Below are 56,768 nucleotides of genomic sequence, written 5' to 3'. Positions count from 1 at the left end.
CGTGCGGGTCCGCGCCGGCGAGGACGCGATCCGGATCGGTGTACAAGAGCAGCTGATGCCGATCGAATATCCAGCGCCAGGGTTGAGTGTTGTGGACCGAGGGTGCTCGCTGCGCCAGCTCGACCACTGCCGCGACCGTCCGGTCGTCGGGCGCGTCGACGATTGTCGAATGCTTTGCCGTGGTCATGGTGTCCAGTCTCACAACCCCGAGGCGATCCGAATACGGGCATTGATCCCGCCCGGTGGGGCCGATGGTCACCGGCGGTCAGGGCTACTCCGCGGCGCTACGCGAATGCAGTTTGGTGGCGTAGACGGCCGCCTGGGTGCGCCGCTGCATACCGAGTTTGGCCAGCAGCCGCGACACGTAGTTCTTGACGGTCTTCTCGGCGAGGAACATGCGGTCGGCGATCTCGCGGTTGGTGAGGCCCTCGCCGAGCAGATCGAGCAGTTTGCGTTCCTGCTCGGTCAGCGTCGCCAGTGGGCCGTCGGGCTCGGTGCCGTGGCGCAGCTGCTCCATCAGTGCGGCGGCGGCGCGGTTGTCCAGCAGCGATTTCCCGGCGCCGACGTCCTTGACGGCGCGGGCCAGCTCCATCCCTTTGATGTCCTTGACCACATAACCGCTGGCACCGGCCAGAATGGCGTCGAGCATCGCGTGCTCGTCGGTGAAGGAGGTGAGGATCAGGCAGCGCAGGCCGTCGACCTTCGACAGCAGCTCCCGGCACAGCTCGATGCCGTTCCCGTCGGGCAGGCGGACATCGAGCACCGCGACATCGGGCCGCAAGGCGGGGATGCGAGCGAGGGCCTGCGACACCGATCCCGCCTCACCGATGACCGACAACTCCGGGTCGCCGTCGAGCAGGTCGCTCAGCCCGCGGCGGACGATTTCGTGGTCGTCGACCAGGAACACCTTGATCATGGCGAGTGCGTCCAATCGGAGAAGCGGTGAATGTACCCACCATAATCGCCCGATCAGCGACTCATCATGGACGAAAGTCCTTTTCCTGGTTGCCGGCGCCTACGCGTCGCCGGGAACCGTCGCGGCCGTCCCGTTGAGTTCGCTGCCGAGCAGCACCGCGCGCAGGGGCTCGGGAACCACCGCGAGAACGTGGTCGAGATGTCCGGGGGAGAACACATCGGACAGTGCGATCGTCACGGCGCCGATCAACGCCACCGCCTCGTCGGCGGATACACCCGCCTCACGGGCGAACGCGTCGACGAAAGAGGCGACATCGTGGTGCACGGGAACATGGGCGGGCACCCAGCCCTCGTAGAAGATGCCGCGCAGCAATTCGGGCAATTGGGCGCTGAAATGCGCGGCCACGGGGACTTCGAGGCGGTCGCGCACGGTATGCAGCCAGGCGCGCAGCGCGCGCAGGGCGAAGGTCCGGTCCTCGGTGGCCAGCCGGTCGGCGACGGTTCGCAACCAGGTGTGGGCGGTGTTCAGGGCCGGAGCGAACGGATCATCGTGGTAGGTCATTCTTTTCGACTTTCGGCGAGGGGGCCGGCGGTCCGGGTGGCTCCGGTGCGCCGACCAGACGGATACCGGTCACGATGGTGGGTTCGATTTCGACGACCGTATCCATGGCCGCCGCTGTCCACGGTCGCAGCAGTCGCTCGTATCGCGCGACCCGGCGCGGATCGGCGACCGGCCGCGCCAGACCGGTCACCACGACCGACCAGCCGGTGTGGGTGCCGGGGTCGATGTCATCGGCCTCGTAGGCGACGACCACTCCGGAATCGGCTCGAATCGCCGAGGTCAGCCGGGACGTGAGCCGGGTGCGCACCACGACGCGTCCGTCGGCTTCGACGACATGGTTGACCGGCCGAATGGCAGGTAGTGCGTCGCGGGTGAAAACCACTCGGCCGTAAGCGATTCCGGCCAGCAGCCGCATCGCCTCCGCCCGGCCGAGGGCGACCGTGGAGTTGGGTGCGCCGTCGTCGGTGCGGTCGGGCGGTATCACGATGCGGTACCTCTCGGGAGCTGAGCATCCGGTCTGTCCATGCCACCACCGTGCGGGCGGTGCCGCTAGGGGCGAAGGTCCACCGCTGCGAGGCCTTCGCCGGATTCATCGTCGTGAGGTGATGAATCCGTAGTGACCGTCGTAGCGGTGATAAAACACGCAGCCGCGATCGAGTTCGCTATCGCGGTAGAAGAGGAACGGTGAACCGCTCAATTGGAGCCGGGTCAGGGCGTCCGTGCGGTCGAGAACCGGGGCCGGGGCCTCGGCGACGGTGAGCGGCAGATTCGCCGCATCGGCGGTCGTGGCGCGTTCGTCGAGCCGAGTCAATCGGTAGTGACCGCCCGTGGTGCGCGCGAGCACGCTTTCGGTATCGGCGCCGGACTCTGTGAACAACCAGAAGTCGTAGTCCATCAGCGCCATATCGGCCGCGGCCTCCGCGGCGGTGCGGTCGAGTAGATGAAAACACTTGGTGCGCACGACTTTCCGCTGTGTGACCGGAAGCAGATAGAGCAGTGTGGCGGCCGGCGGATCACACCGCTGCTGCTGCGCCGCCCCACCGCCGATCGGCATGCGCAGCCGAGCGCGTGTCCGTGTCTGCAGCAGGTCCACGCCTCGCGTGCCGTTGCTCCCGTCACCTGCACCCGCAACGGCCGCGCGGCGACGATATCGGCCTGTGCCACGAACGGATTCGCGAGCGCCGACTCGCGATGGTCGGCCAGGCGGACCCGGATCGACGCCACCGGCGACGGTGCGCAGCGCGCTGCGTCGCCGATGCGTCGCCGCGCGTACTCGCCGAACATGCTGGGGACTCGATCACCGAGCCGGATGTCGACGGTGGGCAGGTCGTACTCAGGGCCCTGATCGTCGGATTCGGCGCGGCGTGCGGTGCCGTGCCGAGCGCCCGGCGCGGTGCTCGCGAAGTTCATGGTCACGCTCCTTCGCGTCGATACCACCGCATCGGCGGCGCTCGGGCCAGGGCCGAAGGTCACCGGACCGCCTCGTGTTCGTCGCGCTCTCAGGTGCCGGCGGCGGGTTCGGTGGTGTCCGCCGGCCCGGAGTACGGACTCTGCACAGCCGCGAACTCCGGCGTGGTGGCGAGGGTGACCACTGCTTCGAACAGCTGCTTTCCCTGCCGCGGATCGGGAATCTTCGTCAACACGGGTCCGGAGAGTCCGCGGCCGTCGATGACGGCGATCGGGCTTCCGCTGGGTTGCCCGAGGGCCTGCTGGGCGGCCCGATGCGTCTCGGCGACGAACTCGTCCAGCCCAGCGTCGTCGGCGGCCGCGGCGAGCGCCGGATCCAGATCCAGGCGAGTGAGTACGGCCGCTATCGTCTCGTCGGTGATCGGTTCCTTGCGGGTATGCGCCACGGTTCCGAACTCCTGATACAGCCGGTCGAACCCGTCGTCTCCGTATCGGCGGGTAACGGCGGCGAAGACCCGCCCGAGGCGCCGCGATCGTTCGATCATCGCCCGATGGTCGTCGTCGATGTCCTGTCCTTCGTTGAGTACGGCCAGGCTCATCTGCCGCAGCGTGACGTGAGCGTCGGCACTGGTCTGCAGCCAGCGCGCGGTGACCCAGCTGAACGGGCAGACCGGGTCCACATACAGCGCGATATCCGTCATGTCGTCTCCTTTCGTCTTCATGGCCGGTGTACCCGGCTGTGGCCGAGCGCACCTTTGCGACCGGAATACCCCCTGGGGTATGTTGGCCGCTAGACGAAATATACCCCCTGGGGTATCGAAAGGAGGCGTGATGACCGAAACGCGGGTCGTGTCACCGCCGGCGGCCACCATGCGCGGCCCCGGCGGAATGCTGAGCAGAGTGGGGGCCGCCATGGCGGGCCACGTCCGGATCGTGTTCGGGGTCTGGCTGCTGGTGCTGGTGGCGCTCGGAGCCGCGGCGCCGAGTGTGTTCAATTCCCTCGCGGGCGCCGGCTGGCAGGCGAACGGGTCGGATTCGGTGCGCGTGCGCGAGCTGGCCCAGCAGCACTTCGGCGGCAATTCGTCGGCCGCGGTGCAGGTCGTGGTGCATTCCGACAGCCGGACCGTCGACAGTCCGGAGGTGCACTCGGTGCTCGGCCGGATGACCGCGATCTTCGCCGGTGATCCGCGATTCGGCGAGGTGGTGGCGCCCCAGCCGGGGATGTCGATCAGCCCCGACGGGCACACCGGAATCCTCATCGCCGGCGCCGCGGCTTCGACCGACGACATGGTGAAGGCGGTCGATGCCCACAAGGATGCGCTGACGGCGTTGTCGGGCAACGGAATCGAGGTCTATCCGACCAGCGCGTCGGCGTTGTGGAGCGACTTCAACAAGGCCAACCACGACGCGATGCTGAAGGCCGAGATGTTTTCCTGGCCGGTGACCCTCGCGATCATGGTGGTCGCGTTCGGATCGCTGGTGGCGGCCGGGCTGCCACTGCTGCTCACCCTGGCCGGCTTGATCGCCTCGGCCGGCGGGCTGGTGCTGCTCAACCACGTGACGCCGATTTCGGTGTGGGCCATGAACTTCGCGATGATGTTCGCCCTGGCGCTGGGAATCGACTACGCCCTGTTCATCGTCGCCCGCTTCCGCGGCGCGCTCGCGGCGAGTTCCGATCCACGCGCGGCGGTGGCCGAGACCATGAGCACGGCGGGTAAGGCCGTGGTGCTGTCCGGGCTGACGGTGCTGGTGAGCCTGTCGGCGGTGCTGATCGTGCCGGCTCCGGCGGTGCGGACGATGGCCGTCGGGATCATGTTCGCGGTGGCGTTCGTGCTGCTGGCGACGCTGACCTTGTTGCCGGCCGCGCTGGGCGCGCTGGGTGGCCGGATCAATGCCGGGTCGCTGCCTCGCATCGGCCGCCGGCAGCACCGCTCACCACGGTTCGCGGCCTGGGGCCGGATCCTGCACGACCGGCCGTGGCCGTTCGCGATCGCCGCCCTGCTCGTCCTGGTCGCACTCGCGATTCCGGTGACCGGATTGAAGGTCGCGATGCCGTCGATCCAGGTCGTGCCCTCGGACGCGCCGGTTCGTCAGGGGTACGAACTGGTGCAGGCGCAGATGGGCGAAGGTGCTCCCGGAATGTTGCAGATCATCGCGCCCGCAACGGAATCCGGCGCGGTGGCGAACGCGGCATCGGCGGTCGACGGCATCGCGATGGTCACCCCGCCGCAACTGGCCCGCGACGGAAGCGGACTGGCGATGATGCAGGCGCTGCCGGACGTCGATCCCTCCGACGCGCGGATGACCACGATTCTGGATCACCTGCGAGACCGGCTGCCCGCCGGAGCGCTGGTCGGCGGTGCGCCCGCGGAGAATCTGGATCTGCAACACGCGCTGAATCACTACTTCCCGATCATCGTGGGAATCATCCTGGTGCTCGGCTTCGCCCTGCTGCTGGTGGCGTTGCAGGCTCCGCTGATCGCGGCGCTGGGCACGGTGGTGAGTCTGCTGTCGACGGCGGCGGCGTTCGGCGTGGCGAAACTGATCTTCCAGGACGGGCACGGCGCGGGGCTGCTCGGTTTCCGCCCGCAGGGATTCCTCGACGGCTGGGGTCCGGTGTTCTTCTTCGCGATGATCTTCGCCATCGCGATGGACTACACGGTATTCCTGCTGGCGACGGCGAAGGAGCACTACGAGCGGTCCGGAGACCCGAGCAGCGCCCTGGTGGACGGATTGGCCCATTCGGGCCGGGTGATCTTCGCCGCCGCGGCGGTCATGGTGGCGGTGTTCTTCACCTTCGCACTCGCCGATCCGCTGCCGCCGAAGGAGATGGGCATCATTCTCGGTGTGGCCGTGCTGCTGGACGCCGCCGCGGTGCGGCTGGTGCTGCTGCCGGTGCTGTTGCGCCTGACCGGTCACCGGGCCTGGGCGTCACCGCGGTGGTTGCGCCGGATCCTGCCGTCGATCAGCTTCGCGCATGACTGACGCCACAACCCCTCCGGCATACCCCCAGGGGTATGCTGGAGAGGTAGGCGACGAGAGGACGGACAGCCATGGTCGGCAACGAGGAAACGATCGCACAGGTACTCAATCGGTTGCGCCGCGCACAGGGGCAGCTGGGTGGTGTGATCGCCATGATCGAGCAGGGACGCGACTGCAAGGACGTCGTCACCCAGCTCGCGGCGGTGTCGCGGGCCCTGGACCGGGCCGGATTCAAGATCGTCGCGACCGGCCTGCGCGAATGCCTCACCGGCGAGAGTGCCGACGGCGCCGAACCGATGAGCGAAGCCGAACTCGAGAAACTGTTTCTCGCCCTTGCCTGAAACGCGAAGGCGCCCAACCAATTTCCGGAAGTGAACGCATGCCGAACCTACCTCGCCACCAGGGCTGGTCCATCGCCCGCGTCGTACCGCTGCTGGCCGGCACCCTCGTGCTGATCAGTGTGGTCGCGGCGGCGGCATGGTCGGGCTGGTGGCTCGTTCTCACCGGGTTCGTAGGCGCGAATCTGCTGCTCTACGGCGTTGCGGGCTGGTGCCCGGCGACCCTGCTGCTCCGGCGGCTGGGCCTGCCGGCCACCGTCGGCTGCGCCGTGTCACGAACCTGACCCCACCATCGACAGAAAGCGGGCGACCATGAATCTGGCGATTTCCACCACGCTGCACACCGACCGGTTCGACGATGCCGTCGAGCGGACGCGGGCCGCACTCGCCGAGCAGGGTTTCGGAGTGCTGACCGAGATCGATATGGCCGCGACCCTGAAGGCCAAACTCGGCGAGGACATGGAGGACTACCTCATCCTCGGCGCGTGCAACCCGCCCCTGGCGCATCGCGCGGTCGGCGTCGACCGCCGCATCGGATTGCTGTTGCCCTGCAACGTGATCGTGCGCCGCGACCCGGCCGATGCGGGATCCGTCATCGTCGAAGCGATGGATCCCGAAGTCATGGTGCAGGTCACCGGTGATCCCGGACTGCAACCGATCGCGACGGAGGCCGCCGCGAAACTCCGCGACGCCATCGATGCGCTGACCGAGGCCTGACGGCGTCGCGCGCGGCCGGCAGGCGTGCGCGCGTGAACTCCGTTATCTTCGAGCTCATGGATTCCGAGGCAACGGCCGGCCTGCGTCGCCGCCTCGGTCTCGGCGACGCGGTGGTGATCGGACTCGGTTCGATGATCGGCGCGGGGATCTTCGCCGCGCTCGGCCCGGCGGCTGCCGCGGCGGGATCCGGTTTACTGATCGGGCTGGCGATCGCGGCCCTCGTCGCCTACTGCAATGCCACCTCCTCGGCCCGGCTGGCCGCCCGTTATCCCGCCTCCGGCGGTACCTACGTCTACGGCCGGGAACGCCTGGGGGAGTTCTGGGGGTATCTGGCCGGCTGGGGCTTCGTCGTCGGTAAGACGGCCTCGTGTGCGGCGATGGCACTCACCGTCGGTGCCTATGCCTGGCCCGGCCACGCGCATGCGGTGGCGGTCGCGGCGGTGGTCGCGCTCACCGCGGTGAACTATCGCGGCGTGCAGAAATCGGCGCTGCTGACCCGGATCGTCGTCGCCCTGGTGCTGGCCGTGCTGGCCGCGGTCGTCGTCGCGGCGTTCGCCGGCTCCGCCGACGTGGACCGGTTGGCGATCGGAGCCGACACATCGGTCCGGGGCATTCTGCAGGCCGCCGGACTGTTGTTCTTCGCGTTCGCCGGCTACGCCCGCATCGCCACCCTCGGTGCGGAGGTCCGCGAACCCGCCCGCAACATTCCGCGGGCGATCCCGCCGGCCCTCGGCATCACTCTGGTCGTGTACGCGGTGGTCGCCGTCGCGGCGCTGACGGTGCTCGGTCCGCACGAACTGGCCTCGGCCGCAGCGCCGCTCGCCGAGACGGTGCGCGCGGCGGGGCGACCCGAGCTCGTGCCCGTGGTGCGTGCCGGGGCGGCCGTCGCCGCGCTCGGATCCCTGCTGGCATTGATCCTCGGGGTCTCGCGCACCACCTTCGCCATGGCCCGGGATGGGCATCTGCCGCATCGGCTGGCCGCGGTGCATCCGCGTTTCGCCGTCCCGCATCGAGCCGAACTGGTGGTCGGCGCGGTCGTGGCGGTCATCGCCGCGACCGCCGATCTCCGTGGTGCGATCGGATTCTCGTCCTTCGCGGTGCTCGGCTACTACGCCATCGCGAACGCCTCCGCGTGGACGCTGACCTCGGAGGAAGGCAGACCGCCGCGCGTGGTTCCGGTGGTCGGCGCCGTGGGCTGCGTGGTGCTGGCCTGCACCCTCCCACTCACGTCCGTGGTGTCGGGTGCGGTCGTGCTGGCGATCGGTGCGGCGATCTACCTCGCGCGCCGGTCTCTCGCACGGTAGCGCCGTGCCCACAGGTCGCGGCAGTTCCCGCGGGCAGCGCTGTGACGAACAGTACGGTGACACCGGGCGCGGTGCTGACGGCAAGCGATCCGCCGGCCCGATCGGTTAGCCGGCTTCGTCGGTGACGCGCAGGATCTCGTGCACCGGCAGCCGCGGCGTCGGGTCCGGGCGCGGTTGATTCTCCGGCGCCCGCCCGACGCGAATCAGTACCTGCGGGAAGGCATTGCGGCCGAGCAACCGCGTGACCACGCTGCGACTGCGCGGGACCTCCGTGAGATGGGTCAGCGGGCAGGTCGCATATCCGGCGAGCGTGCACTCCAGCAGGACGGTGGACAGCACCCGTCCGCAGGCCAGCCATTCGGCGGGGCTGTCGCCGTAGGTCGACAGCACAAGGATCTTCGACCGGTCGGTGCGCACCTCGGTGCGACGTGGTTCGCCGGTGACCGTCGGCAACCTCCGCCCGACGTCGACGCGTCCGCGTTCCTCCTCGCTCACCAGCGCTTCCCGGGGAATGCCGGTCTGGGCCACCACATGTCCTGTCCACCAATGCAATTCGGCGTGATAATCGGCATCGTAGCGGCGCACCGACGCGGTGAGCTCCGAGGCCCGGGCCAGTTCCGCGCGGCTGTCGTCCGGCAGGACGTCGACGATGGTGTCGTCGGGGTCGAACACCGTGCGCACAACGGTCTCGAACGGCTCCCAGCCCTCCGGTTCGTCGAACGGAAGCCGGTCGGTATACCGGCGCGCCATGGCGTCGACGCGTTCGCGGTCACCGTCGGTGATGTACGGCGAAGGCTCGAACCGGACATCGGCCAGGTGGGTGCGGTCGTTGGGGTTCGGGAAGGTCGCCACGATCGTGCGCCACCCGTGGGCGGCCATCGCCGCGCGCAGGTGATCGAGCACAATGCCGCAGCTGATCACGAGTTGTCGCCCGGTGTTGTCGGTGGTCGGCAACATGCGTTCGTGCACGCTGAACAGCCGCAGCCGCGTACCGTCGAACGTCCACCGCCACGGCTGGCTGTTGTGCAGCGACGGCGCACGGCCGGCCATCCGGACCGCTGTCTCGACGACGTCGCGTGAGGGCACTGTGTTCATATGTCGACGGTAGGTTCACGCCGTGCGCCGCGGAGGGGCCGTTGGTCCCGAGGTGCCGCGACCATGGTCCGCGACACCGGCATCACGGCGATCGCCGCTCGTCGGCGTGCAGGCACCGCTCGAGCAGTAACCGGCGCTCGGCGGCGGCCACCGTGCGGCGGGTGTTGCGCACCGCGTCCGGGGTGACCGAAATCGAGGTGATGCCCGCCGCGACGAGATGTTCGGCGAATTCGGGCCGGGTGGACGGGGCCTGCCCGCACAGCGACGAGGTGATGCCCAGTTCGCGTGCGGAGGTGACGATGCGCCGGATGGCGTGCAGGACGGCCGGATCCGATTCGTCGAACAGTTCGGCGCACTCCTCGGAATCGCGGTCCACACCGAGGATCAGCTGAGTGAGATCGTTACTCCCGATCGACACCCCGTCGATCCCGAGCCGCACGTACTCGGGCAGCCAATGCACGACCGACGGCACCTCCGCCATGATCCACCGGTGCATGCCCCGGTCGTGACCCAGCGGCGAGGCATCCACCAATTCCAGGCACGCGGCCAGTTCCCAGCGGGTACGCACGAACGGGATCATCAGATGCAGATTCGGGGTGTATTCGCGTACGCGGGCCAGCGCCGCCAGTTCGAGCCGGAACACATCCGGTTCGTGGACGTAGCGGTAACAGCCGCGATACCCGATCATCGGGTTGCGTTCGTTCGGCTCGAAGCCCTCGCCGCCGGTGAGCGTGCGAAATTCGTTGCTGCGCAGATCCGTTGCGCGGTAGACGACCGGGCGCGGGGCGAAGGCCACGGCGATACGGCGCAGGGATTCGGCCAGCGTGCCGACGAATTCGTTCTCCTCGCCCGCGGCGATCACCGCGCGGGGATGGCGGCCGCCCAAAGCGCGCGTCAAGAGGGTTTCGGCGCGCAGCAGTCCGACGCCGTCGACGTCGGAATCGGCGACGCGCTCGGCGATTTCGGGCAGGGCGAGGTTGACATAGATTTTCGTTCCCGTGGTCTCGGTGACCGGCGCCGCCGGCATGGTGGTGGTCGCGGCAGGCGCGGAGACGGTTGCCGCCTCGGCAGCCCGCTCTTCCGGGCTGTCCTCACGAATCCGGCCGGCCTTCGCGTCCACGACGATGCGCTGGCCGTCGTGCAGGGATGTGGTGGCGGTCCGCGCGCCGACGATGCAGGGAATACCCAGTTCGCGGGCCACGATCGCGGCGTGACAGGTCATGCCGCCGCTGTCTGTGACCAGCGCCGCTGCCCGCGAAATCGTCGGCAGCCAGTCCGGATTGGTCATCGGCGCGACAAGGATTTCACCGTCGCGCAGCGCCGATCCCTCGGCGGGTGAACGCAGGATGCGCACGACGCCGCGGGCTCGTCCGGGCGCGGCCGGCAGACCCTGCAGCAATACGGCGGCGGGCGTCTCTTCCGGTGCCGCCGAGGCGGTTTCGTCGGGCAGTGTCGTGATCGGCCGCGCCTGCACCAGCCACAGCCGCTGGTCGTCGAACGCCCACTCGACGTCCTGGGGGCGGCCGTAGTGCTGCTGGACCTCGAGCGCGAGGCGCGCGACCGCGGTGGCCTCGTCGGTGGTCAGCACCGGCCGATGCGATTCGTCGTCCGGGAGGTCGACGCGGCGGTCACCGTCCTCGCCGGCGAAGATCGCGAAACTCTGTGCACCCCTGCGGGATTCGGTCAGCGTCGGGCCGTCCGCGGCGAAGACGTAGGTGTCGGGCTCGACCGCGCCGGATACCACCACTTCACCCTGTCCGCGTGCGGCGTCGATGACGACCCGGTCCCGCCGGCCGGTGGTCGGGTCGGCGGTGAACGCCACGCCCGCGCACCGGACCGTGACCATCTGCTGCACGACCACCGCCATCTCCGGTCGCCGGTCCATGCCGCGGCGGGCGCGGTAGGTGAGAACGCGCGGGGTGAACAGGGACGCCCAGCATTGCCGGACCGCGTCGAGAAGCTCGGCGTCACCGCGAATATTGGTGCGCGACAAGTTCATTCCGGCGAAGGAGGAATCGGCGCTGTCCTCGCCGACCGCCGAGGACCGGACTGCGACGCGCACCCGGTCGCCGAGCCGGTGGTACCCGTTGACGATCGCCTCCTCGATCGCCCCGTCGAGCCGGGTCTCGTGCACCAGGGCGCGCATGCGCGAACACAGTCGGTCGAGCTCGCCGCGGCCCGCGTCGTCGGTGGCGACGGCGCTGCGCAGTGCTTCGGCATGCAGCGAGTCGAGCTCGGACCCGTGCGGCCCGTCGGCGACGGCGGTCTCGTAGGTCGATCGCAGGATCACGAATCCCGGCGGCACCGGGAGTTTCGCGGCGACCATCTCACCGAGATTGGCCCCCTTGCCGCCCACCTGGCCGTCATCGCTGAGCCGAATATCGTTCAGACTTGCCACATAGTCGCCCATCACGGCTCCGATCTGCTGAAAGTGTCTCGATGCCCAGACTCGCGCGTCGCACCCGCCGCGACCATGGCCGAAGGTCCTCGATCCGGTGAGCGGAACGCCCACCTCCGCCATCAGAGACCCACGGGGTAGTGATCGGTCGGCTGCCGCGCCTGACGCGGGACAGGGGCTGCTGCCGTCATGGCTGTGTTCTTCGGTGGGCAGGGATCGGCCATTGCGTGTCCGCAGCGGTGCCCTGATGGGCGGGGCGCCCGACTGGCAGGCCGAGAGCCGAGCGATCGCAGGCGGTGACCAGATCGGTGGCGGTGATCATGCCGGTGAGCCGACCCGACGGGTCGACCACCGCGACCGCATCGAGTTTGGGCCGCAGGACGACTCGGGTGGCGACGTCGGCGAGCGGATCGTCGCGCCCGACGATCGCGGCCGCGCGCAAGGGCCGGGCGACCGAACGCAGCAGGGTCGTCTCGCGCGCCGGGACGGCGGTCGCGGTGAGATCCGCCCACGCGACCACGCCGACCGGGTGGCCGAGGGCGTCGACGACGGGGAACACACGATGGCCGGTCTGCGGTGCGCTCGAGTTCAGCAACTGGGTGATCGTCCACTCGGCCGGCAGCGCCATCGGATTCGCGGTCATGATGTCGCGAACCCTGGTGTCTCCCAGGCGATGTCGAAGGCCCGCTGCCGCGAGTTCGCTGTTGGCGGCGGTCTGCAGGAACCACCCCAGCAGCATCAGCCACAGCCCGCCGAACTGCCGGAACACGACGATGTCGACGGCGCCGACTACGACGAGCGCGGTGCCGAGCAACCGGCCGCCGCGCGCGGCGACAGTGGTAGCGCGCAGCCTGTCGCCGGTCCGCCACCAGACGATGGCCCGCACCACCCGGCCGCCGTCGAGCGGCGCGCCGGGCAGCAGATTGAACAATCCCAGAACGATATTCGTGGCCGCCAGCCAGCCGAGCGCCGCGGTGACGGCGCTGTCGGGTCGTCCGCTGTCCACGGCCACCGCGACGGCGGCGAACAGTCCGCCCAGCACCAGACTCGTGGCCGGACCGACGATCGCGATCCGGAAATCGCTGCGCGCGTCCGGCGGTTCGTCGCCGAGTTCGGACGCCCCGCCCAGCAGCCACAGCACGATGCGCTCGACCCGCACCCCGTGGCGCCGGGCGACGATCGAATGGGCCAGTTCGTGCGCGGTCAGGGAGGCGAACAGGGTCACCGCGGCGAGCGCCGCAACCGTCCAGGTGAAGGCCGGGCTGCCGCTGTCGCGCAGCTGCACGCCGAGCAGCCAGACGAACAGCGCCACGGTGACCAGCACCGACCAGTGCGCGCCGATGCGGATACCCGCCGCCCGGCCCAAAGGGATTGTCTCGTGCAACATCCGGCCACCTCGCTCCCGGTGTCATCACACCGGCTCACGCAACATTTCGGTCGTCGCGCACCCACCCGGGCCACACGCCGAGGCGCGTCGATGCGTCGAACCGGCGATCGGCGCGCTTACCGCCAGTCTGTGCCGGTGCCGGGCCCTGGGGGGAGGGGCGAGATTCCCGGCCTCCCGGGACCAATGTCCCTCGAGAACGCCGAGCGCATCCGGGCCGGCGCCGAAGGTCCGGCGTGGGGACCGACGGCCGGTCGGTGAGGTCTTTCGCCCCTGCCACCGGCCGCTCGCGTCGATCAGGCTGGATCGGGGACGCGGACGTGGACCCGTGCCCTGAGGAGATGATCGAGATGGATATGCAATCGCCGATGATGCCAGCGATGCACGCCGTGATGATGTGGCTGGCCCAGATGGGGATCTGCCCGATGCCGATGCCGATGTGATCCCGGTCGGGGCCGAGACGTACGCAGATCCGTCGATGGAGTGAGGAATTACGGCGATGATGATGTGGTATGGCACCGGCTTGGGCGGTTGGGGTTACGGGTTGATGTTCGCGGGCATGGTGATCTTCTGGGTGCTGGTGGTCGTGGCGATCGTGGCCCTGCTCCGCTACGCCGGCCGGCCCGATACCGCCGCCCTCGACCGGGACGGACGGGGTCCGTCCCCGCAACAGATCCTCGCCGAGCGCTTCGCCCGTGGTGAGATAGACGACGAGGAATACACCCGTCGAATGCGGACGCTCGGTCCCTAGCCGGCCCCCGGCGCCGGACGGCGACCCGGCTGCCGTGGATTGCAGGAGGCCGCCGTGGCGCGCGAATTACCGTTCGGATCGCTGTACCGGCACGGGTTCGTGCGCGTCGGCGTCGCCGTGCCGGCGTTACGGGTGGCCGATCCCGAGTACAACGCCGAGCAGACACTGCTGCTCGCACGGCGGGCCGCCGAAGATTCCGTGGTGCTCACGCTGTTTCCGGAACTCGGTCTCTCCGGCTACTCCGCCGAGGACCTGTTCCACCAGGAGGCGCTCGACGACGCGGTGCGGGGGGCCGTGGACCGCGTGGTCGCCGAGAGCGTGGATATCGACAGCGTGCTGATCGTCGGGGCTCCGCTGCGGGTGCGGGAGCGACTGTTCAACTGCGCGTTGATCATCGACCGCGGCCGCGTCCTGGGGGTCGTGCCGAAGAGTTACCTGCCGAATTTCCAGGAGTTCTACGAGAAACGCCAGTTCGCCGCCGCTCGTGACGCCGTCGACGACCACATCACCGTTGCCGGGCAGCGGGTGCCCTTCGGCGCCGACCTGCTGTTCGAGGCCGTGAATCTGCCCGGGTTGGTGGTGGCGGTGGAGATCTGCCAGGACGCGTGGGTTCCGTTGCCGCCCAATGTCTTCGCCGCACTGGCGGGCGCCACCGTGCTGACGAATCTCTCGGCGAGCAATATCGTCGTCGGCAAGGCGGATTACCGCAGGCAACTGTGCGTGTCGACCTCGGCGCGCAATATCGCGGCCTATCTGTACACCGCGGCCGGGCAGGGCGAGTCCACCACGGATATGGCGTGGGACGGGCAGGCCCTGATCTGCGAGAACGGCAACCTGCTGGCCGAAAGCGAGCGCTTCGCCGCCGAACCGCAACTGGTCACCGCCGATATCGATCTGCAACGGCTGGCCGCGGATCGGCTGCGGCTCAACAGTTTCACCGACAACGCCCACGACTACCACGAGCGGGTCACCCGATTCCGGCGGCTCGAATTCGAGGCGCCGATCCCGGCCGGCGCACCACCACTGCGGCGCGAGGTTCCGCGCTTTCCCTACGTCCCGGCCGACCCCGGCAGCCGCAACCTGCGCTGTGCCGAGGTCCATCACATCCAGGTCGCCGGGCTCGCCACGCGACTGGCCGCGACCGGATCCCAGCACCTCGTGATCGGCGTGTCCGGCGGTCTCGATTCCACTCTCGCGCTCATCGTCGCGGCGCAGACCATGGATCGGCTGGGTCTGCCGCGGTCGCAGGTGCTCGCCTACACCATGCCCGGCTTCGCCACGAGCACGCGGACGGTGGAGAACGCGCGCCGGCTGATGCGCGCCGTCGGAGCAACCACCGGTGAGATCGACATCCGGCCGTCGGCGACGCAGATGCTGCGCGATCTGGGACATCCGGCGGCCGACGGGGCGCCCGTCTACGACATCACCTACGAGAACGTGCAGGCCGGGGAGCGCACCTCGCATCTGTTCCGCCTCGCGAACATGCATCACGGCATGGTCGTCGGTACGGGGGACCTGAGCGAATTGGCGCTGGGCTGGTGCACTTTCGGAGTCGGCGACCATATGGCGCACTACAGCGTGAACGCCTCGGTGCCCAAGACCCTGATCAAATATCTGATCGCCTGGACCGCCGACCGTGGTGAGCTCGGCCCGGAGGCGAGCGCTGTGCTGCACTCGGTGCTCGAGACCGAGATCTCCCCGGAACTGGTTCCCGGCGCGGCGTTGCAGAGTTCCGAGGCCACCGTGGGCCCGTACGAGTTGCAGGACTTCCACCTCTACCATCTGCTGCGGTTCGGATTCCGGCCCAGCCGCATCGCCTACCTCGCCGAACACGCCTGGAGTGACCGCACCCGCGGGGGCTGGCCCGACCTGATCCCCGAGGACCAGCGCCACGAATACGACCTCGCCACGATCAAGCACTGGCTGGCCGAATTCCTGCGTCGCTTCGTGCAGACCAGCCAGTTCAAACGATCGACCCTGCCGAACGCGCCCAAGGTCGGGTCCGGCGGATCGCTGTCGCCGCGCGGGGACTGGCGGGCGCCGAGCGACGCTCCCGCCGCGGCGTGGCTGGACGAACTCGCGCGCAACGTTCCCGGCTGAGCGCCCGACGCCCCAGTGGCGGCGCCGAGACGGATACACGGGCATCCCGGACACGGGTGAGCCCGATTTCGTCGTACACGATCCGGCGTCGCAGCCGGCGTCCACCGGACAGTGCCGAAGGTCCCGGGCTCGTAGGGACTTTCGTCGTCGAGCGCCGAGGCCGTCCCGGGCCCGAGGGCCCGCCGCGCGATTCGATTCGGCCTTTCCGCCGATGGCCTCCGATACTGCTCCGGTTATGGGAGGCGCGCCACAATGGAACTGTCGACAGAGCCGGCGACGAAGAGGCCGCCGCATCGACAGGAGTCGACCACAACGGCGTGGCGTGATTCGTCGGGGACGATCGGGTCGGGGATTGTGGACATATCGAACGACCCGTTTCGCGGCGCCCGCTGAGGCGCCCGCGAAACAGGTCGGGCGCCCGGTCATGGTCGTCCATCCGCAACCGCGCCACGCCAGGGCAGCACTGCCCGCCGGGTGCCGCCTTTCGTCACTCGCGGTGGCTACCTTCGCATCTGCCGGTGACGCGGCGGAGCGCGCGAGACTGAACCCACCAGCTCGGCAGATCGCCGGCATGTTTCGGAACGGGCCACCACCATGAGCGAATTCGGACCGCTGGACACGGGCTTCATGGAGTTGGAAGACAGCGACCGCCACGTCAACATCGCCATCGCCGCGATCGCGATCGTCGCCGGGCCGGTGCGCAGCCGCGAGCGGTTCGACGAGACCGTCACCCGGGCGCTGGGCCGCAACGCCCGCCTGCGCCGGCGGATGCGGCGCGCACCGCTGGACATCACGGCGCCGAGCTGGGAGGACGACCCGGACTTCCGGCTGTCGCGCCACGTCCGGTGGGCGGCGCTGCCCGGCCCCCGTGACGAGGAGGCCCTGCGCGAGCTGGTAGGGGAGGAGCTCGCCCGCCGACTCGATCGCGAACATCCGCTCTGGCAGGTCGTCGTGGTCGACAATCTCTCCGGGGACCGGTGGGCGGTGATCGTCAAGGCGCACCACAGCATGGTCGACGGGATCGCCGGCATCACGGTGTTCGAAGGTCTCTGCGACGAGGAGCCGGAGTCGCCGCCGCAGCTGCCGGTGCGGCCGCCGGACTTGGCTCCGAGCCTGCGGGCCACGGCGGGGACCGTGGTCCGATTGCCTTACACCGCTTCTCGTTTCGCTGTCCGCACGGTACGCACGCTGGTGCCGGTGCTGCGCGATACCGTGGTCCCCACATCGACGTCCTCCCTCAACGGCCCGCTGGGCCGCCGGCGCCGGTATGCGGTGGCACGGACATCGCTGGCGCAGCTGCACGAGGTCGGCGCGGCGTTCGACGCGACCGTCAACGACGTCGCGGTCGCCGCCCTCGCCGGGGCGTATCGACGCTTGCTGTGCGCGCGCGGCGAAGAACCGCAGGCGGATTCGGTGCGGATCGTGATACCGGTGTCGATGCGCTCGGCCGAGGCGAAATACGCGATGGACAACCGGGTTTCGGTCGTCATCGCCGCCCTGCCGGTCGACATCGCCGATCCGGTGCACCGCCTGCAGACGGTGCACGAGCGCATCGCCCGCCACCGCGCCCGGGGTGAGGCGGAGGCGGAAGCGTCGCTGCTGACGTTGGCCGGCCGGCTTCCCGCGGGTGTGGCGGCGTGGGCTTTCCGGCTGGCCACCCGGTTCCCGCAACGCGGAATCAGCGCGCTCGCGACCAACGTCCCGGGCCCCCGCCATCGGCTGAGCATCGCCGGCGGCGAGGTCGAGCAGGTCTGGCCCGGCATTCCGGTGGCCATGCGGCTACGCACCACGGTCGCGATGCTGAGCTACGCCGGTCAATTCACCTTCGGAATCACCGGCGACTACGACACCACGCCCGATATCGAGCTGATCCCGGCGGCGGTCACCGACGAGATCGAGACGCTGCTGGCCCGCGCTCGCGCCAACTCCTGAACCAGTGCCACACCACGCCTACGGCTTGTCGAGTCGCAGGACGACGTGGACGACGTCGTCGTCGCGATGGGCCGACATCGGCAGGTCGATGTCCATCAGCAACTGCATCATCTTCGAGTTCGTGGCCATGATGTCGCCCGCGAGCCGGCCGATGCCATGCCGCCGTGCGTCCTCGGCCAACCGCGTGAGCAGCGCGGTGCCGACCCCGGACTGCTGATCCTCGTGGGCCACGACCATCGCAACCTCGGCGCAGTCGGTGTCGGGCAGCACGACATAGTTCGCCACACCGATCAGCCGGTCCTCGATGAACGCGCCGAAAGCGCAGTGCTTCGGGTCGTTCATCGAGACGGCGGCGGCCAGATCTCCGAGATGTTTCGGCCGCGCGCCGAAGAAGCGGTAGTAACCGTCGCGTCGGCTCAGCGTCGCGTGCAGGTCCCGGACCGCATCGCAATCGCCGGGAGTGAGGCGGCGGTAGGTGACATCGGTGAGGTCGATGGTCGGCTCCACTGTCATGAAGGCACCCGTCCGCTCGTGCGCCGATAGCCGCGCAGCGCGGCCTCGATAGTCTCGTCCACCGGTGTGGTGGTGTCCAGTACCACCGCACCGGGCCACGGGTCGCGATCCGCGGCCATCGCCGCCGCGACGGTAGGGGTGGCGTCGGATTCGGATCCGGTGCGCGCCGCGATCCGCGCGGCGGCCACGGATGCCGGTGCGCTACAACAGAGTTCGACAAGGTCGGCGCGGGTGTCGGTCGCGAGCCGCGACGCGCGGCGTCGTTGCGCATCATCGATCCAGCTGGCGTCCAGAACGACCGAGCGGCCGGCGGCGAGCAGGGTCTGCGCCTCGGCGCACATGACCGCGTAGACGTGATCGCGGGCCGCGGGAGTGTAGGCGCCGTGGTCGTATTCGCCGGTCGGGCCGTCCAGCACGCCTTCGGCGCGCGCCACGACGCGAATGTGGTCGCTGGACAACAGGATCGCGCCGGTAGCGGCGGCCAGGCGACGGGCGATCGTCGACTTGCCGGTGCCCGGCAGGCCACCGACCAGCACGAGGCGCACCGCGCCGGCGGCGAGGTGTCGCAGGGCGACCTCGACGTGCCGCACCGCACCGGCCGCCGCTCGCCGTTCCCCCTGCCCGTACCGCACGCAGTCGACCTTCGCGCGCACCGCCGCCCGATAGGCGATGTAGTGGTGGTACAGCGAGTCCGGCGCCGGGTCGCCGGTCGCTTCGAGATACTCCTCGACGACCGTCCGGCCGAGGTCCGGGTACCCGAGGCGTTCGAGATCCATGGCCAGAAAGCAGATGTCGTCGAGCCGATCGACGTGGCGGAGTTCGTCGTCGAAGTCGAGGCAGTCGATGACCCGCACGCCGTCGTCGGTGACGAAGATGTCGTCGGCACGCAGATCGCCGTGGCCGTCGACGATGCGCCCGGTGGCGATGCGCTTGTCGAACAGCGCCTTGCGTCCGTCGAGGTAGCGCATCGCCCGTTCGGTCAGCTCCCGCACCGCAGCCGGTTCGATCGGGGGATGGGTCATCCCGGCCAGCAACGACTTCCAGCGCTCCCGAACGGCCGCGACCGTCGCCGCGCGGTCGATCGCCACGCCGGTCGGCGCCCGGTCGTGCCAGGCGGCCACATCGCGAACCAGTACCGACAGGATGTCGCGGGCGACGGCCGGATCGTCGAGGCGGCGCGACAACCGGGCGGCATCGGGGAGCCGGCGCATCAGCAGCACGGGTTCGTCCGCATCCCGCGTCGGATCGGACAGGTACCCGATGCCGATGTACACATCGGGAGCGAACCGCCGATTGAGCTCGAGTTCGCGCCGGCACGCGGCTTCGCGCGCGGTCCGCGTGGAGAAGTCGAGAAAGTCGGTCCGCACCGGCTTCTTGATCTTGTAGGCCCGGTCGCCGAACAGCACCACCACCGCCGAATGCGTTTCGGCGAGCGCAGCGAAGGGTTCGTTGGTCTCCATCGGTACCAGCGTCGCCGATGACCGGAGAATTCGTGATGGACCAAAGTCACCGGAGTGTGGACCGTGCGGCCCGTGGTGTGCCGATGTGTTCGAGGCCGGTGGACGGGCGGGGACGGGCGGTACGGGAAACGTCCGGTCATGGTCGTGTGCGGGCGGCCGGCGACCCGCGGAAGTGGGTGCGGAACCAGTCGCGGGCCAGTTCGGCCACGGCTTCCAGCGCGCCTGGCTCGGCGAACAGGTGGGTGGCGCCGGGCACGATCTCGACGCGTGTCTCGCACGCCATCGCTCGCTGGGCGAACCGGTTCAGTTCGATCACCGCCGGGTCGTTTCCGCCCACGATCAACAGGGTCGGCGCTCGCACGGCGGTCAGAAAGAGGTCGGCGAGGTCGGGCCGGCCGCCGCGGGAGACGACGGCGGCGATCTTCAGTTCCGGATCGGCGGCCGCCCGCAGCGCGGCAGCGGCCCCGGTGCTGGCGCCGAAGTACCCGATCGGGAGGTCGTCGGCGTAGTGCATCCCGGCGAGCCACCGCGTGACACCCGCCAGCCGATTCGCCAGCAGACCGATAGCGAAGACATTGGCGCGCTCGAGCTCTTCGGCGGGGGTGAGCAGGTCGAACAGCAGCGTTCCGAGTCCGGCCCGCCGCAGCGAGGTGGCGACGAATCGGTTGCGCGGACTGTGCCTGCTGCTGCCGCTGCCGTGGGCGAAGACGACCATGCCCGTCGCCGCTTCCGGAACCGTCAGATGGCCGCTCAGTTCGGCCTCTCCGACGGTGATGGTGACCTCGTCGTCGACCAGCGGCGAAGCGCCGGACGCGGCGACTCGGGGGCGTTCGCGGGCGGCGAGAGCTGCCCGGTCGAGCAGATCGACGACTTCGTCGTCGCTCGTCTGTCCGAAGTGCCGGTACCACTGGCCGACCGCGTCGAAGAGCAGTGGCGTTTTCAGGCAGACGATGTCGTCGGCTTCCGGCCGCAGCGACGCCAGCGCCTCGCGTGCGGCGACGGGAGTGGCCAGGACGATACGGGCGGCGCCGCGCGCACGGGCCACGCGGCAGGCGGCGCGGGCGGTGGCCCCCGTCGCGATGCCGTCGTCGACCAGCACCACGGTCCGCCCCCGCAACGACGGTCCGGCGCGCCCCCGCCGGTACCTGGCCACCCGACGCGACAGCTCCGCACGTTCGTGCCGCTGCACGGCATCGATGTCGTCGTCGGACAGCCCGGTGCGGCGCACGACCAGGGTGTTGAGTACGCGCGTGTCGTCCTCACCGACGGCGCCGAAGGCGAGTTCGGGCTGATAGGGAACGCCCAGCTTGCGGATCACCAGGACATCCAGCGGTGCGCGCAATGCGCGTGACACTTCGAAGGCGACCGGAACTCCGCCGCGCGGCAGGCCCAGTACGACGACGTCGGTGTCACGCAGCTCGATCAGACGCGTCGCGAGCCGGCTGCCCGCGTCGACGCGATCACGAAACACCATCCACTGCCTCCTGCCTGGCCCCTGCGACCCCCGCGGGCAGCCCGCGTGCGGCTCGGCGCGGCCCGCGCCTAGCGCTGGGGCGACCACCGGACCTCGGCGCGGAGTCCGAGCGGGGGCCTGCCGATCTCACCGACCGGGGCGCCGGTGTGTTCATCGGTTCTCATACGGCCACTATCCGCGTTCTCCGGCCACGCCGAATCGTGCCGAAGGCTCCGATGCGTGGGACGTTGGTCAGTTTCTTCGGCGAACGGAAATCCCTGCTCGCGCTAGCGAAGGGTCGGCGCCGCCGAGGTGTGGAGGAAGGCCACCAGTTCGTCGGTGGCGCGACGGGGTTCGGGGATATTCCTGATGATCCAGTTGGGTGAGGGAGTGGCCGACGGCCGTGCGATGGGCGATGCCGCACAGCGAGCGATCCCACTCAGGGGCGGGGAAGGGTACCGATGGGGGTGCGTTCGGGCATCGCGGTGTGCGCCGCGCGGGCCAGCGGTCGCACCAGCTCGGCGAAGCGTTCGGCCGACGCGGCCCCGACCGCCCGCCACGGTCGTGCGGCCACATCGTCGGTGCGGCTTTCGATCTCGTCGAATCCTGCACGCCCGGCAGCCGTGGGCCGTCCGTCGGTGTCGAGCCAGCCCCGCTCGGTGAGGCCCGCGAGCGCGCGATCCCACTGCTCGTCGTCCCAGCCGCGAGCCGGTTGCAGAACGTCGCGCCCGGAATCGGTGGCGGCGCGCCAGGCCAGACTCTGACATCCGGTCAGGCCGGCGGCGGTCAGCGCCGCGACGTGGCCGTCCCCCCGGTGCTCGCGCAGCACCGTGCAGGCATGCCACAGGATCGACAGCGGGTCCTCGGGCCATGCCAGGTCGGCATTGGCGGCGGCGAGGGGTTTGCCTTCGAGCTCGATCGCCGTCGCGACCCGCCGGGCCAGTTCGGCCGCCTCGGCGTACTCGGCGTCGCTGCCGCCGAGCCGCAGCAGCGCCGCGCGGGCGCCGGCGGAGCGGGCCGCGAGGACGCGCTGCGGCGTCGCCAGCTCCCACACCCCCGGCAGCGCCCGGGCCACCATAGTGGGGGAGAAGCCGAAGAAGGTCGCTGTCACGACGCCGGGTCCGACCGGCCCGAACGGCGCCGAGCGACCGCCGAAGTATCCGCGCCAGAAGCCGCGCAGACCCGCCTGCTCGAAGGCGGCCCGGCTTTCCGGGGCGAAGTAGGTCACCGCGTGGATCGGCTCGAACAACGTCCACATCTCGCGTGCTGAAATCACCCGCACCCCTTGTCTGTTCGCATCCTCCGGCAAGTGGATCACCTCGATCCTAGGCATCCGGGGCGAACCCGCCGTCGACGACGGGTGGCCCCGTCATGGCCGCGTTGCCCTCGCGCAAACGGGTGCGCCGCCGGTGTAGTGCGGCCGCGAGCGGGTAGCCGCCGGGAGTGCGTAATCGAAGGGGCGCGGTGGCAGCGGGCGGCGAGACGCCGCTTCGGGAACCGGCCACCGAGATGTGAACCGAGGAGGGCTGATGCGGACGGTGACGTCCATGCCGCAGCGGATCTCACCGTGGACGAACAGGTGTGGATCCCGATGCCGGACGCGGTCCGGGATTTCGAATTCGACGGATTCGAGGGCGAACAGCGTACGTTCTCGCGGAACGGGAGGGTGATTCCTCGTGACCATGTGTGACCTGGAACCGGTAGAACCGGTGAATCACGCGAAACCGAGCCTGCGCAGCCGCATGTTGATAGCCGGAATGCGAATGACGCACGCGGACAAGACCTTTGCCGACGCGGATGCGCTGCGGGAGAGTATCCCCAGGGGCCAGCGGCCCGACCGGGACCGCCCGCCGGCCGAATTGCACACCCACTATTGGGTGACCCGCCGGAACATGCGGGGCCGGCCCGTGTACACCATCCGGCCGCTCGAGGGCGGCACCTCCCGCCATGTGCTCTACCTGCACGGTGGCGCTTACGTCCACCAGATCCAGCACGACCACTGGAAGTTCCTGGCCCGCTTGGTCGACCGGACCGGGTGCACGGTCACCGTGCCGCTCTACCCACTGGCCCCCGCGCACCACGGTGACGACACGGTGGCGATGGTGCGCGCCGTGCACGACGAGGTCTTCGCGCACATCGCGTCGGAGAACAAGGTGTTCATGGGTGATTCCGCCGGTGCCGCGCTGGCGCTGGTGCTGGCGCGCGAGCTCGGGGCGACGGGCGCGGTGACGCCCAAGGAGGTCGTGATGATCTCCCCGTGGCTCGATGTCACCATGACCGATCCCATGGCCCGGGCTCTCGATCCGTGCGATCCCTATCTCGGCGTCGAGGGACTGGCCGAGGCCGGTCGCCTGTACGCCGGCGACCTCGACCGGCGTGATCCGATGATCAGTCCGCTGAATGCGCCCGCCGCGACACCCGGGCGACTCAGTCTGTTCATCGGCACCCGCGACCTCCTGCTGGCCGATGCCCGGCGTTTCCGGGCGCGGTGCGTGCGTGAGGGTGTCGATCTCGGTTACTTCGAATATCCGGGAATGTTCCACGCGTGGCATCTCTCGGAGGTTCCCGAGGCCCGGCACGCGATGCGCCGGCTGGTGCGGCTCGTACAGCGCCCGGCGCCCCGGAGCGACACCGGAAATTCGGTGTACGCGCCGACGGGGCACCTTTCGACAAGAGGAAGCGTGTGAGAGCGGATCCGGTCGCCGAGTACGAACGCCGCGTCGACGCCTCGCATTCGAGTTCGGCGAAGTGGACCGGGCGCAGCATTCACCGCCGGCGCGCGGTGCCGACGACCAGCGGCACGATGGTCGGCATCAGTGTCGGCATCCGGGTGTGTGCGATGTCCTCGATATCGAAATCCGCTGCCGCGAGCAGGCTTTCGAAGTCCCGATTGGCGTGGCAGCCGTCCGCGAGGCGTCGTTGCAGCGGTGTCAGCACGTCCTGGACGCCGGCGCGCAGGCCGGTGCCGCGGACGTGTTCGTGGAACAGGAATCGTCCGCCGGGACGCAGGACGCGATGCACTTCGCGCAGCGCCCTGGCCGGATCGCGCACCGAACAGAACACCAGCGACGCGGTGACCGTGTCGAAACTGGCCGTCGGGAAGTCCAGCCGGTGCGCGTCGCCGTCCACGACGGTGACGGGCCCGGCGACGGTGTCGGCGCGGGCTGTCAATCGGGCGCGCAGTGCCGGATTCGGTTCGAGCAGGACGAGTTCGTCCAGGCCGTCCGGGTAATGCGAGACGGACAGTCCGTCGCCGGCGCCGATTTCGAGGGTGCGACCGGAGGCGCGGCTGAGCTGGGCCCGGCGCAGATCGGCCTGTCCGGCACGTTCGACCCGAGACATGAAGCCCGGATACCAGCTGGCGAAGAAGCGTTGGCCGAGAGTTGCTGTGGTCATGGGAACGAGTGTGGCGGGCGGCGGCCCTTCGCGTCATGGCCCGTTCGGGCCATAATCGATGCCGGATGATGCGCCGGCCTCGTCGGCCGCCGCGCGAGAGGTGGCAGCATGGTGCGCGCCGAGGAGCAGGTGATCCACCGGGTGCGGACCGGCGGCGGCGAGGTCGCGTGTTCGGTGGTCGGTAGCGGTCCCGCGCTGCTGATCGGCGGGTGGTGGTGCAGCCACCTGGTCCTCAACTGGAAGGATCCGCTGTTCCGGGCCTTCATGTCCCGGCTGGCCACTCGGTTCACCGTCATCCGGTACGACCAGCCCGGGCGCGGCATGTCCGCGACCGCGGCGCCGGTCGATCCGGACGGCGAAATCGCCGTGACCGCGGACATCGTGGATGCGCTGGGGTTCGAACGCGTCGCGGTGCTGGGCGCGTCGTCGGGTTCGGCGGTCGCCGCCGGACTCGCGGCCCGGCTGCCCCGGCGGGTCCACCGGCTCGTCCTCTACGGGTCGTTCGCTCGCGGCGCGGACATCGCACCGGAGGGAGCGCGCCGCGCGCTGGTCGATGCGATTTCCGCGCACTGGGGCCTTGGCTCCCGATTGCTGGCCGATGTGTTCGTGCCCGGCGCCGACAGCGCCGAACGCGAACGGTTCGCCCGCTTCCAGCGGCTGTCCGCGACGGCCGAGCAGGCCGCGCAATCATTGTCCGCCACATACGAACTCGACGCCACCGAGTACCTGGCGGCCGTGACCGTCCCGACCACCGTGCTGCACCGCAAGGACGATCGCGCGGTGCCGTTCGCCCTCGGTGTCGACGTGGCCCGCCGCGTGCGCCGCGCGACCTTCGTCGAACTGTACGGCGAGGACCATTTCCCGTGGCGGGGTGACGCGCCCGCCGTCGCCGACGCGATCGCGCGCGGGCTGGGATATCCGGTGCGGTCCCAGCCGTTGCCTCCGGGCCCCGAAGCGGTGACCGAGCGCGAGCGCGAGATTCTGCGCCTCGTGGCCGAGGGGCTGACCGACGTGCAGATCGGCGAGCGGCTGACCTTGAGTCCCCATACCGTGCACCGGCACGTCGCCAACGCGCGCACCAAGCTGGGTGTCCGCTCCCGCGCCGCCGCCTCGGCGGCCATCCGAACGGATCGTCCCGACCGCACCTCCTGATCGCGTCGCGCGCCCGTGTTCAGCGCGCGACACCGGGTAGCCCGACAGTGCCGGCCGCTCGGACGGCACCGAAGAGGGCCTGGTGATCCGCGATGCCGGCGAACGGCGACGGTCTGAGCTGGGTCCGCATCCCGATCGGCGGCTGGCAGATCATCAGCCCCTGGGCCGTCAGTGACCGGCGACCGCACGCCGCGGCGGCCCACCATCGAGACGCGACAGCGCCGGGCCGCCGGAGCGTGAACCGTTCCCGTCGGCACGGCCCGCGTATGGATATCGGCGAGCGGGGTAGTCGCCGCCATGACCGACAACTATCCCGCGTCGTCGCTGGAATGGAGTTGATATGCGTTTCGATCCGATGCGTGCGGCGGCACGCGTGCTGATGGGTTCCACCTACGCGGTGCTCGGCGTGGACGCGTTGCGCGAGCCCGGACCTCGGCCGGAGGCGGCGGCGCCGACCCTCGCCGCAGTGCGCTCGGTGGTGCCGCTGCCCGAGGACGACACGCTGCTGGTACAGATCAACGCGGGCGTCCAGGTGGCCGGTGGCGTGTTGCTGGCACTGGGCAGACTGCCCCGCCTGTCGGCGCTGGCTCTGGTCGCCTCGATGGTGCCGACAACGATTGCGGGACATGCTTTCTGGGCGATCGACGACCCCGTCGCGCGGAAGCCACAACAGGTGCAGTTCCACAAGAACATGGCGATGATCGGCGGGCTGCTGTTCGTCGCCTCGGAGAAGCGGGGCGGTTGACCGCCGCTGCCGCGGCTACGGCTGCATCTGCGCGATCGAGTCCTCCGGTGTGCTCCACACCCCGTCGCGCAGCGTGTCCAGAATGCGGGTCAGCAGTCGTGACACGTGCATCTGGGACACCCCGAAGTGTTCGGCGATCTCCGATTGCGTTTTCGATTCGAAGAATCGCAGGATCAGGATGTCGCGGTCGCGCTGCGGCAGCTCGGCGATGAGCGGCCGGACCGCGGCGGCCTGCTCGAGCAGTTCGTAGCAGGGTTCGTCGACGCCCAGCGCGGCGGCCGCCGCGGACGGTGTGTCGTCGCGGTCGGTGCGGGCGGCGTCGAGGGAGTCGCACTGGTAGACGTTGGCGGCGACGAGCGCCTGGGTGATGTCGATGATGTCGACGTCCAGCTCGGCGGCCAGTTCCCGGGCGTTGGGCGCACGGCCCAGGCGCTGGGTGAGCGGATCGCCGGCCTTCACGATCCGGTGGCGCAGTTCCTTGTAGCGGCGGGGTACGCGGGCCGCCCAGGTGTGGTCGCGGAAATGTTTGCGTACCTCGCCCATGATCGTGGGGACGGCGAACCCGAGGAACGGCGCGCCACGGCCCGGATCGAAGCGGTCGACGGCGAGGACCAGGCCCATGCGGGCGGTCTGCAGCAGGTCGTCGTAGGCCTCGCCGCGGTTGAGGTAGCGGCGTGCGATGTGCTCGGCCAGCGGCAGACACAGTTCGATGATGTGTTCGCGCAGTGCCCGCCGGTGCGGGTCGGTGGCGTCGAGGTCGGCGAGTTTGTCGAACCACGGTTCGATGTTGTCGTAGCTGTCGCTACGCGACCGGGCGCCTCCGGTCCGGTGTGTTCGTGCGGGATGTGTCATTCGGGCCACTCCGTTTCCGTCGTATGCGACGACATGGAGCGAGCACCTCGATCACGCAAGCTCATCGGTCTTGCGCCTGCGCACGGATGTTCGCATTCGGCTATCGTTCGCCTCGGCCTGCGCCGGAGTTCGAAACAGGTTGGCGCGCAACGCATCCGTGTGGTGCACAATCGAACGCCGGGGGCGGGCGGATGCGCGCCGTTCGCGTACCGGACCGATCCTACGGACCGCCCGGTTCCATCGGTCGAGAACCGGACAGGATCCGGTATCGGTTGGGCCACGGATCGGATGCCGCCGCGCATCGTGCCGTCACGGCTGTCTCAGCCGCCACGTTCAGCATGCATCGTCGCAGGTGAGGGGCATGCCGGGCCGGGGAGTAGGCTGCGGTCATGGTCGCCAGCGGGCACGAGGACGGCGTCGAACGGGTGGTGGGCGCCGGTGACCCGCAGGGCGTCGGTCGGTTCCGATTCTGGTTCGCCGAGCAACGATGGGAGTGGTCGGAGGAGGTCGCCAGGATGCACGGTTACGCGCCCGGGCAGATCGAACCGACCACCGAGCTGTTGCTCGAGCACAAACATCCTGACGACCGCGATCGGGTCGAGGCCACCATCGTCACCTCGGTCGAAGATCACGCACCGTTCTCCAGCAGGCATCGCATCGTCGACACCGGCGGCACGGTCCACGATGTGCTGGTGGTGTCGGAGCCGATGCTCGACGCGTCGGGCGAGGTGATCGGCACGCAGGGCTACTACGTGGATCTCACCGACTCGGTCGACCGGCAGCGCCGGCTACTTCTCGAGGAGGAGTTGCCCGCCGTGATCGAGCGCCGGGCGGCGATCGAACAGGCCAAGGGGATCCTGATGTTCGTCTACCGGATCTCGGCGGAGCAGGCGTTCCGGGTGCTGGCGTGGCGATCCCAGGAAACCAACGTCAAGTTGCAGGAATTGGCCGCGCACCTCGTCGATGAGCTCGACAGTATGCCCCCGGTGCCCGCGCCGACGCGGACCCGTCTCGATCACCTCCTGCTGACGCTGCGCCGCCGGGACGTGGACGAGCGGTAGCCCGTGCGCCCGGGCCTGCTCGGACGGCCGGTTCGGGGTGGTTCGTCGGATGAGCACGATGCCGTAGTACGTGGGCCGGTCGGGGTGGAGGCGGTGCTGAAGGTGGTGGCGTCGAGGTCGTACATGGTGAAGGTGCCGTCGAGATCGAAGTGGGCGAAACGCGGCATCGGCTGTGTCTACAGCAGCGCGCATTCCAGCAGCAGGAACAGCGGACGAGTGAAATGTTCGTCCCACCAGGTATTTTCGCGCCGTTGCTGGTCGGAGGGCCGCGGTTCGCGCACAGCGGTGATCGCGAATCCGGCGGTGGTGAGCATTCCGATCGTCGCTTCCAGTGAGTACAGCGCCTGCACCGATGCGGCGGGGGAGCGAGTGCCCGCGACCTCGAACCGCTGTCGCACCGTGCGGCCGGCGAAATACTCGTCGACCGTGAAACCTGTTCCGGCGCCGGTGCGTTCGCCGCGGGCGACATAGAAGCAAGGATGCGTCGTCAGCATCACCAGCCGTCCGGACGGGCGCAGGATCCGGGCGAATTCGTTGAAGCGCCGCCCGGGCTCGGACAGTCCCTGCGGCAGTCGGTTGGCCACCACCAGATCGACGCTGCCGTCGGCCAGCGGCAGCGCGGCCACGTCGGCCTGCCGGAATCGCGCGCGGGCCGGATCGTGTGCCGGATGGCTCGTGGCGGCCGCGACGAATTCGGCGCAGGTGTCGACGCCGTGGACGAAACCGGCACCGCGCGCGAGCAATTCGCGGACCAGGTAGCCTTCACCGCAGCCGGCGTCCAGGATGTGCAGGCCGGTGCAGTCGCCGATGAGTGCGAGTAGTGCCGGGTCGGTGAGGCCGCTGCGGTACGGGTCGAGGTCGTCGCGCACGATGCGAATCCAGAACTCGGCGTTGGCCGCGTACGCGTCCGAGATGGGCTCGTCTCCCAGCACATTCGCTCCCAGCTGCGATCGGGACGGCCGCCGCGCCGGGCGGCGGAATTCGGTACCGAAGTGTAGACCGTGGCGCCGGGACATCGCGCGCGGAACACCATCGCCAAACAATGGTCGTTTTGATAGCATTTCCGAAGCCGGTATTCGCCGGAAATGCGGATTCGGGGCGGCGAGATGCGGCCCGGGATTCATGGCCGGGTGGGTCTGCGCATCGGCCGGAAGGGGTCGGTCATGGCTCGAATAACGCCCGCGGAAAAGTCGGAGTGGTCGCCGGATCTGGTCGATTTCATCGGAGAATTTCGCTCCTCCGTGCTCGGCGACACCCCGGCCGACACGCACCCCGCCGGGGCCAACCTGCTCGGCACGCTCGCACGATATCCCGCGCTGGCCAAGGCATTCCTGAGCTTCAACGGTCATCTGCTGTACGGATCCACACTCGGCGATCGGCAGCGCGAACTGCTGATCCTGCGCGTCGCCGCCGTCCGGCGGTGTGATTACGAATGGGCCCAGCACGCCATTCTCGCCGAAATAGCCGGGATGCCGGAAGTGGAAATAAAGAGAGTCGCGGCGGCGGAGCCGGACGACGAATGGGCGACGGCCGACAAAACGTTGCTGATCGCCACCGACGAATTACTGTCCGACGGTGCGGTCGGCGCCCGAACCTGGGAGATTCTCGCCGCCGAATTCGAGCAGAATCAGCTCATGGATATCGTATTCACCGTCGGGACCTACGATATGTTGGCGATGGCTCTGCGATCCTTCGGCGTGGAACCCGAGGACGACCTGAAGCCCCATCTGCCGCGGCATCGGTAACCGCGCGTCCTGCCGGAACCTGCGGGCGCCGGGCCGGAGTCGGCGCTGCGGAGGCCGGACACTCGCCCCGGCCTGCACGCGACCCGCCTCAGGTGTTGCGGCCGCCGTTCACGCCGATCACCTGCCCGGTGATATAGCCGGCCTCCTCGCTCACCAGGAATGCGCAGGCGGCGGCGATATCCGCCGGCAGCCCGATCCGCCCGACGGGAGTAGCGTCGACCTGCTTGTCCACATCGATGAAGCCACGGTCGGCGGTCGCCCGCATCATGGGCGTATCGATGAAACCCGGCGGAATCGTGTTGACCGTGACGCCTTTTCGCGCGAACTCCAGCGCGAGCACCTTCGTCAGCCCCAGCACCCCGGACTTCGAGGACACATATGCTGCCATCCCCGCCGCGCCGCTGTGAATACTCGACGAGGAGATGTTCACGATCCGCCCCCAGCCCTGCTCGACCATATCGGGCAGCACGGCCTGGCAGCAGTCGAACGTGCCGGTGAGGTTGACCGCCAGCACCCGCGCCCACTGCTGTGCGGTGATGTCGAGAAACGGCCCGGAGGTGGTGATTCCGGCACTGTTGACCAGAATCGAGGGCCGTCCCAGCTCGGCCCGCACCCGCTGCACCCCGGTATCGATGGCGGCGCGGTCGGATACGTCCACCGCCACTCCGATCGCCTTACCACCGGCCTCCCCGATCTCCCTCGCCGCGAGTTCGGCCGCCGCGCCGTCGAGGTCGAACACCGCCACCGGCGAGCCGTCGGCGGCCAGGCGTCGTGCGATCGCGCCGCCGATCCCGGACGCGCCGCCCGTCACGATCGCTGTGCGCCCGTTCATTTGATCGACTCCTGCCCGACCAGGGTGGAGCGGTGCATACGGCGCGGTTGCGATCGATCGAACGGGCAGGCCCGATGCACCAGACCGGTGTTGTCCCAGATCACCATGTCGCCCACCGACCACCGATGCGACAGCACCCGGTCCGGGGCGGTCGCCCGCGCCAGCAGATCGTCCAGTAGCGCGCGGCCCTCGTCTCTATCCATGCCGACCACACGATCCGCCGATGCGCCGAAAACCAGTGAGCGGCGGCCGGATTCGTGAGTCCACACCAGCGGATGTTCCCGTCCGCCGCGACGTGCCCACTCCTCGAGCTGTTCCGGTGTCGGATCCGCATACGTCAGCCGCTGGATGGCTTCGAAGCTGTGCCACACCCGTAACCCTTCGAATCGCCGCTTCTCCTCCTCGGACAATTCGTCATAGGCGACGTAGGTGCTCGCGAACGCGGTTTCACCGCCCGTCTCGGTCACCACGTGGGCGCTCATGATGGACGCCTTCGCCGGCACCTCGTCCATGAAACCGTCCAGGTGCCAGTAGTCGTTGCTGGCGAAGTACTCCACGTTGGGGTTGTCCGGGTCGAAGCTGATCTCCATCACATCCGGGTTGGGGTACAGCGGAAACTGCACCAGCTCACCGAGTTTGCGGCAGAACGCGGCCTGCGTCTCGTCGTCGGCGTGCAATCGCGGGAACAGCAGCACACCATGCTCCTCGAGCGCGGCCAGGCACGCCTGCGGCAGGTCGTCGTCGCCGCGCAGCCGGTCGAGGTCGACATCGTCGACCCGCACGCCGACCGTTTCACTGAGTTCGGTGGTGGTGATCGCCGGCATCGGATGCTCCTGTCTGTCGATGCTGCGCGGCTGAGGTCAGCCGGGAATGCTGCGGGGCCGTGGGGGGCGGGGTGCGTCTCACGCTCCGTCCTCGGGCGCGTATCCCAGGATCGCCTTCGTCTCGAGGTACTCCTCGAAACCGTATGCGCCCCATTCCCGTCCGTTGCCGCTCTTGCGGTAGCCGCCGAAGGGGCAGGCGAAGTCGAAACCGTCGTTGATGGCCACCGATCCGGCGCGGATGCGGCGAGCGACCGCGCGGGCCTGGTCGAGGTCGGCTCCGGCGACGAAGCCGGCCAGACCGTATTCGGTGTCGTTGGCGATCTCGATCGCGTGATCGAGGTCGTCGTAGCCGAGAATGGTCAGGACCGGCCCGAAGATCTCCTCGCGGGCGATCGTCATATCGTTGCCGACATCGGCGAAAACCGTTGGCTTGACATAGAATCCGACCTCGACCCCGTCCGGCCGGCCGATGCCGCCGGTGACCAGGGTGGCGCCCTCCTCGATGCCCTTGCGGATGAGTGCCTGGATCTTGTCGAACTGGGCGCCCGACACCACCGGGCCCATGGCGACCTCGCCGGTCGGATCGCCGACGGTGATGCCGGCGGCGGCCTCGCGTGCGGCGTCTATCGCCTCGTCCATGCGGGCGGCGGGGACCAGCATTCGCGATCCGGCGCTGCAGGTCTGGCCGGAATTGTTCATCATCGTCACGACGCCCTTGGCGACGTTGGCGGCGAAATCGGCGTCGTCGAGCACGATGTTCGGGCTCTTGCCGCCGAGCTCCTGGGTGACCCGCTTGACCGTGGGCGCGGCATTGCGGGCGATATCGACACCGGCCCGGGTGGAACCGGTGAACGAGATCATGTCGATATCGGGATGGCCCGACAGTGGCACCCCCACGCCCGGCCCGTCGCCCTGGACCAGGTTGAACACCCCGGCGGGCACACCGGCCGCATCGAGGATCTCGGCGAAGATCTGCCCGTTGAACGGCGACTGCTCCGACGGCTTCAAGATGACGGTGCACCCGGTGGCCAGTGCCGGAAACACCTTGACCGCAATCTGATTCAGCGGCCAGTTCCACGGTGTGATCAGTCCGCACACGCCGATCGGTTCCTTGACCACCAGCGAGGCGCCGTGGCGCTGCTCGAAGCGGTAGTCGGCGAGTGCGGCGATCGCGGTGTCGAGATGCCCGGCGCCCAGATCGACCTGGAAACCGCCGGCGAGCGCGGCCGGTGCGCCCATCTCCTCGGTGAGCGCCGCCGCCAGATCGTCACGGCGGCGCTGATATTCGGCCGCGACGGCCCGCAACACCGTGAGCCGATCGGCGACGGTGGTCGCCGACCAGGTCCCGAACGCGGCCCGCGCCGCGGTTACGGCCCGATCCACGTCCTCGGCCGATCCGGCGGCGACCTTTCCGCAGACCTGCTCGGTCGCCGGGTTGATCACCTCGATGGTCTGGGCGGACGCGGGTTCGACCCACTGCCCGCCGATGTAGAACGTCAGATATTCACGCATGAGCCGCCTGTCCTTCTCTCCGGATGCGCTGTGGGGCAGAGGTTGTCGAGCATGGGCTACTGCATTCCTTCCGCGTACCAGGTGCGGAATTCGTCGTAGCTGGGCATCTCCTCCGAATTGGCTTTCGGATCGACGGCGACGTGTACGACCCCCGGCTTGCCGCTGGCATAGGCACGTTTGATCGCCGGTGCGATGTCCTCGTCGCGTTCGACGTATTCGCCATGGCACCCGAAACCCTCGGCCACCTTGTCCAGCCGGACCGCGGTACTCCAGTGCACGCCGGTTTCGAGCGACCCCTGGCCGAAGGTCCGTTTGTACACGCCGACCTCCAGACCCCACGCGTAGTCGACGCCGACCACACAGACCAGCGGCAGATTCAGGCGTGCGGCGGTTTCGAGTTCGGCGATCTGGAACTGGAACGAGGAGTCGCCGGTGACCAGCATGACCGGCCGTTTGCCGCCGTCGGCCACCGAGGCGCCGATGGCATACGGCAGCCCGGTGCCCAGATGCCCGAAGTTCTGATTCCACATCACGTCGTGCGGCTTGGCCTGCGAGTAGGTCCAGCCGAAAATCGTGGTGGCGCCGCCGTCCCGGGCCATGATGCCGTCGGCGGGAAACGCCTTGGTCGCCTCCACGATCAGGCGCGCCGGATGGACCGGGCTCATCCCGCTGGGCGCCGATTCGGCCAGTTCGGCCAGCCGGGCGGCATCCCGCTCGATCCAGCCCGCCAGCTCCGGTGACGGGGTGCGCGGACTGTCGCGCAGCGCCTCGACCAGCTGGGGGACCACCGCCCGCAGATCGCCGACCAGCGGCACGTCGATGGGACGGTTCACCCCGATGGCGGCCGGATCCTGTTCCACCAGAATCCATTTCCGCTCCGCCTCACCCGCGAGCCAGTGCCGGCCGCGGCCGTAGTGCACGGGTTCGCCGAGTTCGGTGCCGATGGCCAGGCACAGGTCCGACTGCACGACCGCCTCCACCGCCGAGGGGGAGAAACCGTAGGGAAAGGTGCGATCCTCGAGGCCCGGAATGTAGGAGGTGCCACCGGAGGTCTGGATCACCGGGGCGGCCATGAGTTCGGCGAGTCGGCGCACCGATTCCGCCGCCCGCGCGGTGTGCACCCCGTGCCCGATCAACAGGATCGGCTGCCGCGCGGCCCGGATGTGCTCGGCCGCCTCGGCGATGCGATCCGCGCCGGCGGTCTGGCCGACGAGGCGATACCGCTGCGGTGGCAGTGCCGGCGGCAGATCGAGCTCCTCCTCGATGACGTGCGAGGGATATTCGATGTACACCGGCCCCGGCGTGCCCGACAGCGCCTTGCGCAGGCCCTCACGGATGATCTCGTCGGTCTGATCCGCGTATTCGATACTGGCGCTGTACTTCACGGAATTCTCGACCAGACCGGTCTGCCGCACGAACTGGATCCGGCCGCGCCGCACCCGCTGCTCGGTGATCCGGGCCCGCTGCCCGCCCAGGAAGACGATCGGCGAATTCTCCACCTTCGCGCACATGATGGCGCCGGAAAGATTCGCGATACCGGGGCCCAGGGTGCCGATGCATACCGCGGCCTTCCCGGTCATCCGCGAGACGCCCTCGGCCATCATTCCGGCCGATTCCTCGTGATGCGGGGCCACCACCTTCCAGCCGCGCTCCTCGGCGCGGTGGAACAGGTGGACGAAATTGGGGTCCGGAATGCCGAAGATGGTGTCGATACCCTCGGCCTCGAAGAGTTCGAGAATCCGTTCGTAAACCTTCACTGCTGTTTCCCTTCGGTCGCCATCGCGAAAGTGCGGCCGATGTGATCGGCGTGCGCGCTCAGCGGCGGCAGGATCCACGAGTTGTCGGTGCTGCGGATGTCGTCGATGCGCGCGGCGACCTCGTCGACGGTCCAGGACGGCTGATACACCCCCGGGGTCTCGGCGATATAGGCCCGCGCCATCCGGCCCGCGATCGCGACCAGCAATTCGCCGCTGAGAGAACAGGATTCGTGTGCGAGATACGCGACCGCCGGGGCCACCAGTTCCGGGCGCATATCCGGATAGGCGGAGGTGTCGATGCCGTCGGCCATCCTGGTCAGCGCCGAGGGCACGATGATGTTGCAGCGCACCCCCACCTCGGCGCCCTCGAGGGCGACCACATTCGACAGCCCGATCATGCCCGCCTTCGACGCCGCGTAATTGGCGACCGACCGATTGCCGTACAGGCCGCCGATCGAGGAGGTCAGCACCACCCGGCCGTACCCGGCCTCGCTCATGACCGGGAAGGCCGCGCGCACGGTGTGGAAGCCGCCGCGCAGATGGACATCCAGCACGGCCTCGAAATCCTCGTAACTCAGTTCGGTCAGCGAGCCGTAGCGCACGGTGCCGGCGTTGTGGATCAGGATGTCGAGGCGTCCGAACCGGTCGAGCGCGGTGTCCACGATCGCCCGGCCGCCCTCCGGGGTGGCGACCGACGCGGTGCAGGCCACCGCCGTGCCGCCCGCGGCGGCGATTTCGGCGACCACTTCGGCGGCGACCCCGGCGTCGGGGTCCTCACCGCGCATACTGCCGCCGGGATCGTTGACCACCACGCGCGCGCCGCGCTCGGCGAGCAGCAGGGCATAGGCCCGGCCCAGGCCGCGCCCGGCGCCGGTGACCACCGCGACGCGATCGTCGAATCTCAATTCGGACAACGGGATATCCTCTCGCGCATCGTGTTCCGGGCCTAGGTGCTCAGCGTCAGGCCGTCCAGATCGCCGGCGGCACGCCAGGCCCGCAGCAGCTCCTCGAGCACGTAGAAACCACCCCAGAACGGGTCACCGAGGAACGAGCGGCCGTTCGGCTCACCCTCGCTGTTGTAGTAGCCGGGGGTGCACTCCGTGACGAAGGTGCTGTTGTCGACGGTGTGGGCCCGGATCGTCCGCACCCACGCCTCTTCGGCCGCCGCGGTCGGCTCCACGCGGGTCGCGCCGCGCGACTGCGCCTGCGCGATGATGTAGGCGATATGGTCGGCCTGCTGTTCGTACATCAGGGTGGTCGCCGCCGTGACCCCGCCCTGGATGAATCCGGTCGCGAAATGGTTCGGGAATCCGTGCGCCATGATCCCGTGCAGTGTGCGAAAACCGTTGCCCCAGTGCTCGTACAGCGATTTCCCGCCACGTCCCGCGAAGGGTGCGATGTCGAACTGGCGATCCAATGCGGTGGTGATCTCGAAACCGCTGGCGAAGACGATGCAGTCGACCTCGTATTCGACGCCGTGGGCGACGACGCCCGTGCGCGTGATCCGCTCGACGCCCTTGGTGTCGGAGACGTCGACCAGCGTCACATTGGGCCGGTTGAACGTCGGCAGGTAGTCGTCGTTGAACACCGGCCGCTTACACATGTTGCGGTAGTACGGCTTCAATTTCTCCGCGGTCTCGGGATCGGTGACGATCTCTTCCACGCGCCGGCGCAATCGCTCCATGGCACGGTAGTCCTCGATTTCCTTGAGCTCGAGGAATGTCGCCGGGTCGGCCAGCGCGGCCCAGCCGTCGGTGTCGTTCAATTTCGCGGCCAGATTGCGGGCGACCTCGGTCCAGCCGTCGCAGATCAGATCCGGTTCGCCGGGGGAGTAGAAGGCGAAGGCGGCGTTGTGGAAATTGCGCTGGCGTTCGGTGCGCCACCCCGGTCGCAGCGAGGCCACCCATTGCGGATCGGTCGGATGATTGTCGCGCTCGAAGATGTAGGACGGCGTGCGCTGGAAGACCGTCACATGTTTCGCGCCGCGCGCCAGATGCGGAATCACCTGCACCCCGCTGGCACCGGTGCCGATGACCGCGATCTTCTTGTCGCCGAGACGATCCAATCCGCCGTGCAGGTCACCGCCGGTGTAGTCGTAATCCCAGCGCGCGGTATGGAAGGTATGGCCCTCGAACTCGGTGATGCCGGGAATGCCGGGCAGTTTCGGCCGGTTGTAGGGCCCCTGGCACATGATCAGGAAGCGGGCACGGATGTCGTCGCCGCGGTTGGTGGCGATCCGCCAGCGCGCGATCTCCTCGTCCCATTCCAGAGCGCGCACCAGCGTGTGGAAGATGGCCTTGTCGTAGAGTCCGAAATGTTTACCGATGCGCTGGGCGTGCTCGAAGCATTCGTCGCCGTGGGAGAACTTCTCCTTCGGAATGAATCCGGTTTCCTCGAGCAGCGGCAGATAGCAGTAGGCGTCGGAGTCGACCTGGATGCCCGGATATCGGTTCCAGTACCACACGCCGCCGAAATCGCCGCCCAGTTCCACGATCCGGAAGTCGGTGACGCCGGCCTGCTGCAGCCGGTGAGCGGTGATGAGCCCCGCGAAACCCCCGCCCAGGATGACGACCTCGATATCGGCGTCGATCGGTGCGCGCGGGACGACCGGCAGGTGCGGGTCGGCCTCGTAGAAGTCCGCGAATTCGCCGGCCGCCTCGAGGTACTGCTGCTGTCCCTCTGGGCGTAGCCGCTTGTCGCGTTCGGCCAGATATTTCTGCCGCAGGGCCTCTCTGTCGACCTCGGGGGTCCGGGTAGGGGCGCAGGGTTTCATCGGAAATTCCTTGGGGGGTGAATTCGGGTCAGTCCAGATCGGCCGGCGCGCCGGTGCCCATGTACTTCGCGAGGTTGTGGTGCAGGTTGACGATCGTGCGCTCGCGGTACGGGTTGGGTTTCGGACCGGAGAATCCGCGCGATTTCATGCCCTGCTGGACGGCGGCCATATTGTCGAAATCCTGCGGCAGCACGGTCCGCCAGCCCGGGTCGCCGACCGGGGTGTAGATCCACTCGGTCTCCGGTTCCGCACCGGGCGGGAACAATTCGAAGACCGCGGCCTCGAAGATGCACTTGTCCGGGTCGTATCCATAGGGCCGGAATCGGTAGCACAGCATGTTGTTCAGCGCGTGCCCGATCTGGAAATTGGGGAAGATCTGCCAGGCGGTACCGCTTTTCGCGACGATGTCCGGATCCACGGCCGGCCACACCACGCCGCGTTCGGCGTCCTCTCTGCGGCAGGTGTCGAGCCAGTAGCGCATCACCTGGTCGGGCGGAGTGTCGGCGGGAAGTTCGTCGGCGAGGCGATTCGCGACCTCCACCATCGTCTCGGTGGTGTTGGTGTTGGCGTTCTCCCAGGTGAAATTCTGCAGTTGCGCGGTCGAGATCCGGGCGTCGGGACCGGCGCCGATCCGCAGTTTCCCCTGGTTCTCCTCCATCCCCTTCGGGGCGTCGTAGCCGATATTGCTGTGCCGGCCCTGGGCGCGGCCCCAGCCGAGGAAATTGCCGAAATTCATGAATTCCGGATGGGTGTAGGGGACGTGATAGGTCTCCATGAACGCCTCGAAGGCGACCTTCCAGTTGCAGTCGAAGGTCAGCCAGCGCCGCCAGCGGTACCGCATGTTCTCCAGATGGAACGGATCCAGCAGGGAGGCAGCGGGTTCCAGATAGTCGCGCAGTGGTTCGCAGCCGGTATCGAGATTGATCCAGACCCAGCCGGCCCAGGTGTCGACGCGCACGGGCGGCAAACCGTCGTTGCGTTCGGTCAGCCCACAGGTCCAGTCACCGCGTTCCGGCACGAAGGTGTTGCGGCCCTCGAGGTCGTAGCGCCAGCCGTGGAATCCGCAGACGAACTGTTTGCGCTGCCCGTGTGCGTCGTGGGCGCCGGGTGGGGTGTCGACCAGCCGGCGGCCGCGGTGCGCACACACGTTGTGGTAGGCGCGCACCGTATCCGGCGCCGTGCGCACGACGATGATCGAGTCGTCGAGGATGTCGTAGGTGAGGAAATCGCCGACGCGGGGCAGTTCCTCGACGCGGCACACCTGCTGCCACACCTTCGCCCACAGCTTGTCGCCCTCGGCGCGGGCGTACTCGGGACTGATGTAGGCGTCGACGCCGATCGTCATCGGCGTCGACAGGGGTTGCACCGCAGTCGATTCGGTGATGCTGTCGGCAGTTTCGGTCATGACTTCTCCTGACGGCGTCTCAGCGTGTGATGGCGGCGCGGAACCCGTCGTCCTCGAGGAACAGCGAGGTGTTGTCCGCACCCAGATGGGTCCATTTCAGGTTCAGCCCGCCGTCGACCAGCACGGTCTGCCCGGTGACGTAGCTCGACAGGTCGGACAGCAGGAACAGGATCGGCCCGGCCTGTTCCTCGGGCCGGGCGCGACGGCCCATGGCGATGGCGCGGCGATCGCGCTCGGGGTCGGCGCCCACGTAGGCGCCCGAGGCGGGGGTCGCGGTGACGCCCGGGGCGACCGCGTTGACCCGGATCCCGTCGAGGGCCAGTTCGGCGGCCAGGGTGCGGGTGGCGGCCACGAGTGCGGCCTTCGCGGTGCCGTAGGCGATGTGGAACGGGGCGGCGTTCATCCCGCTGATCGACGACAGCGACACGATCGATCCCGGCAGGTGCCGCGTTTTCAGTTCGGCGGCGACGGCCTGGCTGAAGAAGAACATCGTCTCCAGATTCCATTCGAGTAGCGCCCGCCAATCCGCGCGGGTGACCCGGGTGGCCGGCATCCATGTCGCTGGCGCGGCGCCGCCGGCGATATTGACCAGCCCGTACAGCTCGCCGTCGGCCGCGCGCGCGTGGCCGAGTACCGTCGCGATGCCCTCGTCGGTGGCGGCGTCGGCGGCCACCGGAAAGATCGGAAGTCCCTGTGCCACAAGCGGTGCGATGTCGGCCTCGAGTTTGTCGCGGGAGCGGCCCACCGCGATCACGGAGGCGCCCGCCTCGGCGATGCGCCGGGTGACCGCCGTGCCGATGCCGCCACCGCTCGCGCCGGAGACGATGACGACGCGGCCGTCGAGTCCGAAGAAGTCGTTGACCGTCACCGCGCTCACCGGCCGTCGCGCCGGATCGCGAGGACGCTGCCCTCGGCGTCTCCGGAGAGGTAGAGCGTGCCGTCGGGTCCGGCGGCGATGCCGCTGAACGGTCCCTGCGGTCCGGAGAACGGCAACAGGCCCTTCAACGGTTTGGGTGTCACCCCGGGCGGGGCGCCCACCGGCAGATTGCGTGCGATCACCTGGCGCGCTTCGTTTTTCGGATCCAGGCCGATCAGTTCTTCGGCCTCGACGTCGACGACGTACACCAGCCCGTCGTGGACCGCCAGCCCGTGCGGACGTCCGAGCCCGTCGGCCACGGTGTCGGCCTTCGAGCCGTCGATCGCCACCACCCGGCCCGCGCCGGCCTCGGCGACCAGGCAGGTGCCGCCCGCGGTGAACGCCACCCCCATCGGATCGTGCAGTCCGCTCGTCAGCGGTTCGGTGCGCCCGTCGCGCACGGCGTGCACCGTGCCGGTGCCCCGGTCGGCGACCGCGACGGTGCCGTCGGGGGCGATCGCCACCCCGTAGAGCTGGTCCAGCCCGTCGACGAGCACCTCGCTCTGGCCGGCGGCCGGGTGATAGCGCGAGACCGACCCGTTGCCGGTGACGATGAGGTCACCGTCGCCCGTCGCGGTGAGGCCGCGGATGTAGCCGGGATAACCGGGGCTGAACAGCATTCCGGCGGTGTGCAATTCGCCACCGGGCGGGACGGCGAGCAGGAAGGTGCCGTCGGCGATGTAGAGGGTGCCGTCGGGGCCGACGGTCAGATCCAGCGGCCAGGTCAGTCCGTCGGCGAGGGCGGTGCGGGTGGCCCCGCCGGCGAGGATTTCGGTGATCTTGCCGGTGAAGCTGGAGACGAACAGCCGCTCGCCGATGAAGGTCAGGTTGTCCAGGCCGGGGCCGACGGTGGCGAGCACGGTTCGCTCGCCGTTGCGCGGATCGATGCGCACCACCTCGCCGGTCGCGACCTGGGTGGAGACGATGCGGCCGGCGGCATCGAATTTGACCGCATCCGGCCCGCCCAGGTCGGCCGCGACCCGCTCGTGTTCACCGCCGTCGGGGTCGATGCGCCAGATCTCGTTGCTGCCCAGCAGCGGATAGTAGAGCTTGCCGTCGGGCCCCACCTCGAGGGCGTTCGGCATCGGCAGACCGTCCAGCAGGATCCGCGCAGCGCCGCCGGCCGGGTCCAGTTCCATCAGCCGCCCACCCGGGCGGCACTCGTCGACGAACAGCCGCCCCTGATGGAAGGTGATGCCGTTGGCGCCGGGGAGATCGTCACGGAGCACCCGGGTTTCGCCCTTGCCGTCGCGGATGCTGACGCGGCCGTCGTAGTACTCGGTGATGTAGAGCTCGCCGTCGGGTGCGAAGGCGATGTCGTCGGGCGCGACGATATCGCTGCCCATCGCGCTGATCGTCTCGAGATCGCCGGAATTCGGGTCCAGGGCGCTGATCTGGCTGCCCGCCACCTGTGCGACATAGATCCGGCCGTCGGCGCCGGTGCGAATGCCGTTGGCGCCGAACAGCCTGCTCGGTGCGGTGATGCGGTCGAGGGTCCACCCGTCGGCGACGCTCGCCGCGGTCGAGGTGAGGTAGCGCGCCGGTGTAGTCACCGCGAAGCCTCCGTAGTGCTCTGGGACGAGGGATCACCCGATTCGGTGTCGGCAGCACGTCTCCCGCGAGACGATGGTGATGTATGACACCTTCTCGTTTCTGGAGAGCGTAGTTCTCCACTTCCTTTCATTCAAGTGTTGTTATCATTGACAGGATTGCCGTAGCATGCGCCGACGACCGCTCATCACCTGCGGCGATGTCGCTCGGGGCGCTCGGTCGTGAGGAGTCTTACCGTGGGTGCGGCAACGTCACCTCGTGCGCCGATGGCGGCCGGCCGGTAGCGCCCCCTTGACGGCTCGGCCGGGTTTCCGTGTCCGTCCGCGGCCGGTCGTGCGGATCGTGGGGCGACACGATCGCCGTCTCGGTCGAGGGGCTGTCGGTGTGCGAAAAGGGCTGCGCCGTCCGGTGTTCGCGCCGGCCGGGCGCGAACGCGAGTCCGGCCGCGGGCGCGCAGCTGCCGCGCCCGCGGCCGGACCCCGCGGAGGAGTGATCAGACGGTGTCGTCGGATTCCGTTGGGCGCGAGGCGTTTTCGGGTTCACGCGGACCCTGGTCCAGCCGGAACGGCGGGTACTCGTCGCGCATCAGCGACACGTAGGCCCGGACCCGCAGCGTCCACCGGTTCATGCCGAGCACGAAGGCGAACAGGCCGTGCGGATACCGGCCGGTGAACAGCAGCGCGATCGCCGCGATGAGGACGAGGATGCCGAGCAGCGGAATCCAGATGACGGCGGTCCCTTCGTCGTCTCCGCCCCAGTACCGCGAGCTGCCGACGAACGCCCAGACGACCAGATACTGCGGGATCGCCAGCAACCACCACTTGACGAGGACCAGACCCCGGTGCAGCCGCTCGGGGTAGTCGACGTCGAGGTCGGCCGGATAGCTCTCGTCGGGCCGGAGACTGAACGGGGGATATCGATCGGTGCCGAGTGCCGAAAGCGCGTAGAACCGCACACGCCACGACCAGCGCAGGACACCGACGTTGAATTCGAACAGCCCGCGCGGATAGCGGCCGGTGATCAGGATGGCGAAGAACGCGATGACCGTGACCACCGCATAGGCGATGTGCAGGAAGAACAGCACGATGTAGTGCGGTATCGCCAGAATCCATTTGACGATCCACTGCCAGCGCGACAGCGCGGGGTCCAGATCGCCGCGCACGCGGACCGGGTAGGGAGATGCCTCGGGTTGCATGTCACGCTCCTCTCGGCGGTCGCGGCCCAGCCGAGCCGCGTCGGATATGCACGATTGTTTCGCATTCGCCCTGCGCGCAGGGGTAATTCGGGCCCGTGCGCGTCACCCCCCCCGCGAGACATGTGACGAGCCGGGGAATACGCGGATGCGACGACGAGGTTCGGCCTCGTATGAAGATCGGAGTCAACACCTTCCTGACCGATGAGGGCATCGGTCCCCGGGTTCTCGGACCGGCACTCGAGGAGCGCGGATTCGAATCGCTGTTCCTCGCCGAACATTCCCACATTCCGGCGAGCCGGGAAACGCCGTACCCGGGCGGCGGTGAGCTCCCGCGCGTGTACTACCGCACGTTCGATCCGTTCGTAGCGCTCGCCGCGGTGGCGGTCGTGACCGAACGCCTGGTGCTCGGCACCGGTGTCACGCTGCTGATCCAGCGCGATCCGATCCACACCGCCAAGGAGGTGGCCACCCTCGACCACCTGTCCGGCGGACGGGTGGTCTTCGGCGTCGGCGTCGGCTGGAACCGTGAGGAGATGGCCGACCACGGCACCGACCCGCGGACACGCGGCGCTCTGCTGGACGAGCAGCTGGCCGCGATCCGGGCGATCTGGACCCAGGATCTGGCCGAATACCACGGCCGGTTCGTCGACTTCGATCCGATCTTCGCCTGGCCCAAGCCGGTGCAGCGTCCGCATCCGCCGATCTTCGTCGGCGGCGGGGAGGTCGCGGCGCGGCGTGCGGTGCGCCTCGGTATCGGGTGGGTGCCCAACGGCGTGGCCGATCCTTCGGAGGTGCCGGCGCAGCTGGCCGCGGTCGGCGACAGCGACATCCCGATCGCGATCACGCCGGTCGCGCCCGATCCCGCGCTGCTCGACGCCTACGCCGAGGCCGGCGTCGAGCGGGTGACGTTGGCGCTGCCGACTCTGCCGGAAGCGGAATCGCTGCGCGCCCTCGACGAATTCGCGGCGGTCGCCGAGCGTTACCGCGACTGAGGGTCGTTGCCGGGCAGCGTCGTGACGGCATACTCACGGCGCTGCCCGCACATCTGCGAACAGGCGCGCAGCCGACCCGAATGCGCTGCGCCCGTGAGCTTTTCCATCGGCCCCTACAGTCTCGCGCGGGGACCCGCCGCGATGGCCTGCCGTGCCAGATCCGAGGAGGCGTTGACCACACCCGAGTCGTAGCGTTCCAGCACGACGGACTGGGTCGCGCGCAGGTGGGCGCGGGCCAGGCGTTCGGCCTCGGCGTCGTCGCCGTCGGCGATCGCGGTGACCAACCGGGCATGTACCCGGGCCGCGTCGTGGGCCTGTGGTTCCGACGGATACTCACCGCGCCGGGTGAGTGTCTCGGCCCACGCCTGCTCCTGCGCCGACCACAGGGTGACCAGGCTGGACACGACGCAGCGCACCGTCGCGTTCGGAGTGAAAGCGACCACCAGATCGTGGAATTCGCGCGCGGTGCGGGTGAAGGCGACACCGTCGCCGACCACCTGCTCACAGGCGTCGATATTGGCCTCGAGCGCGGGTACCACGACCTCGGCGCGGTCGGGACGGCGGGCGCATTCGGCGGCACACAGCGGTTCGAGCATCTGCAGTGCGGCCGCCAGATCGCCGAGGGTGACCCGCGCTCCCTGCAGTGCCAGACCCAGGTGGTAGGCGGCGGAGGTTTCGTCGGGGCGATGGACCTCCGCGCCGCCGACATTGCCGCGCCGCACCGTGACCAATCCCTCGGTCTCGAGGATGCGCAGCGATTCCCGGATCGAGGGATAGCTGACGCCGAATTCCTTCACCAGCTGGTCCTGGGTGGGCAGGCGATAGTCGTCGTCGCCGGACAGGATGCGGGTACGCAGCTCGGAGGCGACCGTTTCGGCGATGCGGCGCTGCGGAATCCGCCCGCGACGCGCGGTGGTCACGCGGGCTGCCTTTGGTCCATGCACGGATTCTAACCAGGCCGTGCTGACCATTCAAATATTGCTATCCTTATGAGGATTGACGTACCGTCTGGTGATGGACTTCACGATGGGGGAGGCCGCCGACGCGCTGCGAGATGACTTGCGGCGCTTGGTGTCCCAGCATGTCCCCGCCGATTTCCTGGGCGCCTTCACCGACGATCCGGCCGATCTCGCCGTGGCGCAGCGGTTCTGCGGGGTCCTGGCCGAGCGCGGACTGCTGTGCGTGGCCTGGCCCCGCGAATTCGGCGGGCGCGGCGGATCGGTGTGGGAGCAGACGGTGGTCCGCGAGGAGATGTGGGCCCATCACGAGCCGCGCGGCGCCCAGTACATGGGGGTCAACTGGGTCGGCCCGGCCCTCATGCGGCACGGCACCCCGCGGCAGCAACGCACCCATCTGCCGCCGATCGCGCGCGGCGAGGTGATCTGGTGCCAGGGATTCAGCGAACCCGAGGCCGGGTCGGATCTGGCGTCGCTGCGCACCACCGCCCGCCGCGACGGCGACGGCTGGCTGATCAGCGGGCAAAAGATCTGGACCTCCTACGCGACCATGGCACAGTGGTGTTTCCTGCTGGCGCGCACCGCCACCGGTGCCCGCAAACAACACGGGCTGACGATCTTCCTCGTGCCGATGTCCGCGCCGGGGGTCCAGGTGCGGCCGATCCGGGCCATGATGGGCCCGCACCATCTGAACGAGGTGTTCTTCGACGAGTTGCGGGTGACCGAGGACGATGTGCTCGGCACGCTCGGTGAAGGCTGGTCGGTCGTGCAGGAGGTGCTGGCCTTCGAACGCGTCGGCATCGCCCGCTATGCCCGCTGTGAACGACTGCTGCGCGCGGCGCCGGAGATACTGGGCGATCGCTGGGCGCAGGTGCCGGCCGAATTGCGCGGGCGCTGGGCGCGCATGCTGATGCACTGCCGCCGGGCACGGTTGCTGGCCTACCGGGTGGTCGCGATGCAGAACGAGCACCGGGTGGCGCCCGGGGACGCCGCTGCCTATCGCATCGCCGTGACCCGGCTCGATCAGGACAGTGCCGACGTACTCACCGAACTGGCCGACCAGCTCGACACGGCACCGGATGCGCAGCGGGAGAGCTGGTTTCGCCGCGCGGTCGCCGACCATTGGCGGTACTCGCAGGCCGCGACCATTGCCTCGGGAAGTATCGAAATGCAGCGACTGCTGTTGTCGCGGGCCCTGCTGGGGGCGTCGTGAACATCGACCTGAGCGGGGAGGCCGCCGGCTACGGCCGCGAGGCGAGCCGGGCCTTCGCGGCCGCGGGCGGGGACCGGCTGATCCAGGCCGCCGAGGCCGAGCCGTCCCGTCGCGCGGACATCGTCGCGCCCGTCCTGGCCGGACTCGGCGCGTGGGAGCTGGATCCGCGTCGCGACAGCGACGATCTGGAAGCGGCGGCGGCCCTGTGCCGCAGTGCCGGCTACTGGGCGCTGCCGTATCCGCTGGCCGAACGGCTGGCGCGGCCGCTCGACGCGGAGGCCGACGGCCTGGTGGTGGTCACCGAATCCCGCGCTCGGGGTGCGGTCGCCGATCTGGACTTGCGGTGGGCGGCAGTCACGGTGGAGGGCAAGCTCTTCCAGGTGCGGACGCTGCCCGACGGTGCGCCGCCACGGACCTCCGCCTTCGTGACGCCCTTGGCGCTGACCTCCGTCGGGGCGGCCGGGAGCGCGGACGCGGCACTCGCGCTGACGCTGAACTGCTGGACGATGCTGGGCATGCTGGACCGCGTCCTCGACCTCACCCGTTCTCATGTCCTGATGCGCACCCAGTTCGGGCAGCCGCTGGCGAAATTCCAAGGTGTGCAATTTCAGCTCACCGATGCCGAGGTCGAACGCAGCGGGCTGGACGTCCTCGCGAAATACGCCTTGTGGAGCGTCCGGCGCGGCGGGGAGGATGCTCTCGGCGACGCGCTCGCGGCGCGGGTCGCCGCACTCGATGCCGCGGAAACCGTCTTCCGGGTCGCCCACCAGTTGCACGGGGCCATCGGCTTCTGCGACGAATCGCCGCTGTCGTGGTTGTCGCGCTACAGCCTGCCGCTGCGCCGGCTGCCGTGGGCGAGTTCCGGGACACGCGATCGGCTGACCCGCCATCTCGGCACACGGGGTCTGCCCGGGCCGTTCGACGGCGGGGAGGCAGTCGATGCCACATGGCAGTGAGTGCACATGCGCACCGAATGCGAAAGTGCGGTAAGTGCCTGTGACGGACGATATTCCGAGCTACGACCTGCCCGATGTGCTAACCGTGACGGGGAGCGGGCCGGTGCGAACGGTGACCATCAACCGGCCCGGCGAATCGAACGCTGTGAACGCACCGCTGCACTGGGCGTTGGCCCATGTGTGGCGGCAGCTCGCGGCCGACACCGCTGCGAAGGTGGTCGTCGTGACCGGCGCCGGCCGGGCCTTCAGCGCGGGCGGCGACCTGGACTGGATCACCTCTTTCCTCGACGATCCGGTGGCACGGGAGGAGAGCTTGCGCGAAGGCGCGCAGATCATCGAGGAGATGTTGCGGTTCCCGCTGCCGGTGATCGCCGCGGTGAACGGTCCCGCCATGGGACTGGGTGCGAGCGTAGCCGTCCTGTCGGACGTGGTGCTGATGTCGCGCAGCGCGTATCTGGCCGATCCGCATGTGAGCGTAGGGCTGGTCGCCGGGGACGGGGGCGCGGCCTTCTGGCCGCTGCTCACTCCGCTGCTGCGCTCGCGCGTCTACCTCTATACCGGCGACCGCATCGATGCCGCGACCGCGGTCGACTTGGGACTGGCCACGGCGGTATCCGAACCGGAGGATCTGCTCGACGACGCGCTGCGGCTGGCGCGACGGCTCGCCGCGCAACCGGCACCGGCGCTGCGGGCGACCAAGCGCGTCGCGAATATGTATCTGTCACAGGCTCTCAGCGGTGCGATGCAGGCGGGATTCGCCGCCGAATCGGTCACCATGTGCTCACCCGAACATCGTGCACGGCTGCTGGCGCTGCGGCGCTCGGCGGCCCGGAGGTAGCCGATGGATGCCCTGGCCGAATTCCGGGAGCAGGTACGGCAGTGGTGTGCGGCGAACATTCCGCCCGAGTGGCGGGCGCGGCAGACCGGCGCCACGGATGCGGAATTCGTGGATTTCCAACAGGAATGGTTTCAGCGCCTGCGGGCGGGCGGCTTCGCGGTGCCGCACTGGCCGCGCGAGTGGGGCGGCGGTATGCCGGTCGCGCAGCAGGCGGTGCTGTATTCCGAACTCGCCGCACACGACGCGCCGCGGCTGGTGCTGGCGTTCGTCTCGATTCATCACGCGGCCTCGACGCTGCTGGCCGCGGGTACCGCCGCGCAACGCGAGCGGCATCTGCCCGCGATTCTGAACGGCGAGATCTGGTGCCAGGGTTTCTCCGAACCGGACGCCGGATCGGATATGGCGGCCTTGCGCACCTCCGCCCGCCGCCACGGCGACGCCTACGTGGTCAACGGCCGCAAACTCTGGGCCAGCGGTGCGGCGTTCGCCAACTGGTGCCTGCTGCTGGCGCGCACCGATCCGAACGCCCCGCAACGCCACGGGATTTCGTACTTCCTGCTCGATATGCGTTCACCCGGGGTGCAGGTGCGGCCGATCCGGCAGGCCACCGGGGAGTGGCATTTCTGCGAAATCTTCCTCGACGCGGTCGAGATACCCGCGGCGAATCTCATCGGTCCCGAGCATCAGGGCTGGCAGGTGGCGCAGCGGACACTCGGCGCCGAACGCGGGCTGACGATGCTCGAACTGGCCGAACGGCTGGCGCACGGCGGTTTCCGTCGACTGGTCTCGCTGTGCGCGCGGCCGCGTCCCGGTGGCGGGTGCGCGCTGGACGATCCGCCGGTCGCGGATCGGCTGGCGCAGCTGGAAACCGAACTGGCCGGCCTGCGGGGTCTGTGCGCGGATCTGGTGGCGGCCGAGCGGCCCGGCCCGGCCGATGCCTCGATCGTGAAGTTGTACTACAGCGAACTGCTGCAGCGGATGACGGATTTCGGGACGGAGGTGGCGGGGGTGAGCGCCCATGCGGTGTTGCGCAAACCGCGGTCGAGCGGATGGGAGTCGGGGGCCTGGATGCTCGACTTCCTCGGATCGTGGGAGTGGACCATTCCCGGCGGCACCAGCGAGATCCAGCGCACCATCATCGGGGAACGCGGACTGGGCCTGCCGCGGGAACCGGTGGTGCCGCGATGACCGGGCGGCTGTCGGAGCCGGTGACCGACTTCGCGGACGTGCACGACGACCTGCGCGCGGTGGCGCGGCGCGTACTCGGGGCGACCGCGCCGGGGGAGCCGCAGGACTGGACGCCGATCGCGGCATCGGGGTGGCCGGGTCTCGAGGTTGCCGCCGAATTCGACGGCGCGGGAGCCACATTCGCCGAAGTCGCGGTGGTGCTGCGGGAAATGGGCCGCGCCCTCACCCGCAGCCCCTACGCCTCGGTGACGGCGCTGACGCTGCCCGCACTCGCCGCGGTGGCGCCGAACGCCGCCCGGGACCGGCTGCTGCGCGCGACCGCCGGCGGCGCGGCCGTGCCGATCGTGGTGGCGGGCGGGGACGCCGCGCCACCGTGGGGCGGGTCCGGCGGATTCGTTCCGTTCCGGATCGAGCGCCGCGACGATGCCGTATTTCTTTGTGGCACAATGAACTTCGCGGCCGATGTCACCGCCGCGACCACGCTGCTGATTCCGGCGAGGGAACCGGACGGATCGACGGTTCTGGTGGCGGTGTCACCCGGCTCCCCCGGTCTCGCGGTCACCGAGCAGCCGATTCTCGACGCGACCCGCGCCGTCGGCGCGGTGCACGCCGAGGACGCCCGCGTCTACGCGGAGTCGGTGTGGCCCTGGACAGGGGCCGCCCCGCTGCCTGCGCTGTTCGAGCGGGCCGCGCTGGCCACCGCGATCGACAGCGTCGGACTCGCCGAGGCGGCCCTCGAAGCCACCGTCACCCACGTGCGCACCCGCGAACAGTTCGGCCGGGCGGTCGGCTCCTTTCAAGCGGTGAAACACGCGTGCGCGGATATGCTCGTCGCCCTGCGCATCGCGACCCGCCTCGTCGACGACGCCGTCGCCGTGCACGTCCGTGGCGCCGCCGATGCGTGGATCGCGGTCGCCCGAGCCAAGTCCCACACCTGTGCCGTCGCGGTCGGCATCGCCGGAAAGGCCATGCAACTGCACGGCGGAATGGGATACACCTGGGAGAGCGGCATCCACCGCTACCTGGAACGCGCCACCTTCAACCGCGCACTGTTCGGCTCCCCGGCCGAACACCGCGCCCACCTCGCCCACCGCTACCGGGAACCGGACTTCACTCCGTGAGGCGCGGTAGCGCCGCGCGCCCACCGGTGGTATCCCGACCGCGTCCTACAGGTGACGCCTGGCGGTCCGCGCCTCGGTTCACGAGGCCGGACGTCTCGGATCGAGACGGCCCCAACCAATGGCGATGGACCGCACGCGCGGACGCGGTCGTGTCCGCATGCCGGTGAAGGCACTGGTGGCCGGTCGCGAGGCGGTCCGGCCGGCATGCCCGGTCGCAGCGATGGTTTCGCTGTCGTCAGCGGGCGGTCCACCCACCGTCCACGACGATGGTCTGGCCGGTCACGTAGCTCGCGGCGTCACCGGCCAGCCAGGCGACCGCGCCCACCACATCCTCCGGTGTGCCGTGGCGTGGCAGGGGAGTGTTGCGGCGCAGGTATTCGCGGGGGCGCTCGTTGTCGTAGAGCGGGGCGGTGATCTCGCTGCGGAAAAAACCCGGGGCGACCGTGTTCACCCGGATGGAATGGCGGGCCCACTGGACCGCCAATTCGGCTGTCAGACCGGATAATCCGGCCTTGCTGGCGGCGTAGGACGCCTGCGGGATGCCCGGGATGCCCACTCGGCCACTGATCGAGGAGATGTTGACGATACTGCCGCGGCCGACCGCGCGCATATGCTCGAATACCGACTGCGACAGCAGCAGGGGTGCGGCCAGATTCAGCTCCAGGGTGGACCGGATGGCCGGCAGCGGTTCGGATTCCGCGCGTTCCTCGGTGAACATGGTGCCCGCCGCGTTGACCAGGATTTCCGGCGGACCCAGGGCGGCGGCCGTCGCCTCGGCGATCACGCCGATCCGGTCCAGCTCCGACAGGTCGGCGGTGACGGCGAGGCCGTCGATCTCCACGGCCAGCTCGTCCAGCCGATCGCGCCGTCGCGCCACCACCGCTACCCGGGCGCCGAGTCCGGCGAGGGTGCGGGCCACGGCTGCTCCGAGGCCCGACGACGCGCCGGTCACGATCGCGACCCGGCCCTCGAGATCGAAGACGTCCGCCCCGCCGCGGCCGTGCTGTCCGGTCACCGCGTACTCCCTTTCGCCGCAGCGGGTTTCCTGTGGTAGGTGCGCCGTGCGGTCACGACGGTTCTCCGGGCCGCGCGGCGACCAGTGCCGCGAGTTCGGTGCGCCGAATCTTGCCCATCGCATTCACCGGCAGCGCCGGCACCTGAACCCAGCGCTCGGGTACCTTGTAACTTGCGAGTTCGCGCCGGCACCAGGCCGTCAGCGCTTCGAAATCGACTGCCGGCCCGGTACTTTCGACGACCGCGGCGACCCGCTGGCCGAGCCGATCGTCGGGAATCCCGCAGACCGCGGCGGCGGCGACCTGCGGATATCCGGTGATGACGCGCTCCACCTCGAGCGGATAGACGTTCGCGCCGCCCCGGATGATCACCAGCTTCTTGCGGTCGATCACCCGCAGCCAGCCCTCCTCGTCGACGGTGCCGATATCGCCGGTCGGTAGCGGCAGCGGCTCGCCCGGACGCACGCGGCCATCGGCCCAGTAGCCCAGCATCGGTGTCCAACGGCCTGCCCACGGCCCGGCCGGTGCGGGGGACAGCCGCAATTCACCCGGCTCGCCGGCGGGCAGGCGGCGATCGCCGTCGTCGTAGGCGGCTACGTCGAACTGCGGCGTCACCCGGCCGCTCGTGCCCGGCCGCCACGCCGGACCGGGCGGGTCGATCGACACCACGGTCGGCGCCTCGGTGAGCCCGTAGGTGACGCGCGGAACCAGGCCGTGGGCCTCGGCGAAGGCGTCGCGCACGGCGTCGGAGGTGTCGCTGCCGCCGCTCCACACCTCACGCAGCGAGGTCAGATCGGCATTGCGGCGGGCCAGATCGTAGAGCTGGGCGGGTGCGCCGTTCCACACCGTAACCCGATGTGCGGCAATCCATTCCGCCACTCCGTCGGCGTCGCGCCGGTTCATGATCACCGCGGTCCCGCCGGCCTGGGCGGTGGTGAGGGTGGACAGAATCATCATGTTGAGAATGGTCAGCGCGAAACTGTCGCCGCGGCGCAGATCCGGACCCCAGCCGCGGGTCGCCACCGTGACCGCGCCCGGCAGCAGCATGCCGCGCTGGGAATGCACGACGGCCTTGGGAACCCCGGAGGTACCGCTGGTGAACGCGATTCCGGCCGGTGCCTCGGGATCGGTCTCCACTCGCGGTGCCGGGTCTGCCGCGCGCAGCAGCCCGGTCCATCGGTCGGGATCGACAGCTTGCGAAACCCGTGGTTCGAATCGCGGTCCGGCCAGGACGACCGACGGCTCCACCAGATCGCACAGCAGTTGCTGTTCGGATGCCGCGGCCGCCTCGCCGATTCCCGCCCACACCGCGCCGATCCGCTGGGCGCCGTGGAAGGCCGCCACGATGGGCAGATCGTTGGGCAGGCACGCCGCGACCCGATCACCCGGGCGTACCCCGAGCCGCCACAGCGCGCCGGCCGCCCGCGCCGCCGCTTCGTCGAGTTCGGCATACGTCCACGCGCCCGACGCCGCTTCGATGGCGGTGGCGCCGGGCCGGGTGGCCAGCATCGGATCGAGGATCGCGGCGACCGAAGCGGGAATCCGCACGCCGTTGTTGTCACTGCCCACCGAACCTTGATATCACTATCCTTGTAAAGATTCATCAGATAGCCTGAAGATGTTGCCCCCGAGGGCTGTTCGCGACTCCGCGCGGCCGGTGGGCTTCGATTCCACGTGCCCGGACGCCGTGGTCACGCCCGTCCGGAGCCGGTCGTCGCGCGGGAGTGTCGAACGAGGAGGCACCGATCATGCAGCCGCCGAACACCGCCGCCGGTCCGCTGGCGGGGGTGCGGGTCATCGACCTGACCGCGATGGTCATGGGCCCGTACTGCACCCAGATCATGGCCGATATGGGCGCGGAGGTGATCAAGATCGAGCCGCCCGCCGGGGACAACACCCGCTACATCTCCGCCGGGCCGGAACCCGGCATGGGCGGGGTCTTCGTCAACGTCAACCGCGGCAAACGCAGCGTGGTGCTGGATCTGCGCACCGAGTCCGGCAAGGCGGCACTGCGCGCATTGATCCGCACCGGCGACGTGTTCATCCATTCGATGCGCGGACGGGCGATCGCGGCACTGGGTTTCGACTATCCGGCGGTGGCGGCGGTGAATCCCGCGATCGTCTACACCAACTGCTACGGCTACGGCCGCCGCGGCCCGGACGCGGATCGCACCGCCTACGACGACACGGTCCAGGCCGAATGTGGACTGCCGTATGTGCAACAGCGCCTGACCGGCCACACCGCCTACGTCGGCACCATCATGGCGGACAAGGTCGCCGGCCTGACCGCCCTGTACGCGACGGTGATGGCGCTGTTCCATCGGGAACGCACCGGCGAGGGCCAGGAGGTGGAGGTCGCCATGTTCGAGACGATGGCGGCGTTCATGCTCGTGGAGCACGCTGCCGGCGCTCTGTTCGAACCGGCGCTCGCGCCGCCGGGATATCCGCGTGCGCTCACACCGGACCGCAAGCCCTACCGCACCGCCGACGGATACCTCGCGGCACTGGTCTACAACGACAAACAGTGGAACGCGTTCGTCGATGCGGTGTGTCCGCCTTGGGCCACACCCGAATTCGCGACCTTGGCACAGCGGGCCGCGCGGATCGACGAGGTCTACGCCCTGCTGGCCGACACGTTCCGGGAGCGCACGACCCAGCAGTGGCTGGACCTGCTCGAGACCCTCGACATCCCCGCGGCGCCGGTGAATTCGCTGGAGGCACTGTTCGGCAATCCGCATCTCGAGGCGGTGGGCTTCTTCGAAACCGTCGACACGCCGAACGGTCCGGTGCGGTTCCCGGGGCCGCCCGCGTGGTTCTCCCGAACCCCCGGCCGCGTGGCCGGACCGGCGCCGCGGCTGGGCGCCCACACCGCCGAACTCGTCGGCGATCGAGACAGCCGTCTGGCGCGCACCGGTGAGGGAGGAGGCGCCGCATGACGGTCGTGCGCGATCCGGCGGACCTGGATCTGAGCGAAATCCTCCGGCCCGGCGATCATCTCGTGATCGGGCAGGCCTGCGGCGAACCACCGACCCTGGTCGAATCGCTGTTGCGGCAGGCCGCGGACATCGGCGGGCTGACCGCGTTCATCGCCACCAGTTTCTCCGGATCGTTCACCCCGGCCGCCACCGCCGGCCTGCGGATGCGCAGCATGGGCGCGATCGGCGCGCTGCGCGGCCTGACCGCCTCGCACGCGCTCGAGGTGATCGCCTGCCACGTCGGGCAGATCGGGCCGATGCTCGAATCCGGCGCGCTGCGGTGCGATTGCGCCTTCGTCCAGGTCGCGCCCGCCGACCGGCACGGCAACCACAGCCTCGGACTGGTGAGCGACCATGTCGCCGCGGCGGTGCGCGCCGCGCGGGTGGTGGTGGCCGAGATCAACGAGCAGGTGCCGTGGACCTACGGCGAATCGATCCCCGGCAGCGAGATCGACTACGCGGTCGAGGTGTCGCGACCGCCGGTCACCGTCGCCCCGCCGCGAATCGGACCCGTCGACGAGGCGATCGCACGCCACGCGGCCGCCTTCATCGGCGACGGTGCCGTGGTGCAGACCGGGATCGGCGCGGTGCCCGACGCGCTGTTGCGGATGCTGAGCGACCGGGTGGATCTCGGCGTCCACTCCGGCATGATCGGCGACGGCCTGGTCGACCTCGTCGAGGCGGGCGCGATCACCAACGCCCGCAAGCGCATCGACACCGGCGTCTCGGTGACCGGCGCGCTCATCGGCACCCGCCGGCTCTACGACTTCGCCGACCGCAACCCCGCGATCCGCATGTGCCCGGCCACCTACACCCACGATGCCGCCGTGCTCGCCCGGCTCGACGATCTGGTGTCGATCAATTCCGCGGTGGAGGTCGACCTCACCGGACAGGTCAACGCCGAACAGCACGGAACGGCGTATCTCGGCGGCACCGGCGGACAGGTCGATTTCGTGCGCGGGGCGGCGCGCGCTCGCGGCGGGCACGCCATCATCGCGCTGCCCGCCACCGCCAAGGGCGGCACCGTGAGCCGGATCAGCGCCGCTCTGTCGGGCCCGGTCACCACCGCGCGCAGCGAAACCGACATCGTCGTCACCGAATTCGGCGCGGCCGAGCTGGCGGGGCGCACCCTCGCCGAGCGGGCGCGCCGGTTGACCGCCATCGCCCATCCCGATTTCCGCGAGGACCTGGAACGGGCCGCGGCCGAGATCACGAAGCGAGGATTCTGAATGGCCGACATACCCGCGACCGATTCACCCGGCACCGAGGCGGTGCTGTTCGACGCCCGCGCCGACGGCATCGCCGTCATCACGCTGAACCGGCCCGCCACTCGCAACTGCCTGGACGCCGAGATCCGCGCGGGCCTGTTCGCCGCCTGGGACCGCTTCGAACACGATGCGGCGCTGCGGATCGCGATCCTCACCGGCGCGGGCGACAAGGCCTTCTGTGCCGGAGGCGATCTGAAGGAGATGGTCGCGACCGGGATGCAGGTGCCGCCGCGTGCGATGTACCCGCTGCCCTACGACACCGTCGAGTTGTCGAAGCCGACCATCGCCGCGGTGAACGGCGCCGCGTTCGCCGGCGGGTGGATGATCGCGCAGGCCTGCGATCTGTGCGTCGCCGCGACAACCGCGCGTTTCGCGGTGACCGAGGTGAAGGTCGGCCGCAGCTCCCCGTGGGCGGCGCCGCTGATCCACATGATCCCGCAGCGCGTCATGATGGAACTGCTGCTGACCGGCGCCCCCATCGACGCGCGGCGAGCCTACGAGATCGGCCTGGTCAATCGCCTCGCCGAACCCGGGCGACTGCTGGACACCGCGATCGAGCTGGCCGGCGAAATCCTCAGCGGCGCACCGCTTTCGGTCCGTGCCGCGCGCGAGACGGTTATGCTCGCCACCGAGATGGGCCGTTCGGCGGCACTGCGGGCGGCCCGCGCGGCCAGTGAACGCTGTTATCGGAGCGAGGATGCGCAGGAGGGGCCGGCGGCGTTCGCCGCAGGCCGCCCACCGGTGTGGAAGGGGCGTTGACCGATGCCGACCGCGGCGCGTGATACGTCGACCGCGTCGAATGTGATCTGGAGCAGAAGTCGGCACAAATGAGATCCTTGTCACATGGAGCAAACCGACCTACTGTGTGTTCAGTAGGTTGCTTCGACCAAAGGAGTTCGGTGTCCGGTCAGCGACGGCCAGCCAACGTCCGGGCCTACGACACGCTGCTCGCCAAGGGGGAGGAGCGCAAACTGCGCATCCTCGCCGTGGCACAGCGGATGCTCGCCCGCAACGGGTGGCGGTCGACCACACTCGCGCAGATCGCCCGGGAAGCCGGAGTCACCCCGGCCGGGCTGCTGCACCACTTCGAATCGAAGGATCAACTGCTGCACGCGGTCCTGGAAGCCCGCGACACCGACGACGAAATGCACGCGGATCTGGAAGGTGAACTGCCCGAACAGATTTCCGGAGTCGCTGATCGTTTTCACCGCGCACCCGATC

General features: G+C 69.3%; 52 protein-coding genes (2 of these 52 only partly in view). 23 read left to right on the top strand and 29 right to left on the bottom strand.

Annotated elements, in window-relative coordinates; all coding sequences use genetic code 11:
- The 6 genes from NMI01S_RS29660 to NMI01S_RS29635 form a co-directional block, all read right to left on the bottom strand.
- Positions 1 to 187, bottom strand: partial view of an Acg family FMN-binding oxidoreductase gene (locus NMI01S_RS29660; protein ID WP_063002004.1) — the start only. 818 nt of this gene lie to the left of the window's left edge; the window shows 187 of its 1,005 coding nt (coding positions 1-187); it begins with the start codon at positions 185 to 187; its stop codon lies off the left edge, out of view.
- An 84-nt stretch (positions 188 to 271) separates the two neighbouring features.
- Positions 272 to 916 carry a response regulator gene (locus NMI01S_RS29655; protein WP_063002003.1) on the bottom strand — a complete coding sequence of 215 codons (645 nt, stop codon included), beginning with the start codon at positions 914 to 916 and terminating at the stop codon, positions 272 to 274.
- Between the two features lie 99 nt (positions 917 to 1,015).
- A complete protein-coding gene (locus NMI01S_RS29650; RefSeq protein ID WP_063002002.1) occupies positions 1,016 to 1,477 on the bottom strand; it encodes a DUF2267 domain-containing protein in 462 nt (153 codons plus the stop codon).
- Positions 1,461 to 1,961, bottom strand: coding sequence for a pyridoxamine 5'-phosphate oxidase family protein (locus NMI01S_RS29645; RefSeq protein ID WP_439956315.1), 501 nt, complete (start codon positions 1,959 to 1,961; stop codon positions 1,461 to 1,463). Before NMI01S_RS29645 ends, NMI01S_RS29650 begins: the two co-directional genes overlap by 17 nt.
- Positions 1,962 to 2,066: 105 nt before the next feature.
- Positions 2,067 to 2,570, bottom strand: coding sequence for a sigma 54 modulation/S30EA ribosomal C-terminal domain-containing protein (locus NMI01S_RS29640; RefSeq protein WP_063002001.1), 504 nt, complete (start codon positions 2,568 to 2,570; stop codon positions 2,067 to 2,069).
- 406 nt (positions 2,571 to 2,976) lie between these two features.
- Entirely contained in the window at positions 2,977 to 3,585 is a 609-nt protein-coding gene (locus tag NMI01S_RS29635) for a mycothiol-dependent nitroreductase Rv2466c family protein (RefSeq protein WP_063002115.1), read from the bottom strand.
- 130 nt (positions 3,586 to 3,715) lie between these two features.
- Between NMI01S_RS29635 and NMI01S_RS29630 the strand changes: the two genes are divergently transcribed.
- From NMI01S_RS29630 to NMI01S_RS29610, 5 genes are all read left to right on the top strand, one after another.
- Positions 3,716 to 5,869, top strand: coding sequence for an MMPL family transporter (locus tag NMI01S_RS29630; RefSeq protein WP_063002000.1), 2,154 nt, complete (start codon positions 3,716 to 3,718; stop codon positions 5,867 to 5,869).
- Positions 5,870 to 5,937: 68 nt separating this feature from the next.
- Entirely contained in the window at positions 5,938 to 6,207 is a 270-nt protein-coding gene (locus NMI01S_RS29625) for a metal-sensitive transcriptional regulator (RefSeq protein WP_030516394.1), read from the top strand.
- Positions 6,208 to 6,245: 38 nt separating this feature from the next.
- Positions 6,246 to 6,488 carry a YgaP family membrane protein gene (locus tag NMI01S_RS29620; protein ID WP_063001999.1) on the top strand — a complete coding sequence of 81 codons (243 nt, stop codon included), beginning with the start codon at positions 6,246 to 6,248 and terminating at the stop codon, positions 6,486 to 6,488.
- Between the two features lie 28 nt (positions 6,489 to 6,516).
- Positions 6,517 to 6,921 (top strand): DUF302 domain-containing protein, encoded by a 405-nt coding sequence (locus tag NMI01S_RS29615; RefSeq protein ID WP_063001998.1) that lies wholly within the window; start codon positions 6,517 to 6,519, stop codon positions 6,919 to 6,921.
- Between the two features lie 56 nt (positions 6,922 to 6,977).
- On the top strand, positions 6,978 to 8,225 hold the full coding sequence (locus NMI01S_RS29610) for an APC family permease (protein ID WP_063001997.1): 1,248 nt from the start codon (positions 6,978 to 6,980) through the stop codon (positions 8,223 to 8,225).
- A gap of 105 nt (positions 8,226 to 8,330) precedes the next feature.
- Here the strand turns inward: NMI01S_RS29610 and NMI01S_RS29605 are convergent, their stop codons facing one another.
- The 3 genes from NMI01S_RS29605 to NMI01S_RS29595 all read right to left on the bottom strand — a co-directional run bounded on the left by NMI01S_RS29605 (position 8,331) and on the right by NMI01S_RS29595 (position 13,105).
- A complete protein-coding gene (locus tag NMI01S_RS29605; protein WP_063001996.1) occupies positions 8,331 to 9,320 on the bottom strand; it encodes an Acg family FMN-binding oxidoreductase in 990 nt (329 codons plus the stop codon).
- 82 nt (positions 9,321 to 9,402) lie between these two features.
- Positions 9,403 to 11,730 carry a phosphoenolpyruvate synthase gene (gene ppsA, locus NMI01S_RS29600; protein ID WP_063001995.1) on the bottom strand — a complete coding sequence of 776 codons (2,328 nt, stop codon included), beginning with the start codon at positions 11,728 to 11,730 and terminating at the stop codon, positions 9,403 to 9,405.
- A gap of 175 nt (positions 11,731 to 11,905) precedes the next feature.
- Positions 11,906 to 13,105: a site-2 protease family protein gene (locus tag NMI01S_RS29595; protein WP_084513379.1), complete on the bottom strand. Its 1,200-nt coding sequence runs from the start codon at positions 13,103 to 13,105 to the stop codon at positions 11,906 to 11,908.
- Positions 13,106 to 13,601: 496 nt separating this feature from the next.
- On the opposite strand from NMI01S_RS29595, the gene NMI01S_RS29590 reads away from it, so the two are divergent.
- The 3 genes from NMI01S_RS29590 (at position 13,602) to NMI01S_RS29580 (ending at position 17,885) form a co-directional block, all read left to right on the top strand.
- Positions 13,602 to 13,853, top strand: a complete 252-nt coding sequence (locus NMI01S_RS29590) for an SHOCT domain-containing protein (protein ID WP_030516404.1) — start codon at positions 13,602 to 13,604, stop codon at positions 13,851 to 13,853.
- Between the two features lie 54 nt (positions 13,854 to 13,907).
- Positions 13,908 to 15,953, top strand: coding sequence for an NAD(+) synthase (locus NMI01S_RS29585; protein WP_063002113.1), 2,046 nt, complete (start codon positions 13,908 to 13,910; stop codon positions 15,951 to 15,953).
- A gap of 594 nt (positions 15,954 to 16,547) precedes the next feature.
- The gene (locus NMI01S_RS29580; RefSeq protein ID WP_063001994.1) at positions 16,548 to 17,885 is read left to right on the top strand and encodes a wax ester/triacylglycerol synthase family O-acyltransferase; all 1,338 of its coding nucleotides are present in this window, start codon (positions 16,548 to 16,550) and stop codon (positions 17,883 to 17,885) included.
- A gap of 18 nt (positions 17,886 to 17,903) precedes the next feature.
- On the opposite strand, the gene NMI01S_RS29575 is transcribed toward NMI01S_RS29580, so the two are convergent.
- From NMI01S_RS29575 to NMI01S_RS29560, 4 genes are all read right to left on the bottom strand, one after another.
- Positions 17,904 to 18,398: a GNAT family N-acetyltransferase gene (locus NMI01S_RS29575; RefSeq protein ID WP_063920902.1), complete on the bottom strand. Its 495-nt coding sequence runs from the start codon at positions 18,396 to 18,398 to the stop codon at positions 17,904 to 17,906.
- Complete coding sequence (locus NMI01S_RS29570) at positions 18,395 to 19,858, bottom strand: bifunctional aminoglycoside phosphotransferase/ATP-binding protein (RefSeq protein ID WP_063001992.1); 1,464 nt, start codon at positions 19,856 to 19,858, stop codon at positions 18,395 to 18,397. The genes NMI01S_RS29575 and NMI01S_RS29570 overlap by 4 nt, the downstream gene beginning before the upstream one ends.
- A 136-nt stretch (positions 19,859 to 19,994) precedes the next feature.
- Positions 19,995 to 21,332 carry a phosphoribosyltransferase family protein gene (locus NMI01S_RS29565; RefSeq protein ID WP_063001991.1) on the bottom strand — a complete coding sequence of 446 codons (1,338 nt, stop codon included), beginning with the start codon at positions 21,330 to 21,332 and terminating at the stop codon, positions 19,995 to 19,997.
- Positions 21,333 to 21,750: 418 nt separating this feature from the next.
- Positions 21,751 to 22,587 (bottom strand): SCO6745 family protein, encoded by an 837-nt coding sequence (locus tag NMI01S_RS29560; protein ID WP_245717083.1) that lies wholly within the window; start codon positions 22,585 to 22,587, stop codon positions 21,751 to 21,753.
- A 487-nt stretch (positions 22,588 to 23,074) separates the two neighbouring features.
- Between NMI01S_RS29560 and NMI01S_RS29555 the strand changes: the two genes are divergently transcribed.
- Positions 23,075 to 23,998 (top strand): alpha/beta hydrolase fold domain-containing protein, encoded by a 924-nt coding sequence (locus tag NMI01S_RS29555; protein ID WP_218021152.1) that lies wholly within the window; start codon positions 23,075 to 23,077, stop codon positions 23,996 to 23,998.
- 79 nt (positions 23,999 to 24,077) lie between these two features.
- Here the strand turns inward: NMI01S_RS29555 and NMI01S_RS29550 are convergent, their stop codons facing one another.
- Complete coding sequence (locus tag NMI01S_RS29550) at positions 24,078 to 24,707, bottom strand: class I SAM-dependent methyltransferase (protein ID WP_063001989.1); 630 nt, start codon at positions 24,705 to 24,707, stop codon at positions 24,078 to 24,080.
- 108 nt (positions 24,708 to 24,815) lie between these two features.
- Between NMI01S_RS29550 and NMI01S_RS29545 the strand changes: the two genes are divergently transcribed.
- Together NMI01S_RS29545 and NMI01S_RS29540 are read left to right on the top strand one after the other, a co-directional pair.
- A complete protein-coding gene (locus tag NMI01S_RS29545; RefSeq protein ID WP_063001988.1) occupies positions 24,816 to 25,859 on the top strand; it encodes an alpha/beta fold hydrolase in 1,044 nt (347 codons plus the stop codon).
- A gap of 340 nt (positions 25,860 to 26,199) precedes the next feature.
- Positions 26,200 to 26,604: a DoxX family protein gene (locus tag NMI01S_RS29540; RefSeq protein ID WP_063001987.1), complete on the top strand. Its 405-nt coding sequence runs from the start codon at positions 26,200 to 26,202 to the stop codon at positions 26,602 to 26,604.
- A gap of 15 nt (positions 26,605 to 26,619) precedes the next feature.
- On the opposite strand, the gene NMI01S_RS29535 is transcribed toward NMI01S_RS29540, so the two are convergent.
- Positions 26,620 to 27,456 carry an RNA polymerase sigma factor SigF gene (locus NMI01S_RS29535; protein WP_063001986.1) on the bottom strand — a complete coding sequence of 279 codons (837 nt, stop codon included), beginning with the start codon at positions 27,454 to 27,456 and terminating at the stop codon, positions 26,620 to 26,622.
- Positions 27,457 to 27,845: 389 nt separating this feature from the next.
- On the opposite strand from NMI01S_RS29535, the gene NMI01S_RS29530 reads away from it, so the two are divergent.
- Complete coding sequence (locus tag NMI01S_RS29530) at positions 27,846 to 28,517, top strand: PAS and ANTAR domain-containing protein (RefSeq protein ID WP_063001985.1); 672 nt, start codon at positions 27,846 to 27,848, stop codon at positions 28,515 to 28,517.
- A 176-nt stretch (positions 28,518 to 28,693) separates the two neighbouring features.
- Here the strand turns inward: NMI01S_RS29530 and NMI01S_RS29525 are convergent, their stop codons facing one another.
- Positions 28,694 to 29,449, bottom strand: coding sequence for a class I SAM-dependent methyltransferase (locus tag NMI01S_RS29525; protein ID WP_167669960.1), 756 nt, complete (start codon positions 29,447 to 29,449; stop codon positions 28,694 to 28,696).
- A 231-nt stretch (positions 29,450 to 29,680) separates the two neighbouring features.
- On the opposite strand from NMI01S_RS29525, the gene NMI01S_RS29520 reads away from it, so the two are divergent.
- Positions 29,681 to 30,262: a carboxymuconolactone decarboxylase family protein gene (locus NMI01S_RS29520; RefSeq protein ID WP_063002109.1), complete on the top strand. Its 582-nt coding sequence runs from the start codon at positions 29,681 to 29,683 to the stop codon at positions 30,260 to 30,262.
- An 88-nt stretch (positions 30,263 to 30,350) separates the two neighbouring features.
- Here the strand turns inward: NMI01S_RS29520 and NMI01S_RS29515 are convergent, their stop codons facing one another.
- From NMI01S_RS29515 to NMI01S_RS29465, 10 genes are all read right to left on the bottom strand, one after another.
- On the bottom strand, positions 30,351 to 31,094 hold the full coding sequence (locus NMI01S_RS29515; protein WP_063001984.1) for an SDR family NAD(P)-dependent oxidoreductase: 744 nt from the start codon (positions 31,092 to 31,094) through the stop codon (positions 30,351 to 30,353).
- Positions 31,091 to 31,918 (bottom strand): TauD/TfdA dioxygenase family protein, encoded by an 828-nt coding sequence (locus NMI01S_RS29510; RefSeq protein WP_063001983.1) that lies wholly within the window; start codon positions 31,916 to 31,918, stop codon positions 31,091 to 31,093. Before NMI01S_RS29510 ends, NMI01S_RS29515 begins: the two co-directional genes overlap by 4 nt.
- 78 nt (positions 31,919 to 31,996) lie before the next feature.
- Positions 31,997 to 33,430, bottom strand: a complete 1,434-nt coding sequence (locus NMI01S_RS29505) for an aldehyde dehydrogenase family protein (RefSeq protein WP_063001982.1) — start codon at positions 33,428 to 33,430, stop codon at positions 31,997 to 31,999.
- A 56-nt stretch (positions 33,431 to 33,486) separates the two neighbouring features.
- A complete protein-coding gene (locus NMI01S_RS29500) occupies positions 33,487 to 35,187 on the bottom strand; it encodes a thiamine pyrophosphate-binding protein (protein WP_063001981.1) in 1,701 nt (566 codons plus the stop codon).
- Positions 35,184 to 36,101 carry an SDR family NAD(P)-dependent oxidoreductase gene (locus NMI01S_RS29495; RefSeq protein WP_063001980.1) on the bottom strand — a complete coding sequence of 306 codons (918 nt, stop codon included), beginning with the start codon at positions 36,099 to 36,101 and terminating at the stop codon, positions 35,184 to 35,186. Before NMI01S_RS29495 ends, NMI01S_RS29500 begins: the two co-directional genes overlap by 4 nt.
- Before the next feature lie 32 nt (positions 36,102 to 36,133).
- Positions 36,134 to 37,960, bottom strand: coding sequence for a flavin-containing monooxygenase (locus tag NMI01S_RS29490; protein ID WP_063001979.1), 1,827 nt, complete (start codon positions 37,958 to 37,960; stop codon positions 36,134 to 36,136).
- Between the two features lie 28 nt (positions 37,961 to 37,988).
- Positions 37,989 to 39,365 (bottom strand): aromatic ring-hydroxylating oxygenase subunit alpha, encoded by a 1,377-nt coding sequence (locus NMI01S_RS29485; protein ID WP_063001978.1) that lies wholly within the window; start codon positions 39,363 to 39,365, stop codon positions 37,989 to 37,991.
- Between the two features lie 19 nt (positions 39,366 to 39,384).
- A complete protein-coding gene (locus NMI01S_RS29480; RefSeq protein ID WP_063002107.1) occupies positions 39,385 to 40,233 on the bottom strand; it encodes an SDR family NAD(P)-dependent oxidoreductase in 849 nt (282 codons plus the stop codon).
- A gap of 5 nt (positions 40,234 to 40,238) precedes the next feature.
- On the bottom strand, positions 40,239 to 41,834 hold the full coding sequence (locus tag NMI01S_RS29475; protein WP_063001977.1) for an SMP-30/gluconolactonase/LRE family protein: 1,596 nt from the start codon (positions 41,832 to 41,834) through the stop codon (positions 40,239 to 40,241).
- A gap of 491 nt (positions 41,835 to 42,325) precedes the next feature.
- Entirely contained in the window at positions 42,326 to 43,027 is a 702-nt protein-coding gene (locus tag NMI01S_RS29465; protein WP_063001975.1) for a DUF4389 domain-containing protein, read from the bottom strand.
- 170 nt (positions 43,028 to 43,197) lie between these two features.
- Between NMI01S_RS29465 and NMI01S_RS29460 the strand changes: the two genes are divergently transcribed.
- Positions 43,198 to 44,019, top strand: coding sequence for an LLM class F420-dependent oxidoreductase (locus NMI01S_RS29460; RefSeq protein WP_063001974.1), 822 nt, complete (start codon positions 43,198 to 43,200; stop codon positions 44,017 to 44,019).
- 113 nt (positions 44,020 to 44,132) lie between these two features.
- On the opposite strand, the gene NMI01S_RS29455 is transcribed toward NMI01S_RS29460, so the two are convergent.
- Positions 44,133 to 44,939: a FadR/GntR family transcriptional regulator gene (locus tag NMI01S_RS29455; protein WP_063001973.1), complete on the bottom strand. Its 807-nt coding sequence runs from the start codon at positions 44,937 to 44,939 to the stop codon at positions 44,133 to 44,135.
- A gap of 94 nt (positions 44,940 to 45,033) precedes the next feature.
- Here NMI01S_RS29455 and NMI01S_RS29450 point away from each other — a divergent pair, with 94 nt between their 5' ends.
- The 5 genes from NMI01S_RS29450 to NMI01S_RS29430 are packed head-to-tail and all read left to right on the top strand — an operon-like array spanning position 45,034 to position 50,291.
- Positions 45,034 to 46,188 (top strand): acyl-CoA dehydrogenase family protein, encoded by a 1,155-nt coding sequence (locus NMI01S_RS29450; RefSeq protein ID WP_174554581.1) that lies wholly within the window; start codon positions 45,034 to 45,036, stop codon positions 46,186 to 46,188.
- The gene (locus NMI01S_RS29445; protein WP_063001972.1) at positions 46,185 to 47,144 is read left to right on the top strand and encodes an acyl-CoA dehydrogenase family protein; all 960 of its coding nucleotides are present in this window, start codon (positions 46,185 to 46,187) and stop codon (positions 47,142 to 47,144) included. The genes NMI01S_RS29450 and NMI01S_RS29445 overlap by 4 nt, the downstream gene beginning before the upstream one ends.
- Positions 47,145 to 47,178: 34 nt before the next feature.
- Positions 47,179 to 47,982: an enoyl-CoA hydratase/isomerase family protein gene (locus tag NMI01S_RS29440; RefSeq protein WP_245717082.1), complete on the top strand. Its 804-nt coding sequence runs from the start codon at positions 47,179 to 47,181 to the stop codon at positions 47,980 to 47,982.
- A 3-nt stretch (positions 47,983 to 47,985) separates the two neighbouring features.
- On the top strand, positions 47,986 to 49,170 hold the full coding sequence (locus NMI01S_RS29435; RefSeq protein ID WP_063001971.1) for an acyl-CoA dehydrogenase family protein: 1,185 nt from the start codon (positions 47,986 to 47,988) through the stop codon (positions 49,168 to 49,170).
- Positions 49,167 to 50,291 (top strand): acyl-CoA dehydrogenase family protein, encoded by a 1,125-nt coding sequence (locus tag NMI01S_RS29430; protein WP_063001970.1) that lies wholly within the window; start codon positions 49,167 to 49,169, stop codon positions 50,289 to 50,291. The genes NMI01S_RS29435 and NMI01S_RS29430 overlap by 4 nt, the downstream gene beginning before the upstream one ends.
- Positions 50,292 to 50,526: 235 nt before the next feature.
- Here the strand turns inward: NMI01S_RS29430 and NMI01S_RS29425 are convergent, their stop codons facing one another.
- Entirely contained in the window at positions 50,527 to 51,306 is a 780-nt protein-coding gene (locus NMI01S_RS29425) for an SDR family NAD(P)-dependent oxidoreductase (protein WP_063001969.1), read from the bottom strand.
- A 52-nt stretch (positions 51,307 to 51,358) separates the two neighbouring features.
- Entirely contained in the window at positions 51,359 to 52,873 is a 1,515-nt protein-coding gene (locus NMI01S_RS29420; RefSeq protein WP_063001968.1) for a class I adenylate-forming enzyme family protein, read from the bottom strand.
- A gap of 179 nt (positions 52,874 to 53,052) precedes the next feature.
- On the opposite strand from NMI01S_RS29420, the gene NMI01S_RS29415 reads away from it, so the two are divergent.
- The 4 genes from NMI01S_RS29415 to NMI01S_RS29400 all read left to right on the top strand — a co-directional run.
- Positions 53,053 to 54,240 carry a CaiB/BaiF CoA transferase family protein gene (locus NMI01S_RS29415; RefSeq protein WP_063002102.1) on the top strand — a complete coding sequence of 396 codons (1,188 nt, stop codon included), beginning with the start codon at positions 53,053 to 53,055 and terminating at the stop codon, positions 54,238 to 54,240.
- Positions 54,237 to 55,508 (top strand): acetyl-CoA hydrolase/transferase family protein, encoded by a 1,272-nt coding sequence (locus NMI01S_RS29410; RefSeq protein WP_063001967.1) that lies wholly within the window; start codon positions 54,237 to 54,239, stop codon positions 55,506 to 55,508. Before NMI01S_RS29415 ends, NMI01S_RS29410 begins: the two co-directional genes overlap by 4 nt.
- Positions 55,509 to 56,306 (top strand): enoyl-CoA hydratase/isomerase family protein, encoded by a 798-nt coding sequence (locus NMI01S_RS29405; RefSeq protein ID WP_063001966.1) that lies wholly within the window; start codon positions 55,509 to 55,511, stop codon positions 56,304 to 56,306.
- A 140-nt stretch (positions 56,307 to 56,446) separates the two neighbouring features.
- Positions 56,447 to 56,768 carry the 5' portion of a TetR/AcrR family transcriptional regulator gene (locus tag NMI01S_RS29400; RefSeq protein WP_063001965.1) on the top strand. The gene runs 302 nt beyond the window's last position, so 322 of the gene's 624 nt are visible here — the first part of the coding sequence; its start codon is at positions 56,447 to 56,449; the stop codon falls past the right edge of the window.

Origin of the sequence: Nocardia mikamii NBRC 108933 (genome assembly GCF_001613505.1) — a bacterium.
In the GTDB taxonomy this organism is placed as follows: domain Bacteria; phylum Actinomycetota; class Actinomycetes; order Mycobacteriales; family Mycobacteriaceae; genus Nocardia; species Nocardia mikamii.
Note: the sequence above shows the minus strand (reverse complement) of the source record. Positions and strands in the feature narration are given on the sequence as shown.

Coding starts and splice junctions, on each gene's coding strand:
- NMI01S_RS29655 (WP_063002003.1), bottom strand. CDS start 916: ATGATCAAGGTGTTCCTGGTCGACGACCACGAAATCGTCCGCCGCGGG.
- NMI01S_RS29650 (WP_063002002.1), bottom strand. CDS start 1,477: ATGACCTACCACGATGATCCGTTCGCTCCGGCCCTGAACACCGCCCAC.
- NMI01S_RS29635 (WP_063002115.1), bottom strand. CDS start 3,585: ATGACGGATATCGCGCTGTATGTGGACCCGGTCTGCCCGTTCAGCTGG.
- NMI01S_RS29630 (WP_063002000.1), top strand. CDS start 3,716: ATGACCGAAACGCGGGTCGTGTCACCGCCGGCGGCCACCATGCGCGGC.
- NMI01S_RS29625 (WP_030516394.1), top strand. CDS start 5,938: ATGGTCGGCAACGAGGAAACGATCGCACAGGTACTCAATCGGTTGCGC.
- NMI01S_RS29620 (WP_063001999.1), top strand. CDS start 6,246: ATGCCGAACCTACCTCGCCACCAGGGCTGGTCCATCGCCCGCGTCGTA.
- NMI01S_RS29615 (WP_063001998.1), top strand. CDS start 6,517: ATGAATCTGGCGATTTCCACCACGCTGCACACCGACCGGTTCGACGAT.
- NMI01S_RS29610 (WP_063001997.1), top strand. CDS start 6,978: ATGGATTCCGAGGCAACGGCCGGCCTGCGTCGCCGCCTCGGTCTCGGC.
- NMI01S_RS29605 (WP_063001996.1), bottom strand. CDS start 9,320: ATGAACACAGTGCCCTCACGCGACGTCGTCGAGACAGCGGTCCGGATG.
- ppsA (WP_063001995.1), bottom strand. CDS start 11,730: ATGGGCGACTATGTGGCAAGTCTGAACGATATTCGGCTCAGCGATGAC.
- NMI01S_RS29595 (WP_084513379.1), bottom strand. CDS start 13,105: ATGTTGCACGAGACAATCCCTTTGGGCCGGGCGGCGGGTATCCGCATC.
- NMI01S_RS29590 (WP_030516404.1), top strand. CDS start 13,602: ATGATGATGTGGTATGGCACCGGCTTGGGCGGTTGGGGTTACGGGTTG.
- NMI01S_RS29580 (WP_063001994.1), top strand. CDS start 16,548: ATGAGCGAATTCGGACCGCTGGACACGGGCTTCATGGAGTTGGAAGAC.
- NMI01S_RS29575 (WP_063920902.1), bottom strand. CDS start 18,398: ATGACAGTGGAGCCGACCATCGACCTCACCGATGTCACCTACCGCCGC.
- NMI01S_RS29570 (WP_063001992.1), bottom strand. CDS start 19,858: ATGGAGACCAACGAACCCTTCGCTGCGCTCGCCGAAACGCATTCGGCG.
- NMI01S_RS29565 (WP_063001991.1), bottom strand. CDS start 21,332: ATGGTGTTTCGTGATCGCGTCGACGCGGGCAGCCGGCTCGCGACGCGT.
- NMI01S_RS29555 (WP_218021152.1), top strand. CDS start 23,075: ATGACGCACGCGGACAAGACCTTTGCCGACGCGGATGCGCTGCGGGAG.
- NMI01S_RS29550 (WP_063001989.1), bottom strand. CDS start 24,707: ATGACCACAGCAACTCTCGGCCAACGCTTCTTCGCCAGCTGGTATCCG.
- NMI01S_RS29545 (WP_063001988.1), top strand. CDS start 24,816: ATGGTGCGCGCCGAGGAGCAGGTGATCCACCGGGTGCGGACCGGCGGC.
- NMI01S_RS29540 (WP_063001987.1), top strand. CDS start 26,200: ATGCGTTTCGATCCGATGCGTGCGGCGGCACGCGTGCTGATGGGTTCC.
- NMI01S_RS29535 (WP_063001986.1), bottom strand. CDS start 27,456: ATGACACATCCCGCACGAACACACCGGACCGGAGGCGCCCGGTCGCGT.
- NMI01S_RS29530 (WP_063001985.1), top strand. CDS start 27,846: ATGGTCGCCAGCGGGCACGAGGACGGCGTCGAACGGGTGGTGGGCGCC.
- NMI01S_RS29520 (WP_063002109.1), top strand. CDS start 29,681: ATGGCTCGAATAACGCCCGCGGAAAAGTCGGAGTGGTCGCCGGATCTG.
- NMI01S_RS29515 (WP_063001984.1), bottom strand. CDS start 31,094: ATGAACGGGCGCACAGCGATCGTGACGGGCGGCGCGTCCGGGATCGGC.
- NMI01S_RS29510 (WP_063001983.1), bottom strand. CDS start 31,918: ATGCCGGCGATCACCACCACCGAACTCAGTGAAACGGTCGGCGTGCGG.
- NMI01S_RS29505 (WP_063001982.1), bottom strand. CDS start 33,430: ATGCGTGAATATCTGACGTTCTACATCGGCGGGCAGTGGGTCGAACCC.
- NMI01S_RS29490 (WP_063001979.1), bottom strand. CDS start 37,960: ATGAAACCCTGCGCCCCTACCCGGACCCCCGAGGTCGACAGAGAGGCC.
- NMI01S_RS29485 (WP_063001978.1), bottom strand. CDS start 39,365: ATGACCGAAACTGCCGACAGCATCACCGAATCGACTGCGGTGCAACCC.
- NMI01S_RS29465 (WP_063001975.1), bottom strand. CDS start 43,027: ATGCAACCCGAGGCATCTCCCTACCCGGTCCGCGTGCGCGGCGATCTG.
- NMI01S_RS29460 (WP_063001974.1), top strand. CDS start 43,198: ATGAAGATCGGAGTCAACACCTTCCTGACCGATGAGGGCATCGGTCCC.
- NMI01S_RS29450 (WP_174554581.1), top strand. CDS start 45,034: ATGGACTTCACGATGGGGGAGGCCGCCGACGCGCTGCGAGATGACTTG.
- NMI01S_RS29435 (WP_063001971.1), top strand. CDS start 47,986: ATGGATGCCCTGGCCGAATTCCGGGAGCAGGTACGGCAGTGGTGTGCG.
- NMI01S_RS29430 (WP_063001970.1), top strand. CDS start 49,167: ATGACCGGGCGGCTGTCGGAGCCGGTGACCGACTTCGCGGACGTGCAC.
- NMI01S_RS29415 (WP_063002102.1), top strand. CDS start 53,053: ATGCAGCCGCCGAACACCGCCGCCGGTCCGCTGGCGGGGGTGCGGGTC.
- NMI01S_RS29410 (WP_063001967.1), top strand. CDS start 54,237: ATGACGGTCGTGCGCGATCCGGCGGACCTGGATCTGAGCGAAATCCTC.
- NMI01S_RS29405 (WP_063001966.1), top strand. CDS start 55,509: ATGGCCGACATACCCGCGACCGATTCACCCGGCACCGAGGCGGTGCTG.